Annotated in this window: 53 protein-coding genes and 1 pseudogene (1 of these 54 only partly in view); 33 read left to right on the plus strand and 21 right to left on the minus strand. The window is 68.0% G+C overall.

The annotated features are described in order from the left end of the window. Together BT264_RS26535 and BT264_RS26540 are read right to left on the minus strand one after the other, a co-directional pair. A pseudogene (locus tag BT264_RS26535) lies at positions 1-525 on the minus strand (integrase); the annotation flags it as partial. A 500-nt stretch (positions 526-1,025) separates the two neighbouring features. After that, the gene (locus BT264_RS26540; protein WP_072442306.1) at positions 1,026-2,414 is read right to left on the minus strand and encodes an MFS transporter; all 1,389 of its coding nucleotides are present in this window, start codon (positions 2,412-2,414) and stop codon (positions 1,026-1,028) included. Here BT264_RS26540 and BT264_RS39345 point away from each other — a divergent pair. Next, positions 2,365-2,658: a hypothetical protein gene (locus tag BT264_RS39345; protein ID WP_177318409.1), complete on the plus strand. Its 294-nt coding sequence runs from the start codon at positions 2,365-2,367 to the stop codon at positions 2,656-2,658. The two genes, BT264_RS26540 and BT264_RS39345, sit on opposite strands and share 50 nt — an antisense overlap. Before the next feature lie 89 nt (positions 2,659-2,747). Further along, positions 2,748-4,487 (plus strand): alpha,alpha-trehalase TreA, encoded by a 1,740-nt coding sequence (treA, locus tag BT264_RS26550; protein ID WP_072442310.1) that lies wholly within the window; start codon positions 2,748-2,750, stop codon positions 4,485-4,487. Positions 4,488-4,598: 111 nt separating this feature from the next. Here treA and BT264_RS26555 read toward each other — a convergent pair whose 3' ends face one another. Beyond that, positions 4,599-6,086 (minus strand): carbohydrate porin, encoded by a 1,488-nt coding sequence (locus BT264_RS26555; RefSeq protein WP_072442311.1) that lies wholly within the window; start codon positions 6,084-6,086, stop codon positions 4,599-4,601. A gap of 118 nt (positions 6,087-6,204) precedes the next feature. Next, positions 6,205-6,474 carry a hypothetical protein gene (locus BT264_RS26560; RefSeq protein WP_072442312.1) on the minus strand — a complete coding sequence of 90 codons (270 nt, stop codon included), beginning with the start codon at positions 6,472-6,474 and terminating at the stop codon, positions 6,205-6,207. A 1,059-nt stretch (positions 6,475-7,533) separates the two neighbouring features. On the opposite strand from BT264_RS26560, the gene BT264_RS39350 reads away from it, so the two are divergent. Beyond that, a complete protein-coding gene (locus tag BT264_RS39350) occupies positions 7,534-7,674 on the plus strand; it encodes a hypothetical protein (RefSeq protein ID WP_165948028.1) in 141 nt (46 codons plus the stop codon). A gap of 115 nt (positions 7,675-7,789) precedes the next feature. Next, on the plus strand, positions 7,790-9,436 hold the full coding sequence (locus BT264_RS26565; RefSeq protein WP_072442314.1) for an Nramp family divalent metal transporter: 1,647 nt from the start codon (positions 7,790-7,792) through the stop codon (positions 9,434-9,436). 120 nt (positions 9,437-9,556) lie between these two features. Here BT264_RS26565 and BT264_RS26570 read toward each other — a convergent pair whose 3' ends face one another. Beyond that, positions 9,557-10,462 carry a helix-turn-helix transcriptional regulator gene (locus tag BT264_RS26570; protein WP_072442503.1) on the minus strand — a complete coding sequence of 302 codons (906 nt, stop codon included), beginning with the start codon at positions 10,460-10,462 and terminating at the stop codon, positions 9,557-9,559. 284 nt (positions 10,463-10,746) lie between these two features. On the opposite strand from BT264_RS26570, the gene BT264_RS26575 reads away from it, so the two are divergent. From BT264_RS26575 to asnB, 15 genes are all read left to right on the plus strand, one after another. Further along, complete coding sequence (locus BT264_RS26575) at positions 10,747-11,580, plus strand: helix-turn-helix transcriptional regulator (RefSeq protein ID WP_034180515.1); 834 nt, start codon at positions 10,747-10,749, stop codon at positions 11,578-11,580. 242 nt (positions 11,581-11,822) lie between these two features. Beyond that, complete coding sequence (gene sctV / locus BT264_RS26580; RefSeq protein ID WP_072442316.1) at positions 11,823-14,030, plus strand: type III secretion system export apparatus subunit SctV; 2,208 nt, start codon at positions 11,823-11,825, stop codon at positions 14,028-14,030. Then, positions 14,027-14,305: a type III secretion system export apparatus subunit SctS gene (sctS, locus tag BT264_RS26585; protein ID WP_006480854.1), complete on the plus strand. Its 279-nt coding sequence runs from the start codon at positions 14,027-14,029 to the stop codon at positions 14,303-14,305. Before sctV ends, sctS begins: the two co-directional genes overlap by 4 nt. Then, positions 14,305-16,344 (plus strand): type III secretion system outer membrane ring subunit SctC, encoded by a 2,040-nt coding sequence (gene sctC / locus BT264_RS26590; protein WP_072442318.1) that lies wholly within the window; start codon positions 14,305-14,307, stop codon positions 16,342-16,344. Before sctS ends, sctC begins: the two co-directional genes overlap by 1 nt. Continuing rightward, positions 16,325-17,683 (plus strand): type III secretion system inner membrane ring subunit SctD, encoded by a 1,359-nt coding sequence (gene sctD, locus BT264_RS26595; protein ID WP_072442320.1) that lies wholly within the window; start codon positions 16,325-16,327, stop codon positions 17,681-17,683. Before sctC ends, sctD begins: the two co-directional genes overlap by 20 nt. A 141-nt stretch (positions 17,684-17,824) precedes the next feature. After that, the gene (locus BT264_RS26600; protein WP_034180511.1) at positions 17,825-18,037 is read left to right on the plus strand and encodes a hypothetical protein; all 213 of its coding nucleotides are present in this window, start codon (positions 17,825-17,827) and stop codon (positions 18,035-18,037) included. 148 nt (positions 18,038-18,185) lie between these two features. Next, positions 18,186-18,659 carry a hypothetical protein gene (locus BT264_RS26605; protein WP_034180983.1) on the plus strand — a complete coding sequence of 158 codons (474 nt, stop codon included), beginning with the start codon at positions 18,186-18,188 and terminating at the stop codon, positions 18,657-18,659. A gap of 52 nt (positions 18,660-18,711) precedes the next feature. Further along, entirely contained in the window at positions 18,712-19,608 is an 897-nt protein-coding gene (sctJ, locus tag BT264_RS26610; RefSeq protein WP_072442322.1) for a type III secretion system inner membrane ring lipoprotein SctJ, read from the plus strand. After that, positions 19,605-20,351, plus strand: a complete 747-nt coding sequence (locus BT264_RS26615; RefSeq protein WP_072442324.1) for a SctK family type III secretion system sorting platform protein — start codon at positions 19,605-19,607, stop codon at positions 20,349-20,351. The genes sctJ and BT264_RS26615 overlap by 4 nt, the downstream gene beginning before the upstream one ends. After that, on the plus strand, positions 20,333-20,962 hold the full coding sequence (gene sctL / locus BT264_RS26620; protein WP_034180508.1) for a type III secretion system stator protein SctL: 630 nt from the start codon (positions 20,333-20,335) through the stop codon (positions 20,960-20,962). Before BT264_RS26615 ends, sctL begins: the two co-directional genes overlap by 19 nt. Then, the gene (sctN, locus tag BT264_RS26625) at positions 20,959-22,341 is read left to right on the plus strand and encodes a type III secretion system ATPase SctN (RefSeq protein ID WP_072442326.1); all 1,383 of its coding nucleotides are present in this window, start codon (positions 20,959-20,961) and stop codon (positions 22,339-22,341) included. Before sctL ends, sctN begins: the two co-directional genes overlap by 4 nt. Further along, the gene (locus BT264_RS26630; RefSeq protein ID WP_072442328.1) at positions 22,334-23,080 is read left to right on the plus strand and encodes a hypothetical protein; all 747 of its coding nucleotides are present in this window, start codon (positions 22,334-22,336) and stop codon (positions 23,078-23,080) included. Before sctN ends, BT264_RS26630 begins: the two co-directional genes overlap by 8 nt. Then, a complete protein-coding gene (gene sctT, locus BT264_RS26635; RefSeq protein ID WP_034180505.1) occupies positions 23,074-23,883 on the plus strand; it encodes a type III secretion system export apparatus subunit SctT in 810 nt (269 codons plus the stop codon). Before BT264_RS26630 ends, sctT begins: the two co-directional genes overlap by 7 nt. Before the next feature lie 18 nt (positions 23,884-23,901). Then, a complete protein-coding gene (locus BT264_RS26640) occupies positions 23,902-24,933 on the plus strand; it encodes an EscU/YscU/HrcU family type III secretion system export apparatus switch protein (RefSeq protein ID WP_072442329.1) in 1,032 nt (343 codons plus the stop codon). 258 nt (positions 24,934-25,191) lie between these two features. Beyond that, complete coding sequence (gene asnB / locus BT264_RS26645; protein ID WP_072442331.1) at positions 25,192-27,159, plus strand: asparagine synthase (glutamine-hydrolyzing); 1,968 nt, start codon at positions 25,192-25,194, stop codon at positions 27,157-27,159. A gap of 54 nt (positions 27,160-27,213) precedes the next feature. Here the strand turns inward: asnB and BT264_RS26650 are convergent, their stop codons facing one another. From BT264_RS26650 to BT264_RS26675, 6 genes are all read right to left on the minus strand, one after another. Next, complete coding sequence (locus BT264_RS26650; RefSeq protein WP_072442334.1) at positions 27,214-28,008, minus strand: lytic transglycosylase domain-containing protein; 795 nt, start codon at positions 28,006-28,008, stop codon at positions 27,214-27,216. Beyond that, positions 28,005-28,679, minus strand: a complete 675-nt coding sequence (gene sctR / locus BT264_RS26655; protein WP_034180501.1) for a type III secretion system export apparatus subunit SctR — start codon at positions 28,677-28,679, stop codon at positions 28,005-28,007. Before sctR ends, BT264_RS26650 begins: the two co-directional genes overlap by 4 nt. Positions 28,680-28,682: 3 nt before the next feature. After that, a complete protein-coding gene (gene sctQ, locus BT264_RS26660) occupies positions 28,683-29,837 on the minus strand; it encodes a type III secretion system cytoplasmic ring protein SctQ (protein WP_072442336.1) in 1,155 nt (384 codons plus the stop codon). 392 nt (positions 29,838-30,229) lie between these two features. Next, positions 30,230-30,628 (minus strand): winged helix-turn-helix domain-containing protein, encoded by a 399-nt coding sequence (locus BT264_RS26665; protein ID WP_072442338.1) that lies wholly within the window; start codon positions 30,626-30,628, stop codon positions 30,230-30,232. 449 nt (positions 30,629-31,077) lie between these two features. Further along, positions 31,078-33,288, minus strand: coding sequence for a xanthine dehydrogenase family protein molybdopterin-binding subunit (locus tag BT264_RS26670; protein WP_072442340.1), 2,211 nt, complete (start codon positions 33,286-33,288; stop codon positions 31,078-31,080). Positions 33,289-33,290: 2 nt separating this feature from the next. Beyond that, positions 33,291-33,752 (minus strand): (2Fe-2S)-binding protein, encoded by a 462-nt coding sequence (locus BT264_RS26675; protein WP_034180497.1) that lies wholly within the window; start codon positions 33,750-33,752, stop codon positions 33,291-33,293. 181 nt (positions 33,753-33,933) lie between these two features. Between BT264_RS26675 and BT264_RS26680 the strand changes: the two genes are divergently transcribed. Next, the gene (locus BT264_RS26680; protein WP_072442342.1) at positions 33,934-34,857 is read left to right on the plus strand and encodes an AraC family transcriptional regulator; all 924 of its coding nucleotides are present in this window, start codon (positions 33,934-33,936) and stop codon (positions 34,855-34,857) included. A gap of 256 nt (positions 34,858-35,113) precedes the next feature. Then, on the plus strand, positions 35,114-35,608 hold the full coding sequence (locus BT264_RS26685) for a hypothetical protein (protein ID WP_072442343.1): 495 nt from the start codon (positions 35,114-35,116) through the stop codon (positions 35,606-35,608). Between the two features lie 18 nt (positions 35,609-35,626). Here the strand turns inward: BT264_RS26685 and BT264_RS26690 are convergent, their stop codons facing one another. Beyond that, positions 35,627-36,118, minus strand: coding sequence for a hypothetical protein (locus BT264_RS26690; protein ID WP_072442345.1), 492 nt, complete (start codon positions 36,116-36,118; stop codon positions 35,627-35,629). Positions 36,119-36,487: 369 nt separating this feature from the next. Here BT264_RS26690 and BT264_RS26695 point away from each other — a divergent pair, with 369 nt between their 5' ends. Further along, positions 36,488-37,165 (plus strand): LuxR C-terminal-related transcriptional regulator, encoded by a 678-nt coding sequence (locus BT264_RS26695; protein WP_072442505.1) that lies wholly within the window; start codon positions 36,488-36,490, stop codon positions 37,163-37,165. 30 nt (positions 37,166-37,195) lie between these two features. Here BT264_RS26695 and BT264_RS26700 read toward each other — a convergent pair whose 3' ends face one another. Then, positions 37,196-38,749, minus strand: a complete 1,554-nt coding sequence (locus tag BT264_RS26700; RefSeq protein ID WP_072442347.1) for a methyl-accepting chemotaxis protein — start codon at positions 38,747-38,749, stop codon at positions 37,196-37,198. Between the two features lie 252 nt (positions 38,750-39,001). Between BT264_RS26700 and panE the strand changes: the two genes are divergently transcribed. The 8 genes from panE (at position 39,002) to BT264_RS26740 (ending at position 48,285) form a co-directional block, all read left to right on the plus strand. Continuing rightward, positions 39,002-39,949 (plus strand): 2-dehydropantoate 2-reductase, encoded by a 948-nt coding sequence (panE, locus tag BT264_RS26705; RefSeq protein ID WP_072442349.1) that lies wholly within the window; start codon positions 39,002-39,004, stop codon positions 39,947-39,949. Between the two features lie 269 nt (positions 39,950-40,218). Next, positions 40,219-41,178, plus strand: coding sequence for an AraC family transcriptional regulator (locus tag BT264_RS26710; protein ID WP_072442351.1), 960 nt, complete (start codon positions 40,219-40,221; stop codon positions 41,176-41,178). 118 nt (positions 41,179-41,296) lie between these two features. Continuing rightward, a complete protein-coding gene (locus tag BT264_RS26715; protein WP_072442353.1) occupies positions 41,297-42,235 on the plus strand; it encodes a substrate-binding domain-containing protein in 939 nt (312 codons plus the stop codon). A gap of 62 nt (positions 42,236-42,297) precedes the next feature. Beyond that, positions 42,298-43,818 carry a sugar ABC transporter ATP-binding protein gene (locus BT264_RS26720; protein ID WP_072442507.1) on the plus strand — a complete coding sequence of 507 codons (1,521 nt, stop codon included), beginning with the start codon at positions 42,298-42,300 and terminating at the stop codon, positions 43,816-43,818. Next, positions 43,805-44,818 (plus strand): ABC transporter permease, encoded by a 1,014-nt coding sequence (locus BT264_RS26725; RefSeq protein ID WP_072442354.1) that lies wholly within the window; start codon positions 43,805-43,807, stop codon positions 44,816-44,818. The genes BT264_RS26720 and BT264_RS26725 overlap by 14 nt, the downstream gene beginning before the upstream one ends. Before the next feature lie 46 nt (positions 44,819-44,864). After that, the gene (locus BT264_RS26730) at positions 44,865-45,953 is read left to right on the plus strand and encodes an alcohol dehydrogenase catalytic domain-containing protein (protein ID WP_072442356.1); all 1,089 of its coding nucleotides are present in this window, start codon (positions 44,865-44,867) and stop codon (positions 45,951-45,953) included. A gap of 29 nt (positions 45,954-45,982) precedes the next feature. Then, positions 45,983-47,530, plus strand: a complete 1,548-nt coding sequence (locus tag BT264_RS26735) for an FGGY-family carbohydrate kinase (protein ID WP_072442509.1) — start codon at positions 45,983-45,985, stop codon at positions 47,528-47,530. After that, a complete protein-coding gene (locus BT264_RS26740; RefSeq protein WP_072442358.1) occupies positions 47,527-48,285 on the plus strand; it encodes an SDR family oxidoreductase in 759 nt (252 codons plus the stop codon). The genes BT264_RS26735 and BT264_RS26740 overlap by 4 nt, the downstream gene beginning before the upstream one ends. Positions 48,286-48,380: 95 nt before the next feature. Here the strand turns inward: BT264_RS26740 and BT264_RS39355 are convergent, their stop codons facing one another. The 5 genes from BT264_RS39355 to BT264_RS26760 form a co-directional block, all read right to left on the minus strand. After that, the gene (locus BT264_RS39355; RefSeq protein ID WP_165948077.1) at positions 48,381-48,524 is read right to left on the minus strand and encodes a hypothetical protein; all 144 of its coding nucleotides are present in this window, start codon (positions 48,522-48,524) and stop codon (positions 48,381-48,383) included. Between the two features lie 195 nt (positions 48,525-48,719). Next, positions 48,720-49,304, minus strand: a complete 585-nt coding sequence (locus BT264_RS26745; RefSeq protein ID WP_072442360.1) for a nucleotidyltransferase family protein — start codon at positions 49,302-49,304, stop codon at positions 48,720-48,722. A gap of 102 nt (positions 49,305-49,406) precedes the next feature. After that, complete coding sequence (locus BT264_RS26750) at positions 49,407-50,045, minus strand: M15 family metallopeptidase (RefSeq protein ID WP_072442362.1); 639 nt, start codon at positions 50,043-50,045, stop codon at positions 49,407-49,409. Positions 50,046-50,254: 209 nt separating this feature from the next. After that, complete coding sequence (locus tag BT264_RS26755) at positions 50,255-50,650, minus strand: type II toxin-antitoxin system VapC family toxin (RefSeq protein WP_072442511.1); 396 nt, start codon at positions 50,648-50,650, stop codon at positions 50,255-50,257. Next, positions 50,647-50,886 carry a type II toxin-antitoxin system Phd/YefM family antitoxin gene (locus BT264_RS26760; protein WP_034180481.1) on the minus strand — a complete coding sequence of 80 codons (240 nt, stop codon included), beginning with the start codon at positions 50,884-50,886 and terminating at the stop codon, positions 50,647-50,649. The genes BT264_RS26755 and BT264_RS26760 overlap by 4 nt, the downstream gene beginning before the upstream one ends. Before the next feature lie 203 nt (positions 50,887-51,089). Here BT264_RS26760 and BT264_RS26765 point away from each other — a divergent pair, with 203 nt between their 5' ends. Continuing rightward, entirely contained in the window at positions 51,090-51,512 is a 423-nt protein-coding gene (locus BT264_RS26765) for an ACT domain-containing protein (protein ID WP_034180480.1), read from the plus strand. Between the two features lie 79 nt (positions 51,513-51,591). Here BT264_RS26765 and BT264_RS26770 read toward each other — a convergent pair whose 3' ends face one another. The 3 genes from BT264_RS26770 to BT264_RS26780 are packed head-to-tail and all read right to left on the minus strand — an operon-like array spanning position 51,592 to position 55,268. Beyond that, complete coding sequence (locus BT264_RS26770) at positions 51,592-52,275, minus strand: Fe2+-dependent dioxygenase (protein ID WP_072442365.1); 684 nt, start codon at positions 52,273-52,275, stop codon at positions 51,592-51,594. After that, positions 52,272-53,027 (minus strand): tetratricopeptide repeat protein, encoded by a 756-nt coding sequence (locus BT264_RS26775; protein ID WP_072442367.1) that lies wholly within the window; start codon positions 53,025-53,027, stop codon positions 52,272-52,274. Before BT264_RS26775 ends, BT264_RS26770 begins: the two co-directional genes overlap by 4 nt. Before the next feature lie 3 nt (positions 53,028-53,030). After that, positions 53,031-55,268, minus strand: a complete 2,238-nt coding sequence (locus tag BT264_RS26780; protein WP_072442368.1) for a TonB-dependent receptor — start codon at positions 55,266-55,268, stop codon at positions 53,031-53,033. A gap of 312 nt (positions 55,269-55,580) precedes the next feature. Between BT264_RS26780 and BT264_RS26785 the strand changes: the two genes are divergently transcribed. Together BT264_RS26785 and BT264_RS26790 are read left to right on the plus strand one after the other, a co-directional pair. Further along, on the plus strand, positions 55,581-55,820 hold the full coding sequence (locus tag BT264_RS26785) for a FitA-like ribbon-helix-helix domain-containing protein (RefSeq protein WP_072442370.1): 240 nt from the start codon (positions 55,581-55,583) through the stop codon (positions 55,818-55,820). Next, positions 55,817-56,106, plus strand: the 5' portion of a protein-coding gene (locus BT264_RS26790) for a type II toxin-antitoxin system VapC family toxin (protein WP_072442372.1). It continues 130 nt past the right edge of the window; only the first 290 of its 420 coding nucleotides appear in the window; its start codon is at positions 55,817-55,819; the stop codon falls past the right edge of the window. The genes BT264_RS26785 and BT264_RS26790 overlap by 4 nt, the downstream gene beginning before the upstream one ends.

Below are 56,106 nucleotides of genomic sequence, written 5' to 3' on the forward strand. Positions count from 1 at the left end.
GTAGACCGTGTGATGCAGACGATAAGCCTGCGAACGTCGCAGGTTGTACAGGTGAGAGGCTGAAAGGTGCTGCAGGCGCACGTAGCGCTCATCGTTGTAGACCTGATACATCCGGCGCAGCACCACGACCATCGCCGGTCCGGAAAGCCTGCCGTACTCGCGCTCGGTCTGGGCGAGCGTGAAGATGTCCTCATCGGTGTAGCGGCGGGCGAAGGCATTCGCGGGCGAGCCCTTTAGCCATGCGAGCCTTTGCCCTTGCACCCAGCGTTGTACCAGCCGTGTCATGTGAGCTCGGCTGAAGCCGCTAAAGCGGCGCAGATAGCGCAGCACGAGCCCCCGGTGAGTTCGCTTGAGCCGGTCGTAGCGAAAGCGCCGTAGCACGGAGGCGACCCATTCGCGCCGTTCGTGAGGGCACGCGGCGGGTGCGAAGTCGAGCGTCTGTGTGCCGTCGAGGACGGCACGCACTTGGTCCAGGGCGCGGATTTGCGATTCGTTCAAGTTGATGATCATCCGGTAAATGATCATCCACCCCGGTGCTCCAGTGTCGGTCAACCCGTGTGTGTCGGGCCGACAACAGGCTCATTTGCATTGGAAACGCGCCAAAGGCGCTACACAAGAACCAGCGAAGACCCTCGCCCAGGCTCCTGTTCCATTGGAAAGCGCTGATGCAACGCGTCTGACAATGCTTGACAGATGCGTTTCGCAAGTTTCCCTATAGTGCAGAGCATGGCGCGACGACAAGTGCGCGCAACGATTCCGCTTCCGACGCACATATGTCCATGGCACGCAGGAAGCGAATCCGGGATTCTCAACCCCCATCGGGAGACCCGGAGCCCTGAGCGGACATCCATGCGGCTGAGCACCGGCCCCGTGTGGATGTCCGCTGATTTTTTTGTTTTTCCGGTTTTTCGCCGGCTGCCGCGCGACGTGTCATGCCGCGGCACGCGTTTCCCCCGGCCGCAGCGCGCGGGACAGGTCGTCGTGTTTTGCCGCGCCGCAACGCGGCGAACCGAAATGTTTGCCGCTTATTGCCGCTTGCCGCGCGCGACTTCGTCGCCGGCGCCGGGCGGCAGCCGCCGCGTGATCGGAATCGACGCGAACGAGCACAGCCCGACCACGACGAACGCGGGCCAGAAATCCGACCACACCATCGTCTGGTGGCCCTGCAGCCAGTGCGACACGTGCAGCACGATACCGGCCACCGTCACGCCGAGCCCGAGCGACATCTGCTGCACCACGCTGCCGAGGCTCGTGGCGCGCCCCGCGTCGCGCGGCGAGATGTCCGCGTAGATCATCGAGTTCAGGCTCGTGAACTGCAGCGCGGGGAAGATGCCGCCGACGAGCACGATCAGCCAGATCGCCCAGGTCGCCATGCCGGGATGGAACACGCCGTACGCGGCGATCGCGAGCCCCGCGAATGCCGCGTTGTAGATCAGCACCGTGCGAAAGCCGAAACGGCGCAGCGTATGCGTGGCCGTCGAACGGCTCATCGCGCCGCCGAGCGCGGACGCGCACGTGATGAGCCCCGAATGGAACGCGCTCATGCCGAGCCCTTCCTGCAGCGCGAGCGGCAGCAGGAACGGCACCGCGCCAAGGCCGATGCGGAACAGCGACCCGCCGACAACGCTCGCGTGGTAGGTCGGGATCTTCAGGAAACTGAGGTCGAGCACCGGGCGCTCCTTGCGGCGCGCGTACGGCACGTAGAGCGCGAGCAGCACGGTGCCGGCCACGCACATCACGATCGCGTTCGAGCGCGAGGTGAGCGAGCCGTCGAGCAGCGTAAGGCCCATCAGCAGCAATGCAGCGCCGCTTGCCGACAGCAGGAAGCCGAACCAGTCGAGCGGGCCCGGATCGGGCTCGTGCGTGTTCGCGATGTGCTTGCTCGCGAGATAGATCCCGTAGATGCCGATCGGCACGTTGATGAAGAAGATCATCCGCCAGTGCAGGTAGGTCGTGATGAAGCCGCCGACGAGCGGCCCGACCGTGGGCCCGAACAGCGCGGGAATCGCGAGGTAGTTCATCGCGCGCACGAGATCCGAGCGCGGCACCGCGCGGAAGATGATGATGCGGCCGACGGGCACCATCATCGCGCCGCCGACGCCTTGTATGAAGCGCGCGAACGTGAGCACGCCGAGGGAACTGGAGGCCGCGCACATCAGCGAGCCGACGACGAAGATGCCGATCGCGGTGCGGAAGACGGAGCGTGCGCCGAAGCGGTCGGCGAGCCAGCCGCAGATCGGGATGAACACGCCGAGCCCGACCACGTAGGCCGTGATCGCAACGTTCAGCGTGACGGGGTTGTGCCCGAAGTCCCTCGCCATCGCGGGCAGCGCGGTGACGATGATGTTCGCGTCGACGCTTTCCATGAACAACGCACAGGCAACGATGAGCGGTGCTAGAAAGACGGGCGACATGGGCTGGGCGCGCGGTAAAGACGCCATTATGCCCATATTGTTGTCGATGCGTCACGCGCGGCAACACTTGTTCCGCATGTTGCAACAGTCGTTCCTGCTTCCGCGCGCGAAAGAAGAGACGACCGCCGCGCCGGCTGCGGCGCATGACACGACACATGACATCGACCTGTCGCTGCGGCCGCGAAACTTGCGTGCGGTGCACGTTTTATGCGACAGTCGGACCCACTCGCAACACAACCTATGACGCGCATCGATCGAGGGCCATCGAGACGAGCGCGCGCGCGAACGAGACCTCGTGCCGAGCCACTCACCATCGAAAGGAGGGGACACGCCATGACGTCACGTCGTGCCGCATCGATTGCATCTCGCTTCTCACGTCGCTTCTCGCGTCATCATGCACCGCGTCATGCGCCGCCCGCGCCGCGTCTGCGCTGGGCCGCCGCACTGGCCGTTGCGTATCTGGCCGTCGCCGGCTGCGCCGCGCAGGCCGACAATGCGAACCAGGCCGCCGCTCAGGCGGCCAGCCAGTCGGCCGTGCCGACCGCGGCCGCGATTGGCGTCCCCGCGTCGGGCACGCTGCTGCCGCCGCCGAGCCAGCTCTACGGCGACCTGTTCGTCGCGGTGCAGACCGCACAGATCTATCCCGACCAGAAGACCTTCGTCGACGCGACGCCCGATACCGATCCCGCGACGATCGTGCAGTTGTATCAGCAACAGAAATCGCAGCCGGGCTTCTCGCTGAAGACCTTCGTCGGCCAGCATTTCACGCCGCCCCCGGAAGGCGGCGTGACGCCGCCGCCGAACCAGACGCTGCGCCAGCACATCGACTGGCTGTGGCCGCAGCTCACGCGCACGAGCGTCACGGTGCCGCAATACAGTTCGCTGATTCCGCTGCCGAAGCCGTACGTCGTGCCGGGCGGCCGTTTCCGCGAAGGCTACTACTGGGATACCTATTTCACGATGCTCGGGCTGCAGGTGTCGGGGCGGGAGGATCTCGTCGACGACATGCTCGACAACTTCGCGCATCTGATCGACACGATCGGGCACATCCCGAACGGCAACCGCACGTACTACGCGAGCCGTTCGCAGCCGCCGTTCTTCGCGTACATGGTCACGCTCGCCGCGCAGGCCGAAGGCGACAAGGTCTACCAGAAATACCTGCCCCAACTGCGCAAGGAGCATGCGTACTGGATGCAGGGCGAAACCGCGACGCCGCGCGGGCAGGCCGCGCGCAACGTGGTCGCGATGCCCGACGGCGCGGTGCTGAACCGCTACTGGGACGCGAGCGACACGCCGCGCGACGAGTCGTATCTCGAGGACGTGACGACCGCGAAGTCTGCGCCCGGCCGTCCGGCGAACGACGTGTACCGCGACCTGCGCGCAGGCGCCGAAAGCGGCTGGGACTACAGCTCGCGCTGGTTCGGCGACGGCAAGACGCTCGCGACGATCCGCACGACGTCGATCGTGCCGGTCGACCTGAACAGCCTGATGTTCCATCTCGAGACGACGATCGTGAAGGGCTGCGCGGTCACGCGCGACGTCGCATGCGTGACCGACTTCGCGGGGCGCGCGGCACGGCGTGCGGCCGCGATCAACCACTATTTGTGGAACCGCCGCGGCTACTACGGCGACTACGACTGGCAGTTGCGCAAGCCGCGCGACGGCGTGACGGCGGCCGCGCTGTATCCGCTGTTCGCGGGCGTCGCATGGCCCGAGCGCGCGAAGGCGACCGCGCGCGAGGTGCGCAAGACGCTGCTGAAACCGGGCGGCCTCGCGACGACGACCGAGAATACCGGCCAGCAGTGGGACGCGCCGAACGGCTGGGCGCCGCTGCAGTGGATCGCGATCGACGGGCTGCGTCGTTATGGCGAACCGGCGCTCGCGAAGGACATCGGCACGCGTTTCCTGTCCGACGTGAAGCATGTGTATGCAACCGAAGGCAAGCTCGTCGAGAAGTACGTGGTCGAAGGCGCGGGCACGGGCGGCGGCGGTGGCGGCGAATATCCGCTGCAGGACGGCTTCGGCTGGACCAACGGCGTCACGCTGAAACTGCTCGGGCTGTACGGCGAGTGACGCACGGCGCCTGCGGCGTGTTCAGCGCGCTACAGGCGAACGCACGGGCCGGACTGTCGCGCAAGCGGCCGTCCGGCCCGTTTTCGTTTCCGCTTCCGTATGCGGCTTGTGTCAGAACGTGATCGTCGTGCGCACGCCGACCACCGTTTCGTCGCCGATGCGCGCACCCGCCGCGTTCGGGTTCGGGATGCCGCCGCCCGGACGGAAGAAGTGCTGCAGGTCGGCTTGCAGTTGCCACCACGGCGCGACCTGGTACTGGTAGGTCGCCTCGACGACCGTCTCTGCCCGGCGCACCGGATAACCGGGCGTCGTGTAGGTGCCGGTGTCGCCGTCCAGGCCGCGCGCACGCGAGCCGATCTTCGCGTAGCCGACCGCGATGCCCGCGACGTCGTTGTCGCGCCCCTTGAACGGCGCCTTCAGCGTTACGCCTGCATTGGCGGCGAAGTCGACGATATTGCGATCGCCCGGCGCGCCCATCACGCGCGCGAACACGCCGACCGAGCGCGGGCTGTCGTCCGACGGCCGCCAGACCATCTGGTCCGCGACCGCATAGAGCCCGTAGTTGCCGCGATGGGTGGCGGGAATGCCGTTGCTCGCCGGATTCGCGAGCGACAGGCCGTCGGTGCCGTAGCGCGGATCGTTCGCATGCTGCGACTGATACCAGAAGCCAAGCTTGTAGGTGCCCGGCAGGCCGGCCGGTTGCGGCGCCTTCGGGTCGGCCGGCGGCGCGTTCAGCGCGTACTGCACTTCGCCGATCACGAACGCGCCGCTGCGCAGGTTGAAGTTGGTGCCGTGCGCGTTCAGCACCTGCGCGTCGCCGTCGGTGCGGCCGGCCGGGTTGCCGTCGAATACGCCGACCATTGCGGTCCATGCATCGGCCGGCTTCACGCGCAGCCGCACGCCGAGCGATGACAGCGGATACGCGGGGCCGCCGGACGGCAGATCGGTGGATGGCAGCACGGGCCAGCCGAACGTGGCGTTCATGAACGTCGCCGCGTTCTGGCTCACCATGAACTCCTGGTCGACGCTCTGCTGGCCGATTTTCACGTCGACCTTGCCGTCGAGCAACGACTGCTGGTACCAGAGCTCCCACAGGCGCGTAGTCGAATTCGCTTCGATGCCGGTCGCGGTCTGCAGCGTCTGCAGGTAGCGCTGCGTGGCGTTGGTGCCGTGGATCTGCAGCGCCGACACGTTGAACGTGCCGCCCGGCAGGCCGATTGCCTTGCCGGTGTCGACGTTGAAGCCGAATTGCGTGAGCCCCTGGTAGGCTCCGCCGCGCTTCGTGCCGCCGGACGTGTTGTACAGATACTCGCTGGTTTCCTGCAGGCTCAGCGTGACGCCGTGATCGCCGAGCAGGTCGCGCAGGCCGCCCATGTTGCCGAGCAGGTTCGAGCGCTCCCACAGGCCGGTGGGGGCGGGCGCGGCAGCATCGGCGGCCTGTTGTGCGGGAGCGGCGGCGTCGCTGGCGCCGGCCGCCGGTTCGGCCGCGGCCGGCGGCGACGATTGCGCGAATGTGGGCGCGGCGGCAAGCGACAGCAGCAGCGCGGCGAGCGCATTGACGCGCGGCTTGCGCGGAACGGGTTCGAGATGGTTCTTCATGCGGATTCCGTCGGCGATTTGATTAGTTAGACTGAAGAAAAGAATACGTGATGCGGGACGCGTGGCGAGGCGCTCGCGCGGCGGCACATGGCGCGTGGCGCCACCGCGCGCCGAGGGCTTACGGCAGCCAGCCGCCTACGCGCCACACTTGCGCGAAGCCAAGGCGCGATGCAGCCGAGCATAGCAGCGCGGCGAGCGCGACCGCGGCCGCCATCGCGGCGACCAGCATGCAGTCGAGCGGGCGCGGTGCCGCCGGCACGTGGGCGAGTGCCGCGCCGCGCCAGTTGCCGAACGCATGGGCGAGCGGCGAGAGGCCGGAAACGAACGAGCGGTCGCACGCGACGTGCACGATGCGCTTGAGTCTGACCGCGAACGATTGAAAGAACATGACGCTGCCTCCGTCCGGTCCGGCGCAGGCCGGACGACGTGATCGAGCGCGGGCGTATGACGCGGCCTGCGATCGGAGGTTGGAACATGACGGAGCGTGCGACTGATGAACCGGCGATGGCCGGCCCGGGAGGAAGCGCGCTAACCCGACGAATGCGAGCTAGCGGCGAAAGACATGCGTCTGGCTGCTATCTCGCGATGGCTTGGCCGGCCTGGACCGGCATCGAACTGCAACTAGAGCATGTGTCCACGGAGGGACTCCCTTGATGAATTGGGGCGGATTGTAGTCGCGACTTTTGCTGCGGTGCAAGTAAAAAGCGCAGAAAAGACGATGTGTGTGGTGTGCGAGTTGCGGCGGCACGCAGTCGGCAAGCAGAGGGCGCTGCCGGGCGCCTGCCGTTGTTCGCATGCATCGGCGCGTGACCGGTTCGTGACGTGCTGAAAGGTTTCGGTACGTCATTTCAAGGGCAAATCTTTCAGCGTCGCAAGGCGGGAAATTTATTTCTGGAAATGGGGTTTGGAGGGGTTGACTTCACTTTCGGGCGGTTCATAGAATTCGGCATCTTCACTCTTGGGGCCGCCGCCTTGGACGCCTGCAGTAGTCGATCTTCGAACGAAATTTCCGCCTGAGCGACCGACGTCCGCGCCTCATCGAAGCCGCCGTTTGTCCCCCGGGCAAACGGTGCGCGCAGCAGTATTCCGCAGCAACTCCCTACGTGCACCCTGATTCGCGCCGGTTAGCGTGATGCGTTTTCGCATGCGTTGCCCGGTTTCACCGCCGCCTGGCAGGCGGCCGCGTTCGCGCACGCCTCGTTCTGGCGCGCGAACGGCGGCCCGCAAGCCGGACGGCGGTCAACCGTGTTCCCCCGGAACACCGCACAGGAGCCGCCATGAACGACAGTGACAGTTGTCCCTTATGCCCGTTTCACGCACCGACCCTTTTGAACCCGGGTCGCAGGGACACTCCGGCCGACTAGCCTGACACGTCGTTCAGGCCCCGGACTGGCCCCGCGCCCACCACGCGGCCGGCACGCCTGCCGTCGCCGCACGGAGCCAGACCATGAACTTCGGCCTTCTGCTGTCGAACCTGCCGCACGTCGCGGAATCGCGCAACCAATACGACGCGATGCTGACGCTCGATGCCCGTCCGCGGGTGTTCTCCCGCCTGTTGAACCAGCTGAAATCGTTGATTCGCCACTGAAGAAGCGCCGAGCGCGCCTCGGCATGCGCACGCGCGGCTGCCTGCGGGCAGGCCCCGCATACGCATCCCAAGGTCACACGCTCATCGGATAACCATTAGCCGTACGGAACACATCATGTCCACGCCATCCAACGTCTCTCCACCGATCGTCGCGGAACGCAGCGCCGTGCTCGACGAAGCCCATGTCGGCGACATCCGCGGCGCGCTCGGCACGATCGCGCATCACGACACCGCCGCGCGCGGCACATGGTGGGCGCGACTGCGCACGCTGCTCGCGATCATCGGCCCGGGCCTCATCGTGATGGTGGGTGACAACGATGCCGGCGCATTCGGCACCTACACGCAGGCCGGCCAGAACTACGGCACGACGCTGCTGTGGACGCTGCTGCTGCTCGTGCCCGTGCTGTACGTGAACCAGGAAATGGTGCTGCGCCTCGGCGCGGTCACGGGCGTCGGCCATGCACGCCTGATTTTCGAGCGCTTCGGCAAGTTCTGGGGTGCATTCAGCGTGATCGACCTGTTCCTGCTCAATGCGCTGACGATCGTCACCGAGTTCATCGGCATCACGTTCGTGCTGGATTTCTTCGGATTGCCGAAGGTGGCCGGCGTGTGCGTGGCCGCCGCGCTGACGATGGCCGCGGTGAGTACCGGCGATTTCAGGCGCTTCGAGCGGTTTGCGATCGGGCTGTGCGTGCTGAGCCTGCTGCTCGTGCCGGTGCTCGTGTCGATCCATCCGCCCGTCGCGCAGATGACGCGCGATTTCCTCGTGCCGAACTGGCCCGCGCACGCGAAGCTGTCGGACGTGATGCTGCTCGTGATCGGCATCGTCGGCACGACCGTCGCACCGTGGCAGCTGTTCTTCCAGCAGAGCTACGTGATCGACAAGCGCATCACGCCGCGCTTCATGAAGTATGAAAAGGTCGACCTGTGGATCGGCATCGCATTCGTGCTGGTCGGCGCGGTCGCGATGATCGGCTTCAGCGCCGCGCTGTTCGGCGGGCATCCGGAAGCCGGCAACTTCACCGACGCGGGCGGCATCATCGCGGGCCTCGAGAAGTATGCGGGCCGCACGGGCGCGACGCTGTTCGCGGTGGCGCTGCTCGACGCGTGCATCATCGGCGCGGCGGCCGTGTCGCTGTCGACCGCGTATGCGATCGGCGACGTGTTCAAGATCCGCCATTCGCTGCACCGCGGCGTGTCCGACGCGAAGGGCTTCTATCTCGTGTACTTCGGCATCGTCGCGGCCGCGGCCACGCTCGTGCTGATCCCTGGCAGCCCGCTCGGCCTGCTGACCGAAGCCGTGCAGACGCTCGCGGGCGTGCTGCTGCCGAGCGCGACGGTGTTCCTGCTCGTGCTGTGCAACGACCGCCAGGTGCTGGGGCCCTGGGTCAACTCGACGAAGCTCAACGTGTTTACGGGCGCGGTGATCTGGGTGCTCGTGCTGCTGTCGATCATCCTGACCGCGTCGGTGATGTATCCGGACATCAGCGGCGAAGCGATCGTCGACGTACTGGTGGGCGGCACCGTGCTCGCGATTGCCGGCTATCTCGCGACGGTGCTGATTCGCCGCCACAAGCGCGTCGTCGAACCGGTGCTCGATCGCTCGCTGCGCGACACGTGGCGCATGCCGCCGCTCGACACGCTCGAGCCGCAGAACATGACGCTCGCGACGCGGATCTGGATGGCCGTGCTGCGCGGCTATCTGGTGATCGCGGTCGGCCTCGTGATCGTGAAGGTCGTGCAGATGACGCTGCTGAAGTAACGCGGATCGTTTGCCAGGAAGCGGCGCCGGACCCGGCACCGCGCCGCAACCCGCCCATGCCGGCCCGCGAGGCCGGCATGGGCGTTTACACGTTCGCTTTGCGCAAGCGCCGCGCCGCCGTCAGATCAGCTCGAGCTTCGACGTCAGGTACGTGAGCTGGATCCGGTTCGCTACGCCGAAGCGCTTGCGCAGTTTGCGCAGGTGATAGTCGACGTTGTGCGCGCTGGTGTCGAGGCGCCGGCCGATCTCCTTGTCGGATGCGCCTTCGGCGATGCCGAGCAGCAGTTCCTGCTCGAACGGCGTGAGCCCGTTTACCGTACGCTCGCGCGACGTCGCGATCAGTTGCGGCGACGCGAACTTGTGCACCGACAGCCCGATCGACAGCGCCTGCTCGATCGTCGCCGGTGTGATCCATTCGCGCGTGCGGCGCGGCGCGGTGAAGCTCATGAACGCATGCAGCCGCGTGCCGGGCACGGCCATCGAATACATGATGCCGCTGCACATCCCGTCGTCCTGCATCGTCTGCAGGAAACCGTCGAGCGCGGCCGGCGTCACGCACGGGCCGGCGTCGCGCTCGCGGTGTTCGCGGCGTAGCTGCTGCAGGTCCCACACGATCGGCATGTTGCACACGCGCGCGCCGAGCGTGCGCGGATCGACGTCGTGATGGTTGTGCCGCACATAGTCGCCGCGATAGGTGGCCGGCGTGAACGCTTCGTGCAGGTAGAGACTTTCGACACGCTCGCGCGCGAATTCGAGCGCGAAGTACGCGAACGTCGAGAAGCCTGTCAGGTGCAGCAGGCTCGTGACGATCCGGTTGCGCTCGGCCGTGCTCTGCGCATGCGCGAGCGTATCGGCGACGCCGAGCGTCGGCGCGTGCGGCTGCGCGACTTCGCCGCGCTTGACGTCGTCGCACCAGACGACCTGCACGGTACGCTCCCGCAGCGCGTCCGCGCATGCGCTCGACCCGCGCGACGGGCGGGAAAAGGTCTTGGCGACCGCTTCTTCATGCAATGCAATATCGGACATGAGCCATCCCTCGGAATCGACGCGCATCGCCTGGCGGCGGCCGTATCGTATACGGCATTCGCGGCGGTGCGATCGAGCATCGTTTTGATATGCGCCGATCGTCATCCCTGACGAAACGCGGGGGCATTGTACAAAAAATGTCTATGTGCGCGTAATATGCCGTAATACTAATTGCGGCGAAAGGTTCATATTCGCACGCATATAACAACGACCAGAAAATCATAAAGAAAAGACCAGATCGTGACGGGGCGCAGTTTCACATATTGGGAAAGGGCGGGCTCCTCATGACATATGCTGACGGCGCACCACGCGTCGAATGGTTTTCACAGGCCGATATAGCGGCCGCTGCCGCTTATTCGAACGAATATCAGGCAATCGACCGCGACGTTTTTACCGGCATTCAAATTGCACTCGGTAAAACCGACCTTGCTTCGGCCGATTTCGCGCAATGCCATGCGCGATTGCGGCAAATCGGTTTCAGTACGCTCGGTTACGGCGCCTATGAAATGATCGGGCGGCGCATCCTGTGCGCGCATCTGCTGCGCGACCTCGCGCCGGCGACGTTCATGCAGCCGTTTATCGAAGGGATGCTGTACGAGAGCGACCCGCGGTTCGCGCAGGTGCGGCAGAGCGGCTTTCCGGTCGCATGGCGGCTCGACGAGATCGAGGCGGCCGCGCAGGGCAGCGGCGACCGCAAGGTGCTGGCCCTCGCCGGCCATCTGCGCGCGCACGCGATGAACAGCGGCGTGATCTTCAGCCTGTCGGCGCCGCGCCTCGACCTGCGCGTCGCGGTGAACGTGACGTCGGAGACGCACGGTACCGAATGGATCGACGATCGCGTGATCGGCGGCGCGCTGGCCGTGAGCCTCGCCGTGCATCGTGTCGCGCTGCCGTTCCTCGAGGCGCGCATCGCGCGCATGCGCGGCTTCGCGCTCGGCGACGAGCAGCAACAGGTGCTCGACCGTCTCGTGCACGGGCTGTCCGACCAGGAGATCGCGAGCGCGCTGCGTACGTCGCTGCACAAGGTCGGCCACCATATCCGTTCGCTTGAAAAACTCTTCAACGTGCAGAACCGCGCGCAGCTCGCGTACCTCGCCGCACGGCGCCTTCAGCCCTGACCTGACGCACGCGCGGGCGGCCCGCCGAGCGATGGAAGCGGTTCCGGTGATGCGTGCCCGAACGCGTCGCCGGGTTTCGTAGTCCGATCCGATCGCCGCCGGCAAACGCGCTTTCGCGCTACGAGGTGCATCCCTTTTTCCATCGGTTCGCATCGCTACACTCGTCCCATTCAACGGTCCGTGCGGCACGGGGCAGGGTTGCCCGTGCCAGCCGGCGATAACGACGACAGGACACCGGCACGATGGCAGAACCGAAGGCGCTCCCCCGCGACTGGCAGCGGTTGTTTTCCGCTGGCCGCGGCGTGTCCGGACGGCGTCTGCGGGGTGCGTCGCCGCGCGCCGACCTGTTCATCGCCGCGTTCATCGTCGCGGTCGTCGCGCTGTTCATCCTGCCGCTGCCGCAGGCCGCGCTCGACGGGATGATCTCGCTGAATCTCGCCGTGAGTGTCGTGCTGCTGACGGTATCGACCTACGTGCCGTCGGCGGTCAGCTTCTCGTCGTTTCCCGCGCTGCTGCTGTTTACGACGCTGTTCCGGCTCGCGCTGAACATCGCGTCGTGCAAGCTGATCCTGCTGCATGCGAACGCCGGCCACGTGATCGACGCGTTCGGGCGGCTCGTCGTCGGCAACAACGTCGTGGTGGGCGGCGTGGTGTTCCTCGTGATCGCCGTCGTGCAGTTCATCGTGATCGCGAAAGGGTCGGAGCGGGTGGCCGAAGTCGGCGCGCGCTTCTCGCTCGACGCGATGCCGGGCAAGCAGATGAGCATCGACGCGGACCTGCGCGCGGGCATCATCAGTGCCGACGAAGCGCGCGAGCGCCGCGAGAAGCTCGAGCAGGAATCGCAGATGCACGGCGCGATGGACGGCGCGATGAAGTTCGTGAAGGGCGACGCGATCGCGGGCCTCGTGATCGCGTTCATCAATATCGTCGCGGGGATCGCGGTCGGCACGCTGATGCACGGGATGGATATCGGCGCGGCGCTGCAACGCTACGCGATCCTGACGGTCGGCGACGGGATGGCGTCGCAGATTCCGTCGCTGCTCGTGTCGATCGCGGCCGGCATCGTGACGACGCGCGTCGCGACCCGCGATGCGCGGCAGCGCCAGCTCGGCGAACAGCTCGGCGAGCAACTGGGTGCGCATCCGCGCGCGCTGCTGATCGCGGCGCTGGTGCTGGCCGGTTTTCTCGTCGTGCCCGGCTTTCCGAAATGGTCGTTCGCGCTGATCGCGCTCGGCCTCGGCGCGTTCGCGTTCTCGCAGATCAAGCACAAGACGACCGCGCCGAGCTTCAACCTGATTCAGATCGCGGGGCGCGTCGGCACGGCCGACGACGGGCAGCCCGCGAAGGTGTCGCACGCGGCGGGCGTCACGTCGCTGATCGCGGTATCGCTGTCCGACGACCTGCGCACGAGCCTGAACCTCGCGCAACTGCAGGCCGCGCTGTCGAGCGCGAAGGCGCGCGTCGACGCGGATATAGGCACGGTGTTCCCGCGCATCACGCTGAACGACGACGAAGGCGCGGCGGCCGGCACGTACCGGATCTACCTGCAGGACGTGCTCGCCGCGCATGGCGCGCTGAAGCCGGGCTGGCTGCTGTGGGACGGTGTCGCGCCGCTGCCCGAGCGCGCGGAACGCCAGCCGGCCGAGGCGTTCGGCCCGTTCGCGACCGCACTGTGGATCAAGCCCGACGGTGCCGCGCCGGACGGCAAGTGGCTGTCGAGCGAAAGTGCGCTCGCCGCGCACGTCGAGCAGATCGTGCGCCAGCATGCGGACGAACTGCTGGGTATCCAGGAGACGCAGGCGCTCGTGCATCTCGTGCGCCGCGAACACCCCGAACTCGTGGGCGAGCTGACGCGGCTCGTGCCGCTGCAGCGCGTGACCGAAGTGCTGCGCCGGCTGCTCGCCGAACAGGTGCCGATCCGCAACCTGCGCGTGATTTTCGAGAGCCTGATCACGTGGGCGCCGAACGAACCCGACGACGTGATCGCGCTGGTCGAGCTCGTGCGCGTCGACCTGCGCCGGATGATTACCGACCGCCATGCGGGCACGACGCGCCAGCTGCGGGTCGTGCTGTTCGAGCAGAACCTGCAGGAGCGGATCGAGAGCGCGGTGATGCGCACCAAGCAGGGCAATTTCCTCGCGCTGTCGAGCGCGATCAAGCAGGACATCGGCGAACAGGTGCGCGCGATCGTGCAGGCCGCGCAGGCGGCCGGCCCCGGCGGCCACGGCAACGCGCAGGGCGCGGCGCGGCTCGCGGTGATGGTCGCGCTCGGCGCGCGCCGCTATGTGAAGACGATCCTGCAGCCGGTGCTGCCCGAACTGGCGGTGCTGTCGTACCAGGAGGTCGAGGAGGACGTGCAGCTGCACACGATCGGCTGGGTGAAGAACCCGCCGGACGACGGCTCGGTCGGCGCGGGCGCCGACGTGCGCGTGCCGGGAGCCGTGCAATGACGAGCTCGACGATCCTCGACCTGACGCGCCAGGCGCTGATGCTCGTGCTGCTGCTGTCGCTGCCGATCGTGCTGATCGCCACGGTCACGGGCCTCGTCGTCGCGATCCTGCAGGCCGTCACGCAGGTGCAGGACGCCAACATCGGCATCGCGGTGCGGCTGATCGCCGTGATGGTCGCACTCGTGCTGCTGTCGGGCTGGCTCGGCGGCGAAGTGCTGCGCTTCGCGCAGCAGGCGCTGGAACGCATGTTCGTTTCTTCCACAGGAGTCCTTTGATGCGTCGACGCGTCGCCCCGATCCGGTTTCAACCGCGCAGCCTGCAACGGGCCGCGCTTGCCATGTGCGCGACCGCGCTGCTCACGGCGTCGCTGTGCATGGCGCCCGCGCAGCCGGCCCGCGCCGCGGACCTGCGCTGGCGCAACAAGCCGTTCACGATCGTCGCGAACGGCAAGAAGATCGGCGACTTCATTCGCGAACTCGCATCGTCGCAGGGCGTGACGGCGGTGGTCGACCCGAAGGTCGACGGCGTGATCAGCGGCCGCTTCTCGGGCACGCCGCAGCAGACGCTCGACACGATCTGCTCGACCTACGGGCTCACGTGGTACTACGACGGCTCGTTCCTGTACGTCGATCCGGCCGACCAGTCGCAGACGCAGATGATCCCGATCCCGCCGAACGCATCCGGCGAAATCGGCCGCGCGCTGCAGGCGATGCAGATTCCCGACAAGCGCTACACGCTCGTGATCAACGACCGCGCGAACAGCGTGTACGTGGCCGGCCCGCGCCGCTACGTCGAGCTCGTGCGGCAGGCGGTCGGCTCGGTCGGCGATCCGGCGGCGAACGGCGCGCATGCGGACATCCGCGCATTCCGGCTGAAGTACGGCTGGGCGTCGGATTTCACGATCAACCGCTCGGGCAAGGAAGTGACCGTGCCGGGCGTCGCGACGATTCTGAGCCGGCTGTTCGGCAAGGGCGGCGGCACGAACGCACTGCCGTCGAGCACGTCGCTCGGGCAGGCCGCGCGCCAGGTCAAGCTCGGCTCGGGGCTGACGATCGCGGTGCCGCGCCTCGATTTCCCCGATATCTCCGGCGGCCCGCGTTCGGGCGGCTATTCCGGCGACGGCAGCGCGACGGCCGGGTTCTCGCCGTTCTCGAACGGCGGCGGCGACACGCTGCCGCAGATCGTCGCCGATCCGGCGATCAACGCGGTGATCGTGCGCGACCTGCCGGAGAACATGTATCGCTACCAGTCGCTGATCAACCAGCTCGACGAGCGGCCGCGCATCGTCGAGATCAACGTGACGATCATCGACATCAACGAGGATTCGCTCGACAGCCTCGGGATCGACTGGCGCCTGCACACGACGCACGGCGACGTGCAGATCGGCAACGGCGCGAATCCGCTGAACGGCAACACGCAGTACAACGGCTCCGGCAATCCGCCGCTGACGTTCGGCGTCGGCACGTCGGAAACCGGGCAGACGGGCACCTTCCTGCCGACGGGTATCGCGCTGACCGCATCGATCGGCGGCTCGCTGCGCAACTACCTGCTGACGCGCGTGAACGCGCTCGCGCAGAAGGGGCAGGCGCAGTTGCGTTCGAAACCGAAGGTGCTCGCGCTCGACAACACCGAGGCGATCCTCGAGAACCTCACGCAGTTCTACGTGCAGGTGCAGGGCTACCAGGATTCGTCGCTGTACAGCGTGACGACCGGCACGAGCATCAAGGTGACGCCGATGATCGTCGACGAGGCGATCCGCAACGCGGCCGCCGTATCCGGCAATCCGCAGAGCGTGATGATGTCGATCGACATCCAGGACGGCAACGTCGTGCAGGGGCAGGCCGTGTCGAACATTCCGGTGATCCAGCAGCGCAATATCGTCACCAAGTCGATGATCGACGAAGGCAAGAGCCTGCTGATCGCCGGTTTCAACGACGACGAGGTGAAGCTGAACAAGAGCGGCGTGCCCTGGCTGTCCGACATCCCGCTGATCGGCAACCTGTTCAAGTACACCGACAAGTCGGGCAACCACATGGAGCGGTTCTACCTGCTGACGCCGCGCGTGGTGACGACCGCGTCGATGTACGCGCCGGACGGCTCGCCCGTGAACCCGGGCGCCGACCAGCCGGCGAACCGGGAAGGCATGTCGATGTATCGGCCGCCGGATAACGACGTCGCGGTGCCGCTGACGCCGAAGCCGCTGCCCGGCACGAAGTTCGGCCCGCCGGCGCTGCCGCCGCAGCCGAAGGATGCGGCGTCGCAGCCGGCGGCGACGACCGCAGGAGCCACCCCCCATGTCGACGACCATCATTGATCCGCACGGCGACGGCGCATTGCCCGGCAGCGCGGGAGGCGCGGGGGCAGGCGCGGCCGCGCTCGCGTCGCCGTGGAACCTGTGCTTCCTGAGCGGGCCGATGTACGGCCGCACGATGTCGCTCGCGCGCGGCGCGAACTGGGTCGGCACCGCGGCCGATTGCGAAGTGATCCTGCCCGATCGCGAGATTGGTGCGAAACAGGTGTGCCTGCAGGTCGGCGCGCTCGCGGTGACCGTGCAGAACCACGGCGGCGACGCCGGTGCACCGGTGCTGTTCAACGACGAACCGCTCGGCAGCGGCCGCCGCTCGATGACGCCGCACGACGTCGTGACGGTCGGCTCGATCCGGCTCGGCATCGCACGGCACGCGCAGGCGAGCGTCGCGGTGCCCGACGAAACCGACGCGCCGGACGCCGCGCGCGAGGCCGCGTGGCTCGGCTGGCTTACCGGCGGGCTGCGCCGCCTCGGCAGCCGGCGGCTCGTGATCGCGCTGGTCGCGCTGTGGATCGGCGTGCTGCTCGGCGCGCTCGGCTACGGCTTCGTCGCGTGGTCGGGGCGCCTGCCGTGGCAGCACGAATCGGTGCTCGCGCGCACGCACCGGCTGCAGCAACTGCTGCACGCGTATCCGGAGCTGGCCGTCGCGCCACGCGACGACGGCGTGATCGTGTCCGGCTACGTGAGCGACCCGGCCGCGCGCGAACGCGTCGCGCAGATCGTCGCGGGTGTCGACAACGCGGCGCTCGGCAACATCTACGTGGTCAGCGATCTGGTGGCGACCGCGCAGACCTATTTCAGCGATACGGCGCTGACGGTCGCGTATCTCGGCCGCGGCCGGATCGAGCTGACGGGCGCGGCCGCGCGCGCGCAGATCGAGCCGCGCATCCGCAACTACATGAAGGACGCGCGCCCGGCGCTCGAAGTGGTCGATCACGTGCGCGATGCCGATCCGGCCGCGCCGCGCACGACGACGACGCTCGGCGGGATGGCCGGCATCCCGGAGATCACGACCGTGTTCGCCGGCGACGGCGACCAGCGCTATATCGAGACGGTCGACGGCAGCCGCTATTTCGAGGGCGCGCGGCTGAAGGACGGGCCGACCGTCGTGTCGATCGGCGCGGACGAAGTGGTGTTCGAACGCAACGGCCAGCGCATCACGATGCCGCTCGGCGGCGCGTCGGCGAACGCGCCCGAGCAGGCACCCGCGCCGCCCGTGGCGCCGCTCGCGAGCGGTGCGGCGGCTGGAGTCGCGCAGCCGGTGCCGGGGCCGACGCTGTTGCCGGGCGTACCGCAAGCGGGTGCCAAGTCGGCCGGTGCTTCGACGAAGGAGGCGGCGCACTAGCGCTGCGACAGGTCATGCGCATCGCTCGACAGGCGGTGCGCGCATTACGCGGGGCGTCGCATCGGTGCGGCGGCTCACGTCGCCGGCGGGGCATGGGGCCATCGCCGGAAGGTGGATGAAGTTCACGTTAAGGAGCGAAACATGGGTACCCAGGCCGCAGGTGGTGCAACCAACACGAACCAGGTCCAGCAGCAGGCCGACGACCTGACCAAGACGCAGCTCGAACTGACGAAGATCAACTTCCAGGTCCAGCAGTCGACTGCGACGTTCGAAACCAGCAACGCAGTGACCGCGCAGGAGGGGACGGCGAACGCCCAGGTTGCGCAACACCTGAGCTCGGCCGGCCGCGCATGACGCCGGTTGCCGGCCGCGCCGCGTGCCGACGCGCGCCGGGCCTGCCCGCGAAGGGCGCCCGGCCGCTGATGCGCGCGTGCCGGCCGGCCTGTTCCGGGCGGGCCCGACCGATCCGGTCCGGCGCCTGCCAGCCAAGGAGGACATGAATATGTCAGTGACAGGCGTAGGCGCGGCGCCGCCGGGCGCGGCCGCGCTCGCGGGTGCCGTGCAGCAAACGGGCTCGGCGTCCGATCCGGCGCAGGTGCGCCAGTTCGATGCGCTGATGCAGCCGGGTGCGTCGCCGGCGGCGTCGTCTTCGTCGGGCGTCGCGATGTCGCGCGCGCCGGCTGATGCGGCGCCGGCCGTGCAGATGACGCCCGCGCAGGCGAACCAGTCGTCGCTCGTCGAGCGGTTGCGCACCTACGGCAACGATCTCGATACGCGGTACGCGAACATCGACAAGCATCGCAGCGAGATGCTGACGTCGATGGCGGACAGCCGCAGCGATCCGATGATGACGATGGTGAAGGCGATGGATTTCCAGTGGACGGCGACCACCACGATTTCGGAATACCAGTTGAGCCTGTCGGTCGCGCAGGCGGCGAACGGCTTCACGCACACCGTGCTGAAGACGCAGGAGTGAAAGCGTGCGTGCAGGCCGGATTCGGCCTCACGCACCCTGAAGCGGACAAACGATGACGACGATCGATTCGACGCCGCGCGCGCATGCGTGGCGCAGCCGGGCGGCGCGCGCGCTGCTCGCGGGGCTGCTCGTGCTGTTGGCCGGGTGCCAGAAGGAGCTGTACTCGGGCCTGTCGGAGCGCGATGCGAACCAGATGGTCGCGGTGCTCGGCGACGCGGGCATCAGCGCGTCGAAGGACAACGACGCGCGCGACACGTCGGACCGCAACGCATGGCTGGTCAGCGTCGCGGACGGCGACATGCAGTCGGCGCTCACGGTATTGCAGGCAAACGGGCTGCCGAAGCCGAGTTATGCAAGCCTCGGCGAGCTGTTCCAGAAGCAGGGCCTCGTGTCGACGCCGGCCGAGGAACGTGTGCGCTATCTGTACGGCGTGTCGCAGGACCTGTCGCGCACGCTGCAGGACATCGAGGGCGTGGTCGTCGCGCGCGTGCAGGTCGTGATTCCGGAGAACGATCCGCTCGCGGACAAGATCAAGCCATCGTCGGCGGCCGTGTATATCCGCTATCGATCGGGCGTCGACCTGCGCGCAATGGCGCCGATGGTCAAGGATCTCGTCGCGCACAGCATCGAAGGGCTGCAATACGACAACGTGTCGCTGTTCCTGCAGCCGGCCGCCGCGCAAGCAACGCGCGTGGACGGGATTGGCAGCGCGGTGACCGATATCGTGCGGCTGCGCTCGCCGCTCGGCTGGCTCGTGTTCGCGCTGATCCTGCTGACCTGCGCGGTGATCGCGCTGTCGGCAGCGCGGCGCGGAATGTTCGGCGCACGGCTTGCCGGCCTGCTCGGCGCGCCGCGCGGGGCCAATGGCGGCGCGTCCGCGCAGCCGGCGTCCGCGCAGCCGGCCGGCGGCGGTCTGCGCACGCCGGACGGCGCGCGCGACGGCGCATGAGCGATTCGCATGCACCACCGGGTGACGCGGCCGCCCTGTCCGACACGGCGCCGCTGCCGTGGCTGCAGCCGCTCGCGCCGCCGCCCGCCGCGCGCCGTGCCGCGTTTCATGCGCTCGTCTGCGACTTCAACCTGCGGCCCGATCGTTATCTGCACGTGACGCGCGTGCCGGCCGACTGGCCCGCGCGCTACCGCTCGCCGGACGCGTTCGGCGCGGCCGGCCGCAAGCTGCTCGCGCGGCACCTGCTCGACGCGCACGGCGTGGCCGATCGGCACGACTTCGACGTCGCGAACCCGTGCGCGCGGCTCGCGCTGCTGCCCGGCGCGGCGCTCGAGCAACTGGCGTCGTATGCGGGGCTGCTGCTGCATCGCAACTGGCTGCGCGATGCGCTGACCGTGCGGCGCATCCGCGCGGAAGTCGCGGCCCGGCTCGGCGGCGACGCACTGGAACTCGCGCTCGAACGCGCGCCGGAATTCGGCGCGCTCGCCGACACGCTCGAACCGTGGCGCGCGGATCCCGCCGCGCTGCCCGTCGTGATCCGCGCACGCGGCGGACGGCTGCTCGCGGATTTCATCGGCGTGGCGGGCGACGCGATCGCGCGGCGCGCGCGCCTGAAGTTCAACCGCGCGATCGACGACGAAGCGCCGTACTGGCTGAACCGCACGCAGCGCGACCAGTTCGGCGAACTGATGTTCCTGTTTCTGATTCCCGAGAGGCTTGCGTCATGGGACTGGCTTTTCTGATCACGAGCGACAACCTGCAACTGCTGTCGGAGCGCAAGGTGCTCAAGGAGCGCGAATACGCGGCGCTGCTCGACGCGTCCGCGGTGATCGCGACCGCGCACGACGAGGCCGCACGCATCGTCGCCGACGCGCAGCGCGAATTCGACAAGCGGCAGGCGGCCGGCTACGACGAAGGGATGCGCCGCGCGCAGCGCGAGCAGGCCGCGCAGGCCTACACGCAGGCGCTTGCCGCCGCGCGCACGATGGAGACGATGAAGGACGCGATGGCCGACATCGTCGTGAAGGCCGTGCGCGCGATCGTCGGCGAGATGAGCACGCAGAAGCTGTACGAGGCCGCGCTGGCGCGGATCGCGCCGCTCGTGCGCGACGAGGCGTTCCTGGTCGTGCATGTCGCTCCCGGCCGCAAGGACGAAATGCGCGACGCGCTCGACGGTGCATTCGCGGGGCAATCGAACCGGCAGAAGATCCGCATCGTCGAGGATGCGCAGCTCGAACGCCATGCGTGCACGGTCGAGACGCCATCCGGGCGCATCGACGCGAGCCTCGACCTGCAGATCGACGCGCTGCGCCAGGCGATCCGCCGCGATGCGCTGAAGGGCGCCGCGCGATGAACGTGCCGCTCGACGATACGCAGCCGTTCGGCAGCGGCGACGACGACGGCGCGCCGTTCGATCGAGGCCGCCTCGTCGGCGAACTCGACGCGGGGCTCGCGTTTTTCTCGCCGGTATCGGTGCAGGGCCGCGTCAATCACGCGGTCGGGCAAATCCTGAACGCGACGGGCATCCGCGCGCGGCTCGGCGAGATCTGCGAACTTCGCACGCCGAACCAGCCGACGCTGCTCGCCGAAGTGGTCGGCTTTTCGCGGCAGACGACGCTGCTCACGCCGCTCGGCGACGTGGCCGGGCTGTCGCCGGAGACGACCGTCGTGCCGTCCGGGCGCGAGCATGTGTTTCCGGTGGGCGAAGGGCTGTTCGGCCGCGTGCTCGACGGGCTCGGCCGGCCGCTCGACGATCGCGGGCCGGTGACGGGTGCCGCGTGGGTGTCGACGCAGCAGGACCCGCCGAACCCGCTCGCGCGCCAGATGATCGACACGCCGTTTCCGACCGGGGTGCGCGTGATCGATGGGCTGATGACGCTCGGCGTCGGGCAGCGCGTCGGCATCTTCGCGCCGTCGGGCGTCGGCAAGAGCACGCTGCTCGGGATGATCGCGCGCGGCGCGCAGGCCGACGTGAACGTGATCGCGCTGGTCGGCGAACGCGGCCGCGAGGTGCGCGAATTCATCGAACACAGCCTGTCGCCCGAGGTGCGCGCGCGTTCGATCGTCGTCGTGTCGACGTCCGATCGTCCCGCGATGGAGCGCGTGAAATCCGCGCTCGTCGCCACCGCGATCGCCGAGTACTTCCGCGATGCGGGCAAGCGCGTGCTGCTGCTGGTCGATTCGCTGACGCGCTTCGCGCGCGCGCAGCGCGAGGTCGGCCTCGCGAGCGGCGAGCCGCCGACGCGGCGCAGCTTCCCGCCGTCGACGTTCGCGGTGCTGCCGCGCCTGCTCGAACGCGCGGGGCAGGGCGCGAACGGGTCGATCACCGCGCTCTACACGGTGCTCGTCGAAGGCGACGAGGAATCGGACCCGATCGCCGAGGAAGTGCGCTCGATCCTCGACGGCCATATCGTGCTGTCGCGCAAGATCGCGCTCGCGAACCGCTATCCGGCGATCGACGTGCTCGCGAGCCTGTCGCGCGTGATGCCGCTCGTCGCGAGCCGCGCGCACCAGCAGGCGGCCGCGCGCGTGCGCGAGCTGATCGCGAAGTACCAGGAGATCGAACTGCTGGTGCAGATCGGCGAGTATCGCGAAGGCAGCGACCGGCTCGGCGATCTCGCGCTGCGCGCGCGCGACGCGATCGGCGCGTTCTGCGCGCAGGCGTCGCACGAGGACGTGCATTTCGACGCGCTGCTCGCGAAGCTGACGAAGCTGGCGAACGATCATGTCTGAAGCCGACGATCGCCTCGTGCTTGCCACGCTCGCGCGCCTGAAGCGCGTGCGCGAGATGCGCAGCCAGATCGCGCGCGTCGCGGCCGCACGCCAGCAGGGCATCGCCGCGCAGAGCCGCCGCGCGCTCGACGCCGCGCACGCGCAGCTCGCGCAGCAGGTGGCCGCGAAGGCCGCGATCCAGACGCGTCTTGCCGACGATGTGCGCGAGGCGCGCGCGCTGCAGAACGCGGCGGCCGATACGCGCACGTTCGACCGGCACATCGGCACCGCGAACGCGTCGGTGAGCGAGGCCGCGCACGTGCATCGCGGCCACGAGGCGACGCTGGCCGACCTGCAGCGCGCCGCGCGCAAGGCGAAGGCCGCCGAGGACAAGCTCGACAAGGCCGGCGAGAAGGCGCTGCACGCGCGCGCCGCGCGGGTCGAGCGCGATGCCGACGAAGTCGCGGACGGCTACGCGGTGCGGCGCTTCGCGACGGCCGGGGTATGGTCAGGCGCGGCGGGCGACCTGGCCGGCCACGCGGCCGCGCAGCCGGAAGCGGCCGCCGCGTTCGACGCGGAGATGGCCGCCCGGCCGGCCGCTGCGGAAGCCGGCTCGGTCGACGCGAGCGACATGAGCGACATGAGCGACATGAGCGACATGAGCGACATGAGCGACGCAGCCGCTTCAACCGCCTCAACCACCCCGGCCGCCCCGGCCGACGACCCCGAGCCGCCCGCCGCCGCGGAGCGCCGATGCTAGACCAGGCCGCGGGTTTCAACGACGTCGCGGGTACGCTGCGGCCGCTGCTCTACGTGATGCCGCGCCTGTTGCCGATCATGTTCGTCGTGCCGGTGTTCAACGAGCAGATCATCACGGGGCTCGTGCGCAACGGGATCGCCGTCGTGATCGCCGCGTTCGTCGCGCCGGCGATCGACTCCGCGCAGGTGGCTGCGCTGCCGTTCCTGATGTGGTGCCTGCTCGTCGCGAAGGAGGCGGTGGTCGGCATGCTGCTCGCGGGCGCGTTCAGCGCGGTGCTGTTCGCGATCCAGGGCGTCGGCTACCTGATCGACTTCCAGACGGGCAGCGGCAGCGCCGCGTTCTTCGATCCGATGGGCGGCCACGAGGGCGGCCCGACCTCGGGCTTTCTCAACTTCGTCGCGATCGCGCTGTTCGTCACGGCCGGCGGCCTGCAGGTGCTCGTGCAACTGTTCGCGCAGTCGTATGCGTGGTGGCCGATCGGCTCGCTCGGCCCCGATTTCTCGTCGATGCTGCAAACCTTCATCGTGCGGCAGACCGACACGATCTTCGAATGGATGGTGAAGCTCGCCGCGCCGGTGACGATCGTGCTGGTGCTCGTCGAACTCGGCATCGGCCTCGTCGGGCGCGCGGTGCCGCAGCTCAACATCTTCGTGTTCTCGCAGCCGCTGAAGAGCGCGCTCGCGCTGCTGATGATGGTGCTGTTCCTGCCGGTGGTGTACGCGGCGCTGCATTCGCTGCTGAGCCCCGACAGCGGGCTGATGGCGCTGCTGCGCGCGCTGTTCGCCGCGCACGGCGGCGCCTGAGCGCACGACGGAGCCGACATGGCCGAAAAGGACCAGAAGCCGACCGCGAAGCGCCTGCGCGAGGCGCGCGAGAAAGGCGACGTGCCGAAGAGCGCGGAAACGATTTCGTCGGCGTTCTTCGTCGGCGTATGCGTCGCGCTCGCGGTCGGAATCGGCGCGCTGTTCGCGCGGTTGCAGTCGCTGTTCCGGCTCGTGTTCGACGCGGTCGGCGCGGCCGACCCGTCCGCACGGATCGCGGTGCTGATCGACGGCGCCGCGCGCGACTGGGCGACGCTGTCCGCGCAGATCGTCGCGGCCGGGCTGCTGGCCGGCCTGCTCGCGGGCTTCGTGCAGGTCGGCGGCGTGATGGCGTGGAGCCGCCTCATGCCGCAACTGTCGCGGCTCAATCCGGCCGCGGGGCTGAAGAACCTGTGGTCGATGCGCAACCTCGTCAATCTCGCGAAGATGCTGCTGAAGACGGTGCTGCTCGCCGCGACGCTCGGCTGGCTGATCGTCGAGTCGCTCGACCCGTCGGTGCAGTCGGGTTTCACGCGGCCGATGTCGATCCTCGCGCTGATCGTGAAGCTGCTGATGCTGCTGTTCGGCTGGGCCGCGCTGATCTACATCGTGATGGCGCTGATCGACATCGTGCATCAGCGTCACGAGTTCAACCAGAAGATGAAGATGTCGATCGACGAAGTGCGACGCGAGCACAAGGAGGACGAGGGCGACCCGCACATCGAGGCGAAGCGCCGGCAGCTCGCGCGCGAAGCGCAGTTCGCGTCGCTGCCGGACCGGATCGGTTTCGCGTCGGTGGTCGTCTATTCGCCGCGCGTCGCGGTCGCGCTCTATTACGGCGGGATCGGCACGCTGCCGTGGGTGCTCGCGCGCGGCGAAGGCGAGGCAGCCGAGCGGATCGTGCGGCTCGCGCGCGACGCGCTGCGCCCGACGCTTGCGAACGTCGGGCTCGCGCAGGCACTGTACGAGACGACACCCGAGAACGGCACGATCCAGCAGCAGCATTTCCGCGAGGTCGCGCAGTTGCTGAAATGGGCGACCGGCGCTGTCTGACGCACGCGGCGGCGGGCATATCCCCCTTTTTCCGGTCAGCGAACCGGCGTGGCCAATCGCTCCATTTCGATATGGCCCTTTGCGTGGTCATGCGCGCGCGGCGCTTGACGCCGTTTTTTTTTCGGCCGCGGCCCGAATTCACCAGTGAATTATTGCTGAATTATTTCTTCGTAATATGGCTCGACCGTCACGCCTGACAGCGGGCCGCGAGGTTGCGCCGCGCGTGACGGAACAAGTCAACAGGGGCAGACAAATCACATGTGTGGAATCGACGGCTTTCTGAATACCGTCGCCATCGATGAGGAGACAGCGCGCGGCACGCTCGCGCGAATGACGGCGAGCCTCGCGCATCGCGGGCCGGACGGGCAGGGCATCTGGGTCGATCCGGAAGCCGGCATCGCCCTCGGCCACCGGCGGCTTGCGATCGTCGACCTGTCGGTGCATGGCCGACAGCCGATGGCGTCCGCGTGCGGCCGCTACGTCATGGTCTTCAACGGCGAAATCTACAACCATCGCGAACTGCGCGCGGAGCTCGAGCGCGCGGGTCGCGCACCGGCGTGGCGCGGCCACTCCGACAGCGAGGTGCTGATCGCGGCAATCGTCGCGTGGGGTGTCGAGGCGACGCTGCGGCGCGCGACCGGCATGTTCGCGTTCGCGCTGTGGAATCGCGCATCGCGGGTGCTGACGCTCGCGCGCGACCGGATCGGCGAGAAGCCGCTCTACTACGGCCGGATCGGCGACGCGCTCGTGTTCGCGTCGGAGCTGAAGGCGCTGCGCGGCTATCCGGGCTTCGACGGCACGGTCGACCGCGACGCGCTGTGCCTGTACCTGCGCCAGTCGAGCGTGCCCGCGCCGTACACGATCTATCGCGACATCCGCAAGCTGCCGCCCGGCACGTACATCCAGTTCGAGCATGCGCGCGACACGCCGCGCGTGCGCGCGTACTGGACGCTCGAACAGGCGATCGAGAGCGGCCGCGAGCAGCCGTTCGAGGGCAGTGCCGACGAGGCCGTCGGCCAGCTCGACGCGATCCTGCGCCAGGCCGTCGCGCGGCAGATGGAAGCCGACGTGCCGCTCGGCGCGTTCCTGTCGGGCGGCGTCGATTCGTCGGCGATCGTCGCGCTGATGCAGGCGCAATCGGCGACGCCGGTCGACACGTTTACGATCGGCTTCCACGAAGCCGGCTACGACGAAGCCGGTTACGCGAAGGCCGTCGCGCGCCATCTCGGCACGCGGCATACCGAGCTTTACGTGACGGCCGACCATGCGCTCGGCGTCGTGCCGAAGCTGCCGTCGATCTACGACGAGCCGTTCGCCGATGCATCGCAGATCCCGACCTTTCTCGTGTCGGAGCTGACGCGCCGGCATGTGAAGGTGAGCCTGTCCGGCGACGGCGGCGACGAGCTGTTCGGCGGCTATACGCGCTACTTCCTGACGCCGCGCCTGTGGCGCAAGCTGCATCGGGTGCCGGCCGCCGTGCGCGCGCGGATCGCCGCCGCGCTGCATGCGCTGCGGCCCGATCACGCGGACCAGCTCGCGGCCGTCGCGCAGGGCGCATGGGGCGGCGTGGAGGCGCGCGAATCGGCATCGCGCATCGGCGACCGCCTGCACAAGCTCGGCCATGTGATGACGGCCGAGAGCCGCATCGGCCTGTACCGGCTGCTGATGTCGTCGGTGCATCATCCCGAGCGCATCGCACTGTCGGGACAGGAGCCGCCGACGCCGCTCGACACGGTGTCCGCGTGGCCCGCGCACCTGAGCTTCGCCGAGCAGGCGATGGCGATCGATACGCTCACGTATTTGCCGACCGACATTCTCGCGAAGGTCGACCGCGCGGCGATGGCCGTGAGCCTCGAGACGCGCATGCCGTTCCTCGACCATCACGTCGTCGAATTCGCATGGCGCGTGCCGGCGTCGGTGCGTTTGCCGGAAGGGCAGTCGAAGGCGCTGCTGCGCCGGCTGCTCGACCAGTACGTGCCGTCGGCGCTGATCGACCGGCCGAAGCAGGGCTTCTGCGCGCCCGTCGATCACTGGCTGCGCGGCTCGCTGCGCGACTGGGCCGAGGCGCTGCTGCGGCCGTCGCGGTTGCGCGAAGAGGGTTTCTTCGATGCGGCCGCGGTCGAGCGTCTGTGGCGGCAGCATCAGACGGGCCGGATGAACTGGCAGCATCAGTTGTGGACGGTGCTGATGTTCCAGGCGTGGCTGGAGGCGCAGCGGGCGGGGTGACGCGGCGTTCGACTTGCTGACGGCGGTCGGCGCGTACGCCCGCGCCGCACCCGTTCACTGGTCGAGACACCGCACGCACAGCCGCTTCGCCTGGTTCGCCGGCAGCCCGCGGCACATCATCACCACCGGGCGCGCGTGACACGAAGGCGCATCGGCGGACGCGGCAGGCGACGCCAGCCGCCGCGCGTGTTCGGGCGGCGTGGTGGCGGCCGCGTCCATACGCCGGCGGCGCTCGGGCGGCGGCGTGTCGCTCACGACCGGAATCGGTTCGACGCCGCCTTCGCGCGCGTTGCGCTGCGCGCTCGCGACGACGCGGCTCACGTAGCCGCTCGAGAAACCGGTCGTGAAGTTGCCGCTGTAGTAGCACGACAGTGCCGCGCGCAATGCGGCCTGCGCGGCGCGGCCGGTGCCCGACGAACGCGCGAAGCATTCGGTCAGGATCGCGCCGCCGGCCCGCAGGTTGCGGCACGGCTCGAACATCGTCGCTTCGTCGAGCCCGTATTTCGTGAAATTTCGTTCGTTCACCTGCGCGAGGCCGACGCTGTAGCTGAAGCCGCGCGACGCAAGCTCGCGCGCGGTCGCGCGCGCCTCGTCGAGCGACGCGGGCTGGCGCGCCAGGTGACCGCCGACCACGCCGATCGCATACGGATTGAAGCCCGACTCGGTGCGCACGAGCGCGGCGAGCGTGTCGGGATCGACGTTCGGCGCACACGCGCGAGCGAGTTGCTCGAAGCCCGCGCCGCTGGCCGCATGCGCGATGTGCGGCTGCATTCCGGCGCATGCGAGCACGAGCAGCCCGACCAGCGCGCACAGGTGCGCGGCGGCGGTTCGCAGGCCGCGCGCATTCATCCCGCGCCCGCCACGCGGTACGACAGCACGAGCCCGTGCACGAGCAGCGACCAGCCGTCGAGCGCGACGAACAGCAGCAGCTTGAACGGCACCGAGATCGTCGTCGGCGAGATCATCTGCATCCCGAGCGCGAGCAGGATGTTCGCGACCAGCAGGTCGACGACGATGAACACGATATAGATCACGAAACCGATCTGGAATGCCTTCGTCAGTTCGGCGAGCGTGAAGCTCGGCACCAGCACGAGCAGGTCGTCGTCCTTGATGCCGTCCGCGCGGTTCTTCGGCCAGACCGACGTCGCGGTGCGCACGAAGAATTCGCGGTCGCGCTGCCGCGTATGCGACACGAGGAAATCCTTGATCGGCGGCAGCGCGGCATCGGCGAGCGCGCCGACGTCGGCGGTCGACAGCTGCCCCGACGCGTCGAAGTGGCGCGCCTGCAACGCGTCGCGGATCGACATCCCGACGGGCGCCATGATGAACAGCGACAGGATCAGCGCGATGCCGTTCAGCACGAGGTTCGGCGGCACCTGCTGGATCCCGAGCGCGGAGCGCAGGAGGCCGAGCACGACCACGAGCTTCGTATAGCTCGTCACCATCAGCGCCGCGAACGGCGCGATGCCGAGCGCGGCGATCACCGCGATCAGCGCGACCGGATTCGGCAGGTTGCCCATCGCTCAGCGCTCGCGCGGCGCGGGTTGCGTCAGCGTGACGACGCGCACGCCGAGTTTCTGGCCGACCGCGATCAGGTGGCCGGTGCCGATCAGCATCCCGTTCGCGACCAGATGGATCACGCTCTGGTTGATTCCCTGCTGCAGCTCGATCACGGCGCCCGGCTGCAGCGCGCTCAATTCGCCGAGCGGCATCGACGTGGGCGGCAGCTCGAAGCGCAGGTCGACCGCGAGGCCGTCGAGCGTGCGCGGCGCATCGGCGGGCGGCGCGTCGTGCGCCGTCGCGGGCGTGGTGTCGGTGCGGGTCGGTTCCAAAGGCATCTCCCTGATTCGTTCGACGGTCAGCCGGTTGCCCGACGGCCGTCCGATGATCTCCCATGCCGGCGCGGCCGGCAGCCGCGCGACGCACAGCAGGTTCTGCTCGTGCGCCTGCCAGCGCTCGATCGCGATGATGTCGCCGCCGACGACATCGGCCAGTTCGGCCGTCGTCAGCTCGGTGCGGCCGATCTCGAACACGAGCGGCACGGGCAGGTTCGCATAGGCCGCGCGCGTGTCGGCGAGCGCGGCCGGCGCGGCCGCGAAGAACACGGCCAGCGCATCGGGCGCGTCGAACAGCAGTGCGCCGTGGCAGCGCCATGCGCTGTCGGCGCGCCGCAGCTCGAAGCGCAGCGCGGCCGGCGATGCGCGCCAGGCGGGCGCGCTCGCGGGCGGCGGCAGCAGTTCCACGCGCTGCCGCGTCGCGGCCTGCAGCACGGCCGCGAGCGGCGCGCACAGGTCGGCGAGCAGTGCCGCGCGGATCACGGCCGGCACGGCCGGGTCGGCCGCGTCGCCGAGCCATTCCGTTTCCGCGATCGGATCGATCCATAGCGTGCCGGTGGCCGGGCCGACGACGAAGCGATAGGCGTGCGCATCCGCGGCCGGCTCGGCATCGATGCGCCAGCGCACCTCGTACGCATGCTCGCCGAGCGTGACCGGAACGGCGCCGGTCGCGCAGTACGCGTGCGACAGCCCGCGCGCGGCGGCGGCGGACAGGCGCGGCAGGTAGGGCGACGCGTCGAGCGCGACCGCGGCCGGCGCAGCAGCGGGCGGCACGGAAGCGGCGGGCATGGCCCGGTTCGCGGCGTCGCCGGCGTCGGCATTCGTCAGGAACTGCGCAGGCACGGCGGGATCGGGGCGGATTCGGCGTCGGTTCGACGGGTTGTTATGGGGCCGGTGGCGCGGACGGGCACGCGGCTGCTGCGTCGATTGTAGGGACGGCCATGGCTGTGTGCCGCGCCGGAATCCGTAGTCGCGTGCATCGCGCGGCGACGGGGAGCGCAGGGCGCTACGAAGCGTGACACCGCGTGATGGAATGCCGCGCAGCGCGATGCGCGGCGGCGGGCGGCCAAAAGCAACCGCCGCCCGGAGGCGGCGGTCGGGTCGCGACTGGCTGGCGGGCAGGGCGGCGTGCAGGCCGCATCCGGCTGGCGGGACGCGAAGCGCTGCGAACCTGCACAGCGCGGTGGGGGGAGTGTTGCTGGCGCGCCGCGAGCGGGCGGCGCGCGGGTGAATCGTCAGGCGTAGTCGGCGGCCATCATGGCCGGCGGCGCGGCACGCAGGATCGGCGCCGCATCGTGGCGCTCGACGTGCGTCATTGCCGCACCGAACAGCACGAGGCGATAGCCCACCGCATAGATCGGGATGATCCGCAGGTTCTTGTCGTGCTCGAGCTGCAATTTCGAGCGGATCCGCGAGATATGGGTATCGAGCGTGCGCGACGACACGGCGAGTTCACGGCCCCATACGGCTTCCTGGATTGCCTGCCGCGGCACGACCTTGTTCATGTTGTCGAGCAGGAATTCGACGACGTCGAATTCGCGCGGCGTAACGTCAATGACCTTGTTGTCGATTTCGATCGTGCGGCGCACGAAATTGATTTTTATGTTGTCGATATACAGGTATTTGCAATCCATGGTGGCCCTCGCATGTCCATAAAGGAGTGTTTTGCGGGTCATGTACTGCAACTTCCGGGCCAAGGGAGGGAAGGTCAGGTGTCGACGGGGGCGTGCCGGGCGTGGGCGGCGTGGAGCCTTGAATTTAAAAGAATTTTTAACGCGGAGAGCGGGGCGGGTGCTGAAGCGGGCGGAGCAATTTTGAAGAATTGTTACGTAGCATCGAGGGCGACGTTACGGACGTTACGTCTGACGTAACGTGTGGGGGAGGCGGCATTCGTGGCGGGCAGCACATGGTTTTTTGCCGGACCGCGAACCCTACATCGAACCCTACGTGGTTTGATGAATAGGCTATTTAAATCAATTGGTTGTGAGTGTTTTTTGCCGACATCGAACCCTACATCGGCCACGCTTCGACAAAAGACGCCGGCCGAGAGACGTTTCCATCCCCCAGCCGGCGTTCCGGCCCATCAAGCCTTCGCGCTATCCGCCGAATCGAACGGCAGCACGTAATGCCGCTTGCCCGTCGCCGCGAAGATCGCGTTCGCGACTGCCGGCCCGATCGGCGCGACGCCCGGCTCGCCGACCCCGGTCGGCGCTTCGGCCGACGGCACGATATACACCTCGACCTTCGGCATCTCGGCCATCCGCAGCACGTTGTAGCCGTCGAAGTTGCGCTGTTCGACCTGGCCGTCCTTCAGCGTGATCGCGCTGTGCAGCGCCGCACCGAGCCCGAAGCCGATGCCGCCTTCCATCTGCGCGGCGACGATGTCGGGATTGATCGCGATCCCGCAATCCACCACGCACACCACGCGCTCGACCTTCACCTTGCCGTCCGCGTCGACCGACACCTCGGCCACCTGCGCGACATAGCTCTTGAACGCCTCGGCGACCGCGATCCCGCGCCCGCGGCCCTTCGGCAGCGGCTTGGCCGGATCCCAGCCGGCCTTCTGCGCGGCCAGTTCCAGCACCGCGCGCATGCGCGGCTCCTTCGCGAGCAGGTCGCGGCGGAACGCGTATGGATCCTTGCCGGCGGTGTGCGCGGCTTCGTCGATGAACGCCTCGACCGCGTAGGCCGTGTGCGAGCTGCCGACCACGCGCCACCACAGCACGGGCACGCCCGTCTTCGCGGTGGTGAGCTCGACCGACACGTTCGGCACCGCGTACGGCAGGTTCGCCGCGCCCTCGACCGACGTCGCGTCGATGCCGTTCTTGACCATGAACGCCTCGAACGGCGTGCCGGCGAGGATCGACTGGCCGACGATCCGGTGGCGCCAGCCGACCAGCTTGCCGTCCGCGGTCAGGCCCGCGTCGAGCTTGTGGAAGTACATCGGCCGATAGAGGCCGCCCTGGATGTCGTCCTCGCGCGTCCACTGCAGCTTGACGGGCTTGCCGTCCGCGCCGAGCGCCTTCGCGATCGACACGGCCTCGACCACATAGTCCGACCACGCGTTCGCGCGCCGGCCGAAGCTGCCGCCCGCGTACAGCGTATGGATCTTCACCTGCTCGGGCTTCAGGCCCGCGACCTTGGCGGCGTTCGCCTGGTCGATCGTCTGGAACTGGTCGCCGGCCCAGATCTCGCAGCCGTCGCGCGTCAGCTTGACGACCGCGTCGAGCGGCTCCATCGGTGCGTGCGCGAGATACGGGAATTCGTATGTCGCGCTGAGCTTGCGCGCGGCGCCGGCGATCGCCGCGTCGGCGTCGCCGTCCTTGCGCGCCGACGTTCCCGGTTTCTCCGCGAGCTGTCGGTATTCGCGCATGATCTCGGCCGAGCCGCGCTTTTCGGCGTTGCTTTCGTCCCATTCGACCTTCAGCGCGTCGCGGCCCTGCTTCGCGGCCCAGAAGCCCGTCGCGACGACCGCGACGCCGCGCGGCACCTGCACGACCGACACGACGCCCGGCACAGCCTTCGCGGCCGTCGCGTCGAACGACTTGACCGTCGCGCCGAAGCGCGGCGGGCGCTGCAGCAGCGCGACGCGCATGCCGGGGAAGGTCGTGTCGAGCGTGAAAGGCGCGGTGCCGTTCGATTTCGCCGGTGCATCGACGCGCGGAATCCGCCGGCCGATCAGCTTGAAATCGGCCGGCTGCTTCAGCACGACCTTGTCCGGCACGGGCAGCTTCGATGCGTCGGCGACGAGCGTGCCGTAGGCGGCCGTCTTGCCGCTCTTCGCATGCGTGACGACGCCATTGGCCGTCGTCAGCTCGCCGGCGGGCACCTTCCAGCGGGCCGCGGCGGCCGATACGAGCATCGCGCGGGCCTTGCCGCCCGCTTCGCGCAGCTGCTGCCACGAGTTCGCCATCGCCGAGCTGCCGCCCGTGCCCTGCATCGTGCCGAACGCGAGGTTCGCATAGCGCTTCGCGTCGGCCGGTGCGCTTTCGACGCGCACGCTCGACCAGTCGGCGTCGAGCTCCTCGGCGACGATCGTCGCGATGCCCGTATACGCGCCCTGGCCCATTTCGACGTGCTTCGCGATGACCGTGACGGCGCCGTCGGGCGTGATACGCAGGAACGCGTTCGGCGCGAAATCGGCGGCCGGCGCGGTTGCGGCGAGCGTGCGGCGGCCGAGGCCGGCCCATTCGAAGCCGATGGTCAGGCTGACGGCTGCCGCGGCGCCCGCGGCCTTCAGGAACGTTCGGCGCGACGGACGCACCGAATCGCGGTTGTCGAGTTCGATCGTCATGGTCAGGCTCCCAGCGTCGCGGCCGCGTCGTGGATCGCGGCCCGGATGCGGGCGTAGGTCGCACAGCGGCACAGGTTGCCGTTCATCGCGGCGTCGATGTCCGCGTCGGTCGGCTTCGGGTTCTGTTCGAGCAGTGCGGTGGCCGACATGATCTGGCCGGACTGGCAATAGCCGCATTGCGGAACCTGCTGCTTGACCCACGCGGCCTGCACGGCCTGCGCGGGCTTGCTCTGCAGGCCCTCGATCGTCGTGACGTGCTTGCCGGCGATACCGGCGAGCGGCAGCACGCACGAGCGGACGGCCTGGCCTTCGAGATGCACCGTGCACGCGCCGCACTGCGCCATGCCGCAGCCGAACTTCGTGCCGGTCAGTCCCGCGTGTTCGCGAATCGCCCAGAGGACGGGCATCGACGGATCGGCGTCGAGCGTGACGTTCTTGCCGTTGAGGACAAACGAGGTAGGCATTTTGGTTGTCTCCGTGGGGAAAACCCGGCATGCGCCCGGTTAGCGGGCAGTGTGCGCGAGCAGCCGGTTTTTGCGTCTACCCAATCCTGCAAATTTATTGAACAATCCTGCAAATCCCGGGCACGCCGTGGGCCGTTTCGCTATGCTCCCGCGACATGGGGAAATCAATCGAGGATTCGTCATGGACATGACCGATATCGCGGCGTCGCGCGAATCCGGGCGGCGCGAGCTGGCGTCGCTGATCGGCCGCTTCGCACCGGCGGATGGCTCGCATTCGACCGCTGTGCCAGGCCTGATGCTGCATCGGCACACGCGTCCGGTCGATCTCGGCTGCGCCGTGTCGTGTGCCGCGCTGGTGATCGCGGGGCAGGGCGCGAAGCGCGTAATCGTGGCCGGCCACGCTTACGAATACGACACGCAGAATTGCCTGATTACGTCGATCGACTTGCCGATCCTGTCGCGCGTGACGCGCGCGTCGCCGGAGGAACCCTACCTGTGCCTGTCGCTGAGGCTCGATCCGCAGCGGATCGTGGAGCTCTCGGCCGAGATGCGGCTGCCCGAGCCCGACGCGGGCCCCGAAGGCGAAGGGATCGCGCTCGCCGAGCTGACGCCGCCGCTGCTCGACGCCGCGCTGCGGCTGTTGCGGCTGCTCGATACGCCGGCCGACATTCCGGTCGTCGCGCCGCTGATCGAAAAGGAACTGCTGTACCGGTTGATGACGAGCGGGCAGGGCACGCGGCTGCGGCATATGGCGATCGCGGGCAGCCAGACGCACCGGATCGCGCGCGCGATCGAATGGATCCGCGATCACTACGCGGAGCCGATGCGCGTCGAGACGCTCGCGCAGGCGGTCAACATGAGCGTGTCGTCGCTGCACCACCATTTCAAGCACGTGACGACGCTAAGCCCGTTGCAGTACCAGAAGCAGCTGCGGCTGCACGAGGCGCGGCGGCTGTTGCTGCGCCAGGGCGGCGACGTCGGGTCGGTGGCTGCCGTGGTCGGCTACGAGAGCGCGTCGCAGTTCAGCCGTGAATACAGCCGGCTGTTCGGCGCGCCGCCGATGCGCGACGTCGTGCACCTGCGGAAGAGGGAACTGCTGGGCTGATGCGGCGGCGGCCGACGCTCGCCGAAGTGCGCCGGCAGGCCGAGCGGCACGCGATCGAGGAAATACTGCTGCGCCATCACCACCAGCATGCGGACGTCGCGGCGGCATTTCGCGCGCGACGCTGTACCGCCTGATGACCGCGTCCGCTCAAGACCGTGCGGCGGCGGCCGTTAAAGCATGAAATGGCCCGTCCGGACCGCCGGCGCATCGATGCGCGCGGCCGGCACGCGGCGTATCACGCTTATCCGGGGTTATCGTGGCAGAGTGCAGTCACTGCGGCAGGACGTTCCTGGTCGGCGGGCAGTCGATCGACGGCCGCCGCTATTGCAGTCCGGCGTGCGCGCACGCGCATCCGATCGTCGTCGAGGCCGAGCGGGTGCCCGACGCGAAGGTCCGGCAGTACGTCGACGACTGGCGGTATGGGCCGTGCCCGATTTGCCTGCGCGAAGGGCATCCGGTCGACGTCCACGCGTCGCATCGCGTCGTATCGCTGGTGTTCGTCACGCGCTGGGCGACGCGGCGCCACGTATGCTGCCGCCGCTGCGGCCGCAAGAAGCAGGCGATCGCGCTGCTTGCATCGGTCACGCTCGGCTGGTGGGGGCTGCCTTGGGGCATCGTGCTGACGCCGATCCAGCTCGCGCGCAACGCGCTCGGGCTGGCCGCGCGCGATCCGGAGGTCGCGACGCAGCAGTTCGAGCAGCTCGTCCGGCGCAAGCTGGCGGAGCGCCGGCTGCAGCGCGCCGGCGCCTGACCGCGCACCGCCGCCCGGTCAGGCCGGCCGTTCGAAGCCCGATGCGACCCAGCGCTCGGCACTGGCCTTGCTGAGCTTGAACCCGGCCGATACCTTCGCGTCGGCCAGCAGCTCGCCGTACGGATCGAACGCCTTGAGTTGCGCGTACGGCTCGAACTCGTCCGGCACGATGTCGAGCGTCACCGACACATCCTGCCCGTCCTCGCCCTGAACCGTCACTTCCTTGTGCAGCATCGCGCGCCGCTGCTGCTCGTGCCGCATCAGCACCTCGGTCGCGGTCTTCACGAGCGTGCGGAACGCGTTCGCGTCCATCGGCTTCGGGTTCTTCTTGTCGCGGCCCATGGTCCACGGCCCGACGAGCGCGGGTTCGGACTCGCCGTCCTTGATCATCTCGACGGCCCAGCCGTCGTCGTCTTCGTTCTTGATGATGCGGGCGGTCCAGCCGTTGTCGCGCCAGAGGCCGTCTTCGTGGATGGAGGTGTCGTCGGATTGCAGGTCGGATTCGGTCATGGGGAAAGCTGGGAGTACGGGCAGCCGGAGTATGGGCAGCCGGCAAAAGGGCAGTGGTGCGCGGCCGTCGTCGGCGCGTCGCTCGCCGCCGGGTGCCCGGAGTGGCATGCAAACGCCGCAATTTTACCTGCTGGCCGGCCGCAAGGGCTCAATGCCGGCCGTCCGGCCGATGCCAGGCATCTGAACCGACGCAAATATCAAACTCGTATTACGTCTCCGGCGGCCAATCCCGATGCCGTCCGATATCCCGCCCGCGCGCGGCTTCATAGAATCGATCTTCGGGATAAAAATATCCCGGACATCCTTTCAACGCCAAACCGGCCGCGCGCGTTCCGCGCCGCGCGGCCGGTGAACCACCTGGAACTGCGCATGAGGAAATTCAATGTTCGCATCGTTTTCGCGTACGACTGGCCGTTGACGCTGGCCGGCATCGAGCAGATCGCCGGCAGCGCCTGCGCCATCGAGCTCGTCGCGGTCTACCGGAGTGCGGCCGAGCTGGTCGCGTCGCTCGGCGGCGTCGACTGCGACATCGTGCTGGTCGATTATTCGATCCGCGGCGACGAGCAGATGGACGGCCTCGCGCTGTTCGACTGGCTGCGGCGCACGCGCCCGAACGCCGGAATCGTCGCGCTGGTCGGCAACGAGAACCCGCTGATCTTCCGGTCGATCCTCGCGATCGGCGGCGTGAGCATCGTCAGCAAGTTCGACGAAGTCGGCCATATCGTCACGGCGATCCATTCGAGCTACAGCGGCGGGCGCTACCTGTCGCCGTGCGTCAGGCGCGCGGTCGATGCGATCGGCGAGCGCGGCGAGGCGCCAGTGAAGCTGTCGGCGCGCGAGATCGAGGTGATTCGTCTGTATCTGTCGGGCGTGTCGATCAAGACGATCGCGCAGCGCCTGAGCAAGGGCAAGCAGACGGTCAGCGCGCAGAAGATCAGCGCGATGAAGAAACTCGGCGCGAACAACGACGTCGAGCTGATCCAGCGGGCGGCCGGGCTGGGGCTGGGCATCGGTGCGGCCGCGCCGCGGGCCGGCGGCGCGGCGTGAGCGGGCGCGTGCGGTGCCGTGCCGGCGCCGTCAGGCCGGCAACGCGAACCGCGTGACGGCGTCGCGCAGTGCTTCGGCCTGATCGCGCAGCGAATGCGCGGCGGCCGCCGCCTGTTCGACGAGCGCCGCGTTCTGCTGCGTGACCTGGTCCATCTCGCCCACCGCGCGATTGACCTGCTCGATCCCGGCGCTTTGCTCGCGCGACGCATGGCTGATTTCGTCGAGGATCTCGTTCACGCGCCGCACCGACTGCACGAGCTCGGCCATCGTCTCGCCCGCGTGCGTGACGAGCGTCGCGCCGTGTTCGACGGTCTCGTTCGACGACACGATCAGCGACTTGATCTCCTTGGCGGCCGTCGCCGAGCGTTGCGCGAGCGAGCGCACCTCGGCCGCGACCACCGCGAAGCCGCGGCCCTGTTCGCCCGCGCGCGCGGCTTCGACGGCCGCGTTCAGCGCGAGGATGTTGGTCTGGAACGCGATCCCGTCGATCACGCCGATGATGTCGCCGATCTTGTGCGAGCGGCCGGTGATCTCGTTCATCGTGCGCACGACGTCGTCGACCACCGCGCTGCCGCGCGTCGCGACCTGTGCGGCCTGGCCGGCGAGCGATGCGGCCTGCGCGGCGCTGTCCGCGTTCTGCTTCACGTTCGCGGTCATCTGGTCCATGCTCGACGCGGTCTGCACGAGCGCGGCCGCCTGTTCCTCGGTGCGCTGCGACAGGTCGGTGTTGCCGGACGCGATCTCGCTCGCGCCGACGTTGATGTTCTCGGTGCCCATCCGCACGCGCGACACCATGTCGATCAGCCCGCCCTGCATCGTGTGCAGCGCATGCAGCAGGCTGCCGCGATCGTCCTGCTTCACGGCGACACGCGCGGTCAGGTCGCCCTGCGCGATGCGCTGCGCGGCGTCGAGCGCAACCTCGAGTTCGCCGCCGAGGCTCGCGCGCACGCTTTTCAGCACCAGCACCATCACGGCGGTCGCGATCGCGCCGAGCACGGCCGTCATCGCGAGCCAGCGGCCGATGCTCGCGAGCACGGCCGAGTGCACGTCGTTCATGTACATGCCCGTCACCAGATACCAGTCCCACGGCGCGAAACGCTGCACGGCGCTGGTTTTCTCCTGCGGCTTGTCGGCGCCCGGCTTCGGCCACAGATACTCGACGAAGCCCTTGCCGCCTTCCAGGTTGCCGGCCTTCACGATCTCGACGAACAGGTGCTTGCCGTTCGGATCGGTGAAATTCGACACGTCCTTGCCGTTGAGCTCGGCCTTGATCGGATGCATCACGATCGCGGGCTTCGAGTCGTTGACGGAGATGTAGCCGTCGGCGCCGTAGCGCATCGCGGCGATCGCCTCGAGCGCCTTCTGCTTCGCGTCCGCTTCCGGCATCGCGTTTTGCTGCGACAGCTTGTAGTAATGGTCGGTCACGCTCGCGGCCTGCGCGACCAGCGCGGCAAGCTGATCGCGGCGGTCCGCGATCATCGATGTGCGCGTCTGCCACGCGCCGAGCCCGGCGATCACGAGCAGGCCGAGCCACAGGATGACGATCATCGAGGCGAGTTTCTGATTCAGCGAAAGGTTGCGCATGGTATGTGGTCGGTCAGTCGAGGATGCTCGCCGGAACGGCGTGACGGGGTAAGTGTCTTGACGGCAGGCGACGCGCGTCGCCGTAGGCGGGAAATCCCTTAGAAATGGTGCGGTCGCTCATGCCGTCGACGTGGGCACGGGTATCTATGCATATGCATAACGGGGCATGGCTATACTGTCGGAGCGATTGCGCGCGCCGGGCGCCCGGGCGGGCGGCGGCGCGGCGCCGAATGAAACCGAAAGGAGGCAACGATGCGAATTCTGGTGGTAGGGGCCGGCGCGGTCGGCGGATACTTCGGCGGCCGGCTGGCCGCGGCGGGGCGCGACGTGACGTTTCTGGTGCGCGACGGCCGCGCGGCCGCGCTGGCGCGCGACGGGCTGCTGATCCGCAGCCCGCGCGGCGACCTGACGCTCGCGAACGTGCAGACCGTGCGCGCGGGCGATGCGGGCGCCGGGGTCGCACCGTTCGACCTCGTGCTGCTGAGCTGCAAGGCGTACAGCCTCGACGACGCGATCGCGTCGTTCGCGCCGTTCGTCGGCCCGCAAACGCTGATCCTGCCGATGCTCAACGGGATGCGTCACCTCGACGTGCTGCGCGACCGGTTCGGCGCCGCGCAGGTGCTCGGCGGGCTGTGCGTGATCGCGGCCACGCTCGATCGCGAGCAGCGCATCGTGCACCTGAACGACACGCATGGCGTGTCGTTCGGCGAACTCGCCGGCGGCGAATCGCCGCGCGTGCGCGCGGTGGCCGACGTGCTCGGCGGCGCGGGCTTCGACGCGACGCTCAGCGACGACATCGCCGCGCGGATGTGGGAGAAGTGGGTATTCCTCGCGACGCTCGCCGCGAGCACGTCGCTGTTCCGCGGCTCGGTCGGCGACATTCTCGCCGCGCCGGACGGCCGTCGCCTGCTCGAGACGATGCTCGGCGAATGCAGCGCGATCGCCGAACACAATGGCCACCGGCCCGACCCTGCGGCGATCGAGCGGATGCAGCGGATGGTGCTGACGCCGTCGCCGCTGACCGCATCGATGCTGCGCGACGTCGAGAACCATGCGCGCGTCGAAGCCGATCACGTGATCGGCGACCTGCTCGCGCGCCGTGACCCGCAGGCGGCCGATGCGCTGTCGCTGCTGCGGATCGCATACAACCACCTCAAGGCGTACGAGGTGCGCACGGCGCGCGAGCACGCAGCCGCGTAAGCCATCGGCGCGCGCATCGCACCGACCCGGCGGTCGCCGCCCGGTGCCGTTGCGCGCTGCACAAATTTGCTGTCCGGCGCCGTTTACGGCCGGAAAGCGCAAAAAAGTATCGGAAATCAGGCGTAAAGTTGGTGGAGCCGCGCGCGCGATCGACCTACATTGCTTCCCATGCGACCGGTCGCGTCGCCGCACGAAATACGAGAAACACGCGGCGCACGAGCGAACAGCCGAACAGGCCGGCAGCGATACATGGGAATGGAGACGCCAACATGATGCATCCCGATCTCGAAGTGGTCGAAGTGCGACGCGACGAGTCGTTCAAGGTCTGGTCGCACGGTTACCCGTATCGCACGATCCGCTGGCATTTCCATCCCGAATTCGAACTGCACCTGATCGTCGCGACGCGCGGCAAGTATTTCGTCGGCGATCACATCGGCTCGTTCGGCCCCGGCCATCTCGTGCTGCTCGGCCCGAACCTGCCGCACAACTGGGTCAGCGACATGGCCGAAGGCGAAACCGTCGAGCGCCGCAACCTCGTGATCCAGTTCGCCCCGGCGTTCGTGCGCCGCTGCATGGATGCGTTTCCCGAATGCCGCGATGCGCAGGCGCTGCTCGACGACGCGCGGCGCGGCGTCGGCTTCGACGATGCGACCAGCGCCGCGATCGCACCGCTGTTCGACGAACTGCTGGCCGCGCGCGGCATGCGCCGCATCGCGCTGTTCATCACGATCCTCGAACGGCTTTGCGGCGCCGACGAGCGCACGCTGCTCGCGAGCCCCGCATACGACCAGGCGGACGTCACGCCGACGCGGCTCAGCCACGCGCTGTCGTATATCGGCAAGAACCTCGCATCCGAGCTGCGCGAGTCCGAACTCGCGCAACTGACCGGACAGAGCGTCAGCGCATTCTCGCGCGCATTTCACCGCCACACGGGCATGCCGTTCGTCCAGTACGTGAACCGGCTGCGGATCGAATCCGCGTGCCAGATGCTGCTTGCCGACGACGCGAACATCACCGACATCTGCTTCCAGGCCGGCTTCAACAACGTATCGAACTTCAACCGCCAGTTCCGCTCGGTGAAGGGGATGGCGCCGTCCGAATTCCGTGCGCTGCAGCGCCTGAACGCGCGCAGCCGCGAGCTTGCGCTGCACGCGGCGCCCACCGGCAATCCGATGCCGCCGCGCGTGCTGACGCCCGGCGCGCCCGAACTCGCGCCGCAGCCCGGATGATCGCCGGGCCGCCGCCCGCCTGAACTTTCCACACCGTTTCACCCGGCCGATCGCGTCGCTCACGTCGCGAGGGGCTCGTTCAACCTCGAAAAAGCCGCACATAAATGGAGACACCGTCATGACGCACGCATCGCCCGCTTCATCATTCAGCCGCGCCGCCCGGATGGCGGCCCTCGCCGCGTTCGCGGCCTTGCTGCCGGCCGCCGCCGCGCATGCCGCACCGCTGCGGATCGGCATGACGTTCCAGGAACTGAACAACCCGTATTTCGTGACGATGCAGAAGGCGCTGAACGATGCGGCCACGTCGATCGGCGCGCAGGTCGTCGTGACCGATGCGCATCACGACGTCAGCAAGCAGGTGAGCGACGTCGAGGACATGCTGCAGAAGAAGATCGACATCCTGCTCGTGAACCCGACCGATTCGACCGGCATCCAGTCGGCGATCACGCAGGCGAAGAAGGCCGGCGCGGTGGTCGTGGCCGTCGATGCGAACGCGAACGGCCCGGTCGATTCGTTCGTCGGCTCGAAGAACTACGACGCGGGCGTGATGTCGTGCGAATACCTCGCGAAGGCGATCGGCGGCAGCGGCGAGGTCGCGATCCTCGACGGCATTCCGGTCGTGCCGATTCTCGAACGCGTGCGCGGCTGCAAGGCCGGGCTCGCGAAATTCCCGAACGTGAAGCTCGTCGACACGCAGAACGGCAAGCAGGAGCGCGCGACCGCGCTGTCGGTCACCGAAAACATGATCTCCGCACGTCCGAACCTGAAAGGCATCTTCAGCGTGAACGACGGCGGCTCGATGGGCGCGCTCGCGGCGATCGAGGGTTCCGGCAAGGACATCAAGCTGACGAGCGTCGACGGCGCGCCCGAGGCGATCGCCGCGATCCAGAAACCGAACTCGAAGTTCATCGAGACGACCGCGCAGTTCCCGGCCGACCAGGTGCGCATCGCGCTCGGCATCGCGATCGCACGCAAGTGGGGCGCGACGGTGCCGAAGGCGATTCCGGTCGACGTGAAGGTCGTCGATCGCAGCAATGCGAAGGGCTTCAGCTGGTGAACGACGTGCGATGCGACGCGAAGGGTGGCGGCATGGCCGGCGCCCTTCGCACGGAGAAGCCGATGGAAACGATACTCAGGCTCAGCCACATCACGAAAAGCTTTCCGGGCGTGAAGGCGCTGTCCGACATTCACCTGGACATCGCGCGCGGCGAGATCCATGCGCTGCTCGGCGAGAACGGCGCGGGCAAGTCGACGCTGATGAAGATCCTGTGCGGCATCCATCAACCGGATGCCGGCACGATCGAAATCGACGGCACCGCACGTCATTTCTCGAACTATCACGAGGCGGTCGCGGCGGGAGTCGGCATCGTGTTCCAGGAATTCAGCCTGATCCCGCACCTGGACGCCGTCGACAATCTGTTCCTCGGCCGCGAGCTGCGCACGCGCTGGGGCGCGCGCGACCGGGCACGGATGCGCCGCGCGGCGGCCGCGATCTTCGCGCGGCTCGGCGTGTCGATCGATCTCGATGCGCCGATCCGTGCGCTGTCGGTCGCGCAGCAGCAGTTCGTCGAGATCGGCAAGGCGCTGTCGCTCGACGCGCGCATCCTGATCCTCGACGAACCGACCGCCACGCTCACGCCGGCCGAGGCCGAGCACCTGTTCGCGATCATGCGCGAGCTGAAGCGGCAGGGCGTCGCGATGATCTTCATCTCGCATCACCTCGACGAGATCTTCGCGGTGTGCGACCGCATCACGGTGCTGCGCGACGGCCAGTACGTCGCGACGACCGACGTTGCGCGCACGGACGTCGAACAGCTCGTGCGGATGATGGTCGGCCGCCGGATCGAAAGCAACTTTCCGCCGAAGCCCGCGCTGCCGGCCGACGCGCCGGCCGTGCTCGAAGTCGATGCGCTGCAGATCGAGCGCGACGGCCCGGTGAACCGCTTCGCGCTGCGGGCCGGCGAGATCCTCGGCTTCGCCGGGCTCGTCGGTTCGGGCCGCACGGAAACGGCGCTCGCGGTGATCGGCGCGACGCGTGCGTACCGCAAGGACGTGCGCGTGCGCGGCGCGGCGGCGAAGCTCGGCGATCCGGCCGACGCGCTGCGCTCGGGCATCGGCATCCTGCCGGAAAGCCGCAAGACGGAAGGGCTCGTCACGTCGTTCTCGATCCGCGACAACATCTCGCTGAACAACCTCGGCAAGTACCGGTCGATGCGCTGGCTGATCGACCGCCGTAGCGAGGCGCGCGCGACGCACGACGTGATGCGGCGCGTCGGCGTGAAGGCGCCGTCGATTCATACCGAGGTCGCGACGCTGTCCGGCGGCAACCAGCAGAAGGTCGTGATCGCGCGCTGGCTGAACCATCACACGTCGGTGCTGATCTTCGACGAGCCGACGCGCGGCATCGACGTCGGCGCGAAAGCGGAAATCTACGGGCTGATGCGCGAACTCACCGCGCGCGGCTACGCCATCATCATGATCTCGTCCGAGCTGCCGGAAATCGTCGGCATGTGCGATCGCGTCGCCGTGTTCCGGCAGGGCCGCATCGAGGCGACGCTCGAAGGCGACGAGATCGATCCCGACACGGTCATGACCCATGCCACGGCCGGCACGCGAGGAGCGACCCATGAACCTGCCTGATTCTTCTTCCACGCCTTCCACCACGCTCGCGGCCAACGCCGGAAACGGCGATGCGCCGCCGCCCCGCGCGATGTGGGCACAGTTGCGGCGCTCGACGCTGTTCTATCCGCTCGTCGGCCTCGTCGTCGTGTGCATCGCGATGATGATCGCGAGCCCGAGCTTCCTGTCCGCCGCGAACCTCGAGAACGTGCTGCGTCAGGTATCGATCAACGCGATCATCGCGGTCGGCATGACCTGCGTGATCCTGACGGGCGGGATCGACCTGTCGGTCGGTTCGGTGATGGCGCTGTCGGGCACGCTGGCGGCCGGGCTGATGGTCGCGGGCGTCAATACGGTCGCCGCGCTCGCGATCGGCATTGCGGTCGGCTTCGGGTTCGGCTTCCTGAACGGCGTGTTCGTTGCGTTCGCGGGGATGCCGCCGATCATCGTCACGCTCGCGACGATGGGCATCGCGCGCGGCCTCGCGCTGATCTATACGGGAGGTTATCCGATCGACGGGCTGCCCGACTGGGTTGCGTTCTTCGGCAGCGGCAAGGTGCTCGGCATCCAGGCGCCCGTGCTGATCATGCTGGTGGTCTACGCGATCGCGTGGCTGCTGCTCGATCGCATGCCGTTCGGCCGCTACGTGTATGCAATCGGCGGCAACGAGCAGGCGACGCGGCTCACCGGCGTGCGCGTCGCGCGCGTGAAGCTGATCGTCTACACGCTGGCCGGGCTCACGTCGGCGCTCGCCGCGATCGTGCTGACGGGCCGGCTGATGAGCGGGCAGCCGAACGCGGGCGTGGGTTTCGAACTCGACGCGATCGCGGCCGTCGTGATGGGCGGCACGTCGATCTCAGGCGGGCGCGGCGCGATCCTCGGCACGCTGGTCGGTGCGCTGCTGCTCGGCGTGCTCAACAACGGGCTGAACATGATCGGCGTGAACCCGTATGTGCAGAACGTGATCAAGGGCGGAATCATCCTGCTCGCGATCTACATCAGCCGAGAACGATCGCGGTAATGCGCGATCGATCAGATATCCGAATCATCAACGAAAGAGAAAAATCATGACGACACCCGAAGCCCAGCCGCGGATGACCGCGGTCGTCTGCCACGGCCCCGAGGACTATCGCGTCGAACAGGTCGAGAAGCCGCGCCCCGGCGCGAACGAACTCGTGATCCGCATCGTCGCGTGCGGGATTTGCGCGAGCGACTGCAAATGCTATACGGGCGCGAAGATGTTCTGGGGCGGCCCGAACCCGTGGGTGAAGGCGCCCGTGATTCCCGGCCATGAATTTTTCGGCTACGTCGAGGCGCTCGGCGACGGCGCGGCCGAGCATTTCGGCGTGGCGTTGGGCGACCGCGTGATCGCCGAGCAGATCGTGCCGTGCGGCAAGTGCCGCTATTGCAAGTCGGGGCAGTACTGGATGTGCGAGGTGCACAACATCTTCGGCTTCCAGCGCGAGGTCGCCGACGGCGGGATGGCCGAATACATGCGCATTCCGCCGACCGCGATCGTCCACAGGATTCCGCTCGGCGTATCGCTCGAGGATGCCGCGATCATCGAGCCGCTGTCGTGCGCGATCCATACGGTGAACCGCGGCGACGTCCAGCTCGACGACGTCGTCGTGATCGCGGGCGCGGGCCCGCTCGGGCTGATGATGACGCAGGTCGCGCACCTGAAGACGCCGAAGAAACTCGTCGTGATCGACCTGATCGACGAACGGCTCGAACTCGCGCGCGAGTACGGCGCCGACGTGACGATCAACCCGCAGCGCGACGATGCGCGCGAGATCGTCCGCGCGCTGACCGACGGCTACGGCTGCGACGTCTACATCGAAACGACCGGCGCGCCGGTCGGCGTGAACCAGGGGCTCGACCTGATCCGCAAGCTCGGCCGCTTCGTCGAATTCAGCGTGTTCGGCGAGGACGCGACCGTCGACTGGTCGATCATCGGCGATCGCAAGGAACTCGACGTGCGCGGCGCGCACCTCGGGCCATACTGCTATCCGGTCGCGATCGACCTGCTTGCGCGCGGGCTCGTCACGTCGAAAGGCATCGTCACGCACGGTTTCGCGCTCGAGGACTGGGACGACGCGATCCGCGTCGCGAAATCGCCCGAATCGATCAAGGTGCTGCTGAAGCCGGCCCGCTGACGGCCGGCGTGCGCCTCACCGGAGACATCATGGAATACGTCATAGGCGTCGACATCGGCACGCAGAGCACCAAGGCGCTGCTCGTCGACCGGCACGGCACGATCGTCGCGCGGCGCTCGGCCGGCTACCAGCCCGATACGCCGCGCCCGCTGTGGGCCGAGCAGTGGCCGCAGGTGTGGTTCGACGCCGTGCTCGAATGTATCGCCGGCTGCGTGAGCGACGCGCGCGCGCAGGGCGTGCCGGCCGATGCGATCCGCGCGGTGTGCGTGAGCAGCCTGTACGGCGGCTCCGGCATTCCGGTCGACAGCGACATGCGGCCGGTCCATCCGTGCCTGATCTGGATGGACCGGCGCGCGACCGCGCAAGTCGACTGGGTCGGCGAGCACGTGAACGTCGAGCGGCTGCGCGTGATCACGGGCAACGGCGTCGACAGCTACTACGGCTTCACGAAGATGCTGTGGCTGCGCGACCAGCGGCCGGACGTGTGGGCGAACGTGCGCTATTTCCTGCCGCCGAACGCGTACGTGATCTACCTGCTGACCGGCGAAGTCGCGGTCGATCACAGCTCGGCCGGCAACATCGGCGGCGTGTACGACGTCGCGCGCCGCGAGTGGTCCGACGACGCGCTCGACATGCTCGGCATTCCGGCGACGATGATGCCCGAGCGGCTCGTCGATTCGACGGAGATCGTCGGCGGGCTGCTGTCGCAATGGACCGAACAGCTCGGGCTGCCGGCCGGCACGCCCGTCGTCGCGGGCGGCGTCGATGCGGCCGTTGCAACCTTCGCGGCCGGTGCGACGCGCACCGGGCAGCATGTCGCGATGATCGGCACCAGCATGTGCTGGGGCTATGTGAGCCGGCACGTCGATGCGCGGCACGGGCTCGTCAGCATGCCGCACGTGTTCGACGGGCAGCGCGACCTGTACGTGTTCGGCGGTGCGATCACGGCCGGCGCATCGGTCGCGTGGTTTCGCGACCAGTTCTGTCATGCCGAAATCGATGCGGCACGCCTGCTGCCGCACGGCGATCCGCACGTGCTGCTCGAGGAAGCGGCCGAAAGTGTGCCGGCCGGTGCCGACGGCGTGCTGTTCCTGCCGTACCTGATGGGCGAGCGCAGCCCGGTGTGGGATGCGAAGGCGAGCGGCGCGTTCGTCGGGCTGAGTCTCGCGCATACGCGGGCGCATCTTTATCGCGCGGTGCTCGAAGGCGTCGCGTTCGCGTTGCGGCACAACATCGAGGCCGGCCGCCGCGGCGCGGTGGTGCTGGACGACCGGCTGATCGTCGTCGGCGGTGCCGCGCATTCGGCGCTGTGGATGCAGATCATCGCGGACGTGACGGGCTTTCCGGTGTGGACGATCGAGCAGGACGTCGAAGCCGCGATGGGGGCGGCATTGCTCGCGGGTGTCGGGGCGGGGCTCGTGTCGCACGACGACGCGCAGGGCGGTTGGGTCACGCTCGTCGAGCGCGCGCGACCCGATGCCGAACGTGCGCGAGCGTATGCGGTGCGCTTCGGGCTTTACACGGCGCTGTATCCGGCACTCAAGCCGATCATGCACGAGCTGCACACATCATCATGAAGACACGATTCGATTTCAGCGGTTCGCGGATGCTCGTCACGGGCGCATCGAGCGGCATCGGGCGCGCATGCGCGGTTGCGCTGGCGCAGGCAGGCGCGCAGGTCGTCGCGGCAGCGCGCGACATGGCCGCCCTAGATGCACTGGCCGGCGAGACTGCATGCGATACGTTGCGCATCGATGTCGGTGGCGACGAACACGCGATCGATGCCGCGCTCGCCGCGCACGATGCGTTCGACGGCCTCGTCAATTGCGCGGGGATCGCGTCGCTCGAACCGGCGCTCGACGTCAGCGCCGGGCACTTCGACCGCGTGATGGCCGTCAATGCGCGCGGCGCGGCGCTCGTGGCGCGGGCGGTTGCACGGAAGATGATCGTGCGCGACGGGCGCGGTGCGGTGCATGCGCGGGGCAGCATCGTCAACGTATCGAGCCAGGCCGCGCTTGTCGGCTTGCCCGCGCATCTGAGCTATTGCGCGTCGAAGGCGGCGATGGACGCGATCACGCGCGTGCTGTGCATCGAGCTCGGCCCGCACGGCATTCGTGTGAACAGCGTGAACCCGACCGTCACGCTCACGCCGATGGCGCAGTTCGCGTGGAGCGAACCGGAGAAGCGCGCGCCGATGCTGGCGGCGATTCCGCTCGGGCGATTTGCGGAGCCGGACGAGGTCGTCGAGCCGATCCTGTTTTTGCTGAGCGACGCGGCGTCGATGATCAGCGGCGTGTCGCTGCCGATCGACGGCGGGTATACGGCGCGATAGGCCACGTCATGCGGCGACGCGCGACGCGCGGCCGGTTGCCGTCGACCGCGCATGACGGGAAATAGGGGCGAATGTGCGGAACGGCCGACGCGCGGCTAGACCGGGTCTTTGCTCGGCGGTCCGTCCGGTTGCTGCGGGTTGTCGTGGTGATGACCCGGCGGCGACGACAGCGGGTCGTCTTCCGGATCGCGGTTCGGGTCGGCCGGTGGTTCGGGCGTCGGGGTCGTGTGGTCGGTCATGGAGGGCTCGTGCAATGCGTGACGGCGGCGGCGCGGTGGGTGCGCCTCGTCTCCGTTATAGGCAATCGGGCGAGCGTTTGCTGCGGGATTCTCGCGGCGGCTTGTCGGTCGTCGGTGAAATCCATGAATTCACGATTGTCGATCGTCGGGCGGGATCTTGTACTGCAATGCATTGCGTGGTCCGCGCGAGCGCGGTCAGCGCAGATCCTGCGGCGTGTCGACATCGCGCAGGATGCCGGGATCGTCGACGTCGAGCAGTTTCACCGGTGCGCTGGCGAACAGCGCGCGCGCGCCCGTGTCGCCGTCGAGGGCGGCGAGCGCATCGAAGTGGTGCGCGGCGAAGCCGACCGGATGGCCGCGCACGCCGCGATGCGCAGGCGCGACGATCGACGCATCGTCGGCGTCGAGCGCGCGCGTGACGGCTTCATAGGTCGATGCCGCGATCCACGGCATGTCGCCGAGCGCGACGAGCCAGCCGTTCGAATCGGGCGTGGCGCGCACGCCGGCTGCGAGGCTTGCGCCCATGCCGCGCGACGCGTCGGGTGCATAGACGACCTGGCAACCGGCTTCGTTCAGCAGGATCGCGAGTTTTTCGGCGCCGGGACGCACGACGGCGATCACGTCGGCCGTGGCCGCCGCGAGACGGTGGGCGGCCGCGACCGCGACCGGCGTGCCGTCGGGAAGCCGCGCGAGCAGCTTGCTGTGCAGGCCGCTTGGATCGAAGCGTTGACCGAGACCGCCGGCGAGCAGGACGCCGGTGACGAGTGACGCGTAGGACATCGGCGCGGGGGGAGTGAGACAGGTGCTGCGATTGTGCGGGAGCGGGCGGGGATCGGCAAGTGAGGATGTTACCGAGTCGCGCCCGTCAAGTCGGAAAGACTGTCATCGCGCACCTTCGTCGAGCATGTTTTCCTCGACGGGGCCGTAAATCGCGTGCGATTCCCGCTGCATGACGGCCCAATAGCGGTCGCCGAACGACCAGTGCCACCATTCGGACGGGTAATTCGTGAAGCCGGCGCCGGTCAGGGCGGCGATCAGTACGTGGCGGTTGCGCGCGGCCGTACGGCTGATGAATGCGTTGTGCGTGTAGCACGGCCCGGACGATTCCTGGTCGGTGGCGTCGAGTATGCAACCCATGTCGAGCTCGGCGCCGTCGGCGGACATCAACGTCAGGTCGACGGCAGCGCCGGTCGGGTGACCCGCGACCTCGGGTGGCGCGACGTAGTGGCTCGCGAGTTCGTACAGCGCGTCGTCGGACGGCAGCGGATTCAGCGTCGCACGCAATTGCGCGAGATGGCCGGTGAAGTATTCGCGCTGAAGCGAGAGCGGACGATAGCCTTCCTTCACGTAAAGGCGCAGGCCATCGGGGAGCGTGTGCGCGGCGGCAACCAGCCGTTCGGCGACACCGCTGCGTACCTTCAGGAAATGCGGACTCGGGTTCGAAACGACGCTGCGCGAGAGGTCGACGGCGATGCGTTCATCGAACGTGGCGAGATCGACGAACCCTTCGTGCGACTCCATCAGGGCGATCGACCGGACAACGGGATCGGAGAGCGGTATCACGATGGCGAGTGAGGTGGCGCGATGACGGTTGCGGGCCGTGAGCGGGCCGCCCGGGACGCGTGCTCCGCCGCAGGTGGCCGATCCTGGTCATTTTGGTCAGACGAATCGCCAATATGCCAGAGTCCGGCGGAGGATGCGCTGCGGTTTGACCCGTGGGCGGGCGACGCTTACCAGAGCGTCTTTACGTGCGCGTAAGCGCGGATTTTTTCGTCGCGGGTGACGAGCGGTGCGCCGAGCCGCCGCGCGGTGGCGACGATCATCCGGTCGGCCGGATCCTTGTGGAACGTGCCGGGTAGCGCAGTGGATTTCGCGGCGATGTCGGCGTCGACGGGCACGAAGCGCATGCCGTCGATCTGCGCGACGGTGGCGAGCCACGCGTCGACATCCATCGTCAGTGCGAGACGGTCGTTGCGCACCAGCATCGCAATCTCCCACGCGGAGATCGTGGATGCGGCGAGTGCGCCTTCGCCCCGCGCGCGGTCGATCGCACTTCGCGCTTTCTTGCTGAGCGAAGGATCGCCCGCCACCCACCACACCAATGCATGCGTATCCAGCACGATCACCGCGACGCCTCCCAATCATCTTCCGCAATCGGATCGACAGGATTGTCGTAGCGCATGACCGAGCCGCGCAATATGTCCAACGGCTGAGCCTCGCGTGCGTGATACGGCCGGATCTCGAGCGTCGGCTTGCCGTGATCGGTGACGATCAGGCTTTCGCCCGACGACTCGACGAGCCGGAAGTATTCGAGTGCGCGAGCCTTGAATTCGGATTTCGAAACGGGAGCGTGCGGCATCATGATATGAGCATGGTCATTTGACGATGGTCATTTTATGGCGGTGCGGCGGAGGAAGGCAAGTCGCGAGGTCAGGCGTCACCCGATGCATGCAAAGCGCGACAGGGGTGTCGATGCTGGGGGCCGGAAGACGCTGTGCGCCTTGCTCGCGTGCTTGCTGTGACCTAGATTTTTTCTATCGGGGTTCTCAGGCGGGAGGGACTGCCATGGAACTGAGCGTAGAACGTGTCGATGTCTGGGCGGCGACCATCGAGGACAAGCCGGGCGGCCTCGCGACAGTATTAAGCGCGCTGCGGACTGCCGGCGCAGACTTGCAGTTCATCGTTGCACGCCGCACATCGGAGACGCCGGGCAAGGGCGTCGTGTTTGTCGCGCCACTGCAGGGAGACGCGGTGATTCGCGCGGCCACGCAGGTGGGGTTCAGCGTCACCCCGAGCGTTCACTCCGTCCGCGTAATGGGTTTGGATCAAATGGGCATCATCGGGCAACTGGCCCAGATGCTCGCGGACGGCGCGATCAATCTCCGTGGCGTCTCGGCCGCCGTACTGGGTTCCCAGTTCATTGCCTATTTCGCGGTCGATTCGGCGGACGATGCAGACAAGGCGATCGATCTCCTGCAGCGGGCATAAGGCGGCTGTGTTGGACGGTGGACTGGCTTGGCCGAAAGGGGGCACGCGTTTCAGGACCTTGCGGGCCCCGCCAGATGGCTCAGGCATCCGCCCACCGTCTCAGCAGGTTGTGATAGATCCCGGTGAGCGCGATCACGCCCCGGTCGTGCGCACCTTTGTCCGCGGAGAGCTGCTGAATCTGCGTATCGAGCTGGAACAGCAGCGTGCGGTCGGCATCGTCGCGCACCATGCTCTGGATCCAGAAGAACGACGCGACGCGCTCGCCGCGCGTAACGGGCGTCACGTGATGCAGGCTCGACGCCGGATACAGCACGAGATCGCCGGCCGGCAGCTTCGCGCGATGCACGCCGTAGGTATCCTCGACACACAGCTCGCCGCCGTCGTACGCATCGGGTTCCTCGAGAAACAGCGTCGCCGACAGATCGCTGCGCACGCGGAAATCCGTGCCGCGCAGCAGCCGGATCGCATTGTCGACGTGCGTGCCGAACGTCTCGCCGCCTTCATAGCGGTTGAACAGCGGTGGAAACACCTTGAGCGGCAGTGCCGCCGAAAAGAACAGCGGATGGCGCGCGAGCGCATCCTGGATCGCGTCGCCGACCGCGCGCGCGGCCGGCGAGCCTTCCGGCAATTGCCGGTTGCGTTTGGCAAGCGCCGACTGTGCGCCGGACGTCGCGTTGCCGTCGACCCAGTCGGCCGCATCGATCAGGTCGCGGCATTGCGCGACCTGCGGCTTGGTCAATACGCCGGGGATATGAAGCATCATGATGCGGATTCCATTGCATGCGGCGGCAGTTGCAGCGCCGCCGAGCGAAGCGCGTCGATCGGCGACGACGCGAGATACGCGCGCATCTTCGCGATGAACGCGGGCGTTGCGGTGGCCGGCACGCGCGCGAGCCAGACGAGCGCTTCGTCGATGCGCCCGCGCTCGGCGAGCAGCCGCGCAAAGTTGAACTGGCCGCGGAAGTCGCCGGCAACGGCCGCGCGGCGATAGTGGTCGAACGCGGCGTCGTGGTCGACCGGCACAGCCCAACCGTCCTCGTAGAAGCCGCCGATCAGGTTGATCGATTTCGCATGACCGAGCGCAGCCGCGCGGCGGAACCAGTCGAGCGCGTCGGCGCGGTTCTCGTCGACGCCGTTGCCGAGCGCGAGCGCCGTCGCATAGTTGTACATGCCCCAGTCGAGCCCCGCCTGCGCGGCGAGCCGGTACCAGTACACGGCGACCGGCGCGCACGCGGCGGTGCCCCAGCCGAACTCGTAGCAGCGGCCGAGCATGTTCATCGCCATCGGGTGGCCGGCCCGCGCGGCGTGCCGGAACCAGCCGAACGCGGCAGCCGGATCGCGCGCGACGCCATGGCCGTCGAGCAGGTACTGCCCGTAGACGGCCTGCGCATCGACGATGCCGTTGTCGGCCGCCGCCGCGACCCACGCGGCGGCGCGCTCGGGCGGCCCGGCCAGGATATTGGCGAACTCGCGCGGCGATACCGACGCGAGCGCCTTCAGCGACACGGACTCCATCGATCAGTAGCGCGCGTTCAGCGTGACGAACGCCGAGCGGCCCGGTGCGATCGACGCGTAGTGCGCCGGATACGCCTGGTCGAAGTACGTGCGGTTGAACAGGTTGTTCACGTTCAATTGCAGGTCGAGCTTCTTGTTGATCCGGTACTGCGCCATCGCATCGAAGCGCCAGTACGACGGCACGGCGCGCAGGTTCGCGGGGTCGCCGAATACTTCCGACATGTAGAACGCGCCGCCGCCGACCGTGAACTTCGGCGTCACGTCGTAGTTCGACCACATCGTGAGGCTGTGCTTCGGCGTGTTCGGGAAGCGGTTGCCGTTGTTCGCCGCATCCTTGCCGTTGTCGCGCAGCGCGCTCTTCATGTACGTATAGCCGCCGAACACCTGCCACTGCTTCGTGATCTGCCCTGCGACGCCGAGCTCGAGACCCTGCACGCGCTTGTTGCCGACCATCGCGTACTGGTTGTTCGGCAGCGTCACGCGCGCGTTCGTCGTGTCGATCTGGAACAGCGCGGCGGTCAGCGCGAGCTTGTCGTTCAGCACGTTCCACTTCGTGCCGAGCTCGATGCTGCGGTTCTTTTCCGGTGCCATCTGGTCGGCGTTCGGGCCGACGCCGCCGCGGCCCGGCGTGAGCGACTGCGTTTCGCTGCCTTCGCCGAGCAGCATGCCCGCCGGCGTCGACGAAGTCGCATACGACGCGTAGATGCTGCCGTTCTGCGCGGGCTTGAACACGAGGCCGGCCTGCCAGTTCACGAGCGTGTCGTCGCGCGTATAGGTTTTGCTGCCGTTGGCCCTGGTGTCGGTGAAGCGGGTCGAGTAGTCGTCGACGCGCACGCCGGCATTGACCTGCCAGCGCGGCGTGATCTCGATCGTATCGAAGCCGTAGATCGACTTCGTCGTGGTGCGGGCATGCGCGTAGTCGTTGTTGCGCGTGATCGAGCCGGCCCACGGATCGTTCGGGTTCGGCGACCAGAGGCTCGTGCAGTTGTAGCCCGATGCCGCGCCAATGCCCTTCTGGCAGATCTTGCCGTTATCCGTCGCGACGTTGTACGTGTCGCGCTTGCCCCATTCGCGTGTCAGCTCGATGCCGGTCGTGAAGCTGTGCTTGAACGGGCCGGTGCGGAATTCGCCGAACAGCTCGGTCAGGTTCGCGATGCTGTTGATCGAGCTGTTGCGGTTGTTGTTGCGGCGCCAGACCTTGCCGTTCACCACGTTGCCCTGGCTGTCGTCGGGCTGCGTCCAGATGTAGTCCTGCGTCGATTCCGTGTAACGCGTGGTGTTGCGGATCGTCAGCGACGACGTGATGTCGTGCTCGATCTTGATCGTGCTGATGTCCGACGTGGTCTTGCGGAAGTCGCGGTCGATCAGCCCGTAGAAGTTGTGGCGATCGACGTTTGCCGGGCCGTCGGTGACGCCCTTCGGGATGTTGAAGCCGTAGACGTACGGAATGCCGCCGTCCGGCATGTCGTCGGTCGACAGGTGGTAGTAGCTCGCGGTCACGCGCGTCGGCGTGCCGAGGCCGAACGCGATCGACGGCGCGACGCCCCAGCGCTCGTTGTTGACGGCGTCGCGGCCGGCGACGTCGTTGTTGTGGCTCATCAGGTTCAGGCGGAATGCGGCGTGATCGGCGAACTGCCAGTTGCCGTCGGCCGTGAAGCGGCGGTAGCGGTCGGTGCCGAGGCCGGCGCTCGCACTGGCCGTCGTGCCGAGGTGCGGGGCCTTCGTGATCAGGTTGATGCTGCCGCCGGCGCCGCCGCGGCCGCCGTACGCGCCGTCGGAACCCTTGGTGATCTCGACGCGTTCGGTGTTGAAGATCTCGCGCGTCGTGGCGCCCGTGTCGCGCATGCCGTCGACGAACATGCTGCCCTGCGTGTCGTAGCCGCGGATGAACGGACGGTCGCCGAGCGGGTTGCCGCCTTCGCCGGCGCCGAACGTGATGCCGGGCACGGTGCGCAGCGCTTCGGTCAGCGTCGACGCGCCGCTGTTCCGGATCAGTTCCTGCGGAATCACGGTGACGGATTTCGGCGTGTCGACGAGCGGCGCGGTGAATTTCGCGGAAGCGGAAAAGTCGGCCTTGTAGCTGTGCTCGGTCTTGCCCTGGATCTCGATCGGCGCGAGATGGCCTTCGGTGCTGGACGGGGGCGGCGGCGGCGCGCCGTCGGCGAATGCAGGGCTCGCGGCGAGCACGCTGCACAGGGTGGTGAATTTGCCGAGCTTCAACTCGTCGGAACGGGACTTCATGGTGCGCTTGGACCTCGCGATGTGGCCCCGGGGGAGATGTGCTACGGAAATGTGCATGCCGCCGGGAATTATTACGATTTGTTTTCAGCCGGCATTCTATGTAATTTTTTGTTGAATGAGAAGCGTTCTTGTTTGTGTTTGTAAGGAGATTGTTGACGAATGTTATGGGGTGGTTGGGACGTGAGGAGTGGCCGAATAGCTAGATATGACGGGCTCGTCGGGCCGGGTAGAGTGGCTGTGTCGTGATTGACTTGGTGTGACAGCAAGGTGCTAATATGACTGCATTGAAAGCAATTCAATGCGAGGCGCATCATGCCGGTGATCACCGTTCGAAATTTGCCCGATGAAGTGCATCGCGCGCTTCGGGTTCGCGCGGCCCAGCACGGGCGCAGCACCGAAGCTGAGGTACGTGACATTCTCGAGCAGGCCGTCCTGCCGGGTGGGCGGCTCAAGCTGGGAACGTTGCTGGCGGAAATCGGGCGGGAGGCTGGAGGAGTCGATTTCGACGTCCAGCGCGACAAGACGTCAACCGATCCGATGAGCTTCGAATGATCCTTGTTGATACGAATGTCATTTCCGAACCGCTGCGACGCGAGCCGAGCGCGACCGTGATCGAGTGGCTCGATGCCCAGAACGTCGAGACGCTGTTTCTGGCTGCAATCAGTCTCGCGGAGATGCGATTCGGCGTGGCTGTATTGCCGGAAGGGCGCAGGCGCGAGTGGCTGCATCAAAGCATCGAGCGACGTGTCGTGCCGCTGTTTCGAGGCCGAATCCTGCCGTTCGACGATGCGGCGAGCAAAGCGTATGCGAGCCTTCGGGCTCGGGCCCGCGTCGCAGG

This window comes from Burkholderia sp. NFPP32 (assembly GCF_900119325.1).
Classification (GTDB): Bacteria; Pseudomonadota; Gammaproteobacteria; order Burkholderiales; family Burkholderiaceae; genus Burkholderia; species Burkholderia pyrrocinia_C.

What these genes read in the sequence shown, in the direction of transcription:
- BT264_RS39345 (WP_177318409.1), top strand. Translation starts at nt 2,365, where the DNA reads ATGAACAACGCACAGGCAACGATGAGCGGTGCTAGAAAGACGGGCGAC.
- BT264_RS26540 (WP_072442306.1), bottom strand. Translation starts at nt 2,414, where the DNA reads ATGTCGCCCGTCTTTCTAGCACCGCTCATCGTTGCCTGTGCGTTGTTC.
- treA (WP_072442310.1), top strand. Translation starts at nt 2,748, where the DNA reads ATGACGTCACGTCGTGCCGCATCGATTGCATCTCGCTTCTCACGTCGC.
- BT264_RS26555 (WP_072442311.1), bottom strand. Translation starts at nt 6,086, where the DNA reads ATGAAGAACCATCTCGAACCCGTTCCGCGCAAGCCGCGCGTCAATGCG.
- BT264_RS26560 (WP_072442312.1), bottom strand. Translation starts at nt 6,474, where the DNA reads ATGTTCTTTCAATCGTTCGCGGTCAGACTCAAGCGCATCGTGCACGTC.
- BT264_RS39350 (WP_165948028.1), top strand. Translation starts at nt 7,534, where the DNA reads ATGAACTTCGGCCTTCTGCTGTCGAACCTGCCGCACGTCGCGGAATCG.
- BT264_RS26565 (WP_072442314.1), top strand. Translation starts at nt 7,790, where the DNA reads ATGTCCACGCCATCCAACGTCTCTCCACCGATCGTCGCGGAACGCAGC.
- BT264_RS26570 (WP_072442503.1), bottom strand. Translation starts at nt 10,462, where the DNA reads ATGTCCGATATTGCATTGCATGAAGAAGCGGTCGCCAAGACCTTTTCC.
- BT264_RS26575 (WP_034180515.1), top strand. Translation starts at nt 10,747, where the DNA reads ATGACATATGCTGACGGCGCACCACGCGTCGAATGGTTTTCACAGGCC.
- sctV (WP_072442316.1), top strand. Translation starts at nt 11,823, where the DNA reads ATGGCAGAACCGAAGGCGCTCCCCCGCGACTGGCAGCGGTTGTTTTCC.
- sctS (WP_006480854.1), top strand. Translation starts at nt 14,027, where the DNA reads ATGACGAGCTCGACGATCCTCGACCTGACGCGCCAGGCGCTGATGCTC.
- sctC (WP_072442318.1), top strand. Translation starts at nt 14,305, where the DNA reads ATGCGTCGACGCGTCGCCCCGATCCGGTTTCAACCGCGCAGCCTGCAA.
- sctD (WP_072442320.1), top strand. Translation starts at nt 16,325, where the DNA reads ATGTCGACGACCATCATTGATCCGCACGGCGACGGCGCATTGCCCGGC.
- BT264_RS26600 (WP_034180511.1), top strand. Translation starts at nt 17,825, where the DNA reads ATGGGTACCCAGGCCGCAGGTGGTGCAACCAACACGAACCAGGTCCAG.
- BT264_RS26605 (WP_034180983.1), top strand. Translation starts at nt 18,186, where the DNA reads ATGTCAGTGACAGGCGTAGGCGCGGCGCCGCCGGGCGCGGCCGCGCTC.
- sctJ (WP_072442322.1), top strand. Translation starts at nt 18,712, where the DNA reads ATGACGACGATCGATTCGACGCCGCGCGCGCATGCGTGGCGCAGCCGG.
- BT264_RS26615 (WP_072442324.1), top strand. Translation starts at nt 19,605, where the DNA reads ATGAGCGATTCGCATGCACCACCGGGTGACGCGGCCGCCCTGTCCGAC.
- sctL (WP_034180508.1), top strand. Translation starts at nt 20,333, where the DNA reads ATGGGACTGGCTTTTCTGATCACGAGCGACAACCTGCAACTGCTGTCG.
- sctN (WP_072442326.1), top strand. Translation starts at nt 20,959, where the DNA reads ATGAACGTGCCGCTCGACGATACGCAGCCGTTCGGCAGCGGCGACGAC.
- BT264_RS26630 (WP_072442328.1), top strand. Translation starts at nt 22,334, where the DNA reads ATGTCTGAAGCCGACGATCGCCTCGTGCTTGCCACGCTCGCGCGCCTG.
- sctT (WP_034180505.1), top strand. Translation starts at nt 23,074, where the DNA reads ATGCTAGACCAGGCCGCGGGTTTCAACGACGTCGCGGGTACGCTGCGG.
- BT264_RS26640 (WP_072442329.1), top strand. Translation starts at nt 23,902, where the DNA reads ATGGCCGAAAAGGACCAGAAGCCGACCGCGAAGCGCCTGCGCGAGGCG.
- asnB (WP_072442331.1), top strand. Translation starts at nt 25,192, where the DNA reads ATGTGTGGAATCGACGGCTTTCTGAATACCGTCGCCATCGATGAGGAG.
- BT264_RS26650 (WP_072442334.1), bottom strand. Translation starts at nt 28,008, where the DNA reads ATGAATGCGCGCGGCCTGCGAACCGCCGCCGCGCACCTGTGCGCGCTG.
- sctR (WP_034180501.1), bottom strand. Translation starts at nt 28,679, where the DNA reads ATGGGCAACCTGCCGAATCCGGTCGCGCTGATCGCGGTGATCGCCGCG.
- BT264_RS26665 (WP_072442338.1), bottom strand. Translation starts at nt 30,628, where the DNA reads ATGGATTGCAAATACCTGTATATCGACAACATAAAAATCAATTTCGTG.
- BT264_RS26670 (WP_072442340.1), bottom strand. Translation starts at nt 33,288, where the DNA reads ATGACGATCGAACTCGACAACCGCGATTCGGTGCGTCCGTCGCGCCGA.
- BT264_RS26675 (WP_034180497.1), bottom strand. Translation starts at nt 33,752, where the DNA reads ATGCCTACCTCGTTTGTCCTCAACGGCAAGAACGTCACGCTCGACGCC.
- BT264_RS26680 (WP_072442342.1), top strand. Translation starts at nt 33,934, where the DNA reads ATGGACATGACCGATATCGCGGCGTCGCGCGAATCCGGGCGGCGCGAG.
- BT264_RS26690 (WP_072442345.1), bottom strand. Translation starts at nt 36,118, where the DNA reads ATGACCGAATCCGACCTGCAATCCGACGACACCTCCATCCACGAAGAC.
- BT264_RS26695 (WP_072442505.1), top strand. Translation starts at nt 36,488, where the DNA reads ATGAGGAAATTCAATGTTCGCATCGTTTTCGCGTACGACTGGCCGTTG.
- BT264_RS26700 (WP_072442347.1), bottom strand. Translation starts at nt 38,749, where the DNA reads ATGCGCAACCTTTCGCTGAATCAGAAACTCGCCTCGATGATCGTCATC.
- panE (WP_072442349.1), top strand. Translation starts at nt 39,002, where the DNA reads ATGCGAATTCTGGTGGTAGGGGCCGGCGCGGTCGGCGGATACTTCGGC.
- BT264_RS26710 (WP_072442351.1), top strand. Translation starts at nt 40,219, where the DNA reads ATGATGCATCCCGATCTCGAAGTGGTCGAAGTGCGACGCGACGAGTCG.
- BT264_RS26715 (WP_072442353.1), top strand. Translation starts at nt 41,297, where the DNA reads ATGACGCACGCATCGCCCGCTTCATCATTCAGCCGCGCCGCCCGGATG.
- BT264_RS26720 (WP_072442507.1), top strand. Translation starts at nt 42,298, where the DNA reads ATGGAAACGATACTCAGGCTCAGCCACATCACGAAAAGCTTTCCGGGC.
- BT264_RS26725 (WP_072442354.1), top strand. Translation starts at nt 43,805, where the DNA reads ATGAACCTGCCTGATTCTTCTTCCACGCCTTCCACCACGCTCGCGGCC.
- BT264_RS26730 (WP_072442356.1), top strand. Translation starts at nt 44,865, where the DNA reads ATGACGACACCCGAAGCCCAGCCGCGGATGACCGCGGTCGTCTGCCAC.
- BT264_RS26735 (WP_072442509.1), top strand. Translation starts at nt 45,983, where the DNA reads ATGGAATACGTCATAGGCGTCGACATCGGCACGCAGAGCACCAAGGCG.
- BT264_RS26740 (WP_072442358.1), top strand. Translation starts at nt 47,527, where the DNA reads ATGAAGACACGATTCGATTTCAGCGGTTCGCGGATGCTCGTCACGGGC.
- BT264_RS39355 (WP_165948077.1), bottom strand. Translation starts at nt 48,524, where the DNA reads ATGACCGACCACACGACCCCGACGCCCGAACCACCGGCCGACCCGAAC.
- BT264_RS26745 (WP_072442360.1), bottom strand. Translation starts at nt 49,304, where the DNA reads ATGTCCTACGCGTCACTCGTCACCGGCGTCCTGCTCGCCGGCGGTCTC.
- BT264_RS26750 (WP_072442362.1), bottom strand. Translation starts at nt 50,045, where the DNA reads ATGGAGTCGCACGAAGGGTTCGTCGATCTCGCCACGTTCGATGAACGC.
- BT264_RS26760 (WP_034180481.1), bottom strand. Translation starts at nt 50,886, where the DNA reads ATGATGCCGCACGCTCCCGTTTCGAAATCCGAATTCAAGGCTCGCGCA.
- BT264_RS26765 (WP_034180480.1), top strand. Translation starts at nt 51,090, where the DNA reads ATGGAACTGAGCGTAGAACGTGTCGATGTCTGGGCGGCGACCATCGAG.
- BT264_RS26770 (WP_072442365.1), bottom strand. Translation starts at nt 52,275, where the DNA reads ATGATGCTTCATATCCCCGGCGTATTGACCAAGCCGCAGGTCGCGCAA.
- BT264_RS26775 (WP_072442367.1), bottom strand. Translation starts at nt 53,027, where the DNA reads ATGGAGTCCGTGTCGCTGAAGGCGCTCGCGTCGGTATCGCCGCGCGAG.
- BT264_RS26780 (WP_072442368.1), bottom strand. Translation starts at nt 55,268, where the DNA reads ATGAAGTCCCGTTCCGACGAGTTGAAGCTCGGCAAATTCACCACCCTG.
- BT264_RS26785 (WP_072442370.1), top strand. Translation starts at nt 55,581, where the DNA reads ATGCCGGTGATCACCGTTCGAAATTTGCCCGATGAAGTGCATCGCGCG.